Genomic DNA, 57,671 nt, shown 5'->3' with positions numbered 1-57,671 from the left:
AAGGAAGCTAAAATTAGAGCCAATGATAAAGGATACAGAAGCATCAGTACTGGTAATGACCAAGCAATGATGTTATCAAGTCCGGCATTAGCGACGATAAATGATAGGAAAGTTGTAACTCGTAACCAAGCTAAATAACTGACTTTAGGGAATAACTTGTGGAAATCTTGTGAGAATGAAGCAACTAATCCCATAGCCGTGGTGAAAACTCCCAAAGTAACTAAAACACCGAGAAAGGCTGTACCGAAGCTACCAAAATAATAATTAACAATACCTGAGAGGGCATCTCCACCGTTAGCTGATAAGTTCATTTTATTTAAACTAAAGGCACCTAGTAGTACTAATCCGAAATAAACTAAAATTTCTAAACTGATACTTAAAGAACCAGCTTTAGCAGTTAAACGAGACATCTCTTTATCCTTGTATCCTAAACCTCTAACGGCATGAACAAAGGTAACACTTAAAGCTAACAGAGCAACAGCATCGATGGTGTTGTAACCCTCAAGTAAACCATTGACGGAAGGATTAGTTTGATAAGCTGAGGTTGGCATATGGTTCAAGCCACCCATAGGTTTTAGAAAAGCCACGATGAAAATAATTGCTAATAAAACTAGGAAAATCGTATTGAGATATTTTCCAACATATTTTAATAATTGACTCTGATGTACCGTTAAAATGTAAGCTAATCCGAAGAAAAGGGCTGTGAATAAGAACATACCAATAGTATTGAATTTTGCGGGTAAGAACGGCTTAGCCGCCATTTCATAGGCCATAGCAGCAGTTCTTGGTGTTCCGAAGAATGGTCCGATTGTTAAATGAACAAGAACTAAAAAAATAGCAGCATAATATTTACCAACTGGTCGAGCCAAATCATAGAGGCCGTCACTCTTAGTAACAACGACCGCCAAGATGGCTAGTAGTGGGAATAAAGACCCAGAAACAGCAAATCCCAAAGCTGCCGGGAACCAGTTATTACCAGAAAGTTGTCCTAAATGAATTGGAAAAATTAAATTACCTGATCCAAAGAACATTCCAAAGATCAATGAACTGACAATCAATAGATGCCAAACTTTATGTTTGGGTTTAGTTTCCCCTGAAAAATTATAATTAAAATCGTCTTGCATGTGATACACGCCCCTTTTTGAATAATATAGATGTCTGGAATGAAGATTTTCTTTCTACGTTATGGGTTGCCTTTAAATGCTTGAAATCAAAAGGCGTGGAATACGGATATCTAAAGATATCCCCATAATAGTCTCTAGAGTGGCAAAGCCACTAAAAGATTATAAAAGGAATACGGGCATCTTTGGATGCCCCCATAATAGTCTCTAAAGTGGCAAAGCCACTAAGAGACTATAAAAAAAGAGCCCTTCTCCAACTAAGGAAAAGGGCTCAAGTAGAACGGTACCACCTTTTTTGAGTATTCAAAAAATACTCACTCACTTAACGGACAGTCATCCGCTAGCCAGATAATGGTGGCAACCACGAAAACCTACATTTCGGCCTCGAACTCGGAAATGATTTTCGAAATTCCTGTTACGGTCACTTTGCACTTAACGTGACTCACTTAGCGAATTCAGGATTTCTACTTTTTTCTTCAACGTTTAATGACTGTATTATAGGCATTCATAATTTGAATATCAAGTATTTTTCTAATTTTATTATAAGAATTATAATTTATTAGGCGTGCGATTAAGGAAATGTTTAGCGCCATCTATAACGTGGAAGTAGGTTGCTAACTTGAACATATCAGTGTTTATGCTCTTTAAGAAAGGCCATTCGCGTAACGAACCTCGGATGACGGAATTATTTTGTTCAATAAATTCTTGACCAACCTTTTGGGGCTGATCTTTAAAAGCACCAGACTGATAAAGATAATTAGAATAGTCGAAAAAGTATTTAGCCGTCTGCGGATCGTTAATATTGTTGCGTAGAATTTTAGTACGTAAACGGATAAAACTGACACTATTTCTTAAAACTTGGCGACTTGTTTTTGAACTGGATAGGTAGGCAAATAACTGTTCAAAGAAATTCTGATAGGCATGAACTTCACCACTGTTTAGGTATGCCCGAGGATGATTTTTGAATGGATATTTCCAATTGCTTAAATTGTATTCCCATTTTTGACCAATCCAGATAGTGAAAGGTAATTCGTAAAAGACTTGTGTCATGTCTTGTTCGAAAACTTCATTGATAATCTGTGAATAGTCATGTGGCAAGAGGCGATTGATCTGTTGGCATAATTCAGGTGTGATAAATTTGACATTATCATCATCATTTGTCAGCGCAAATATTTTTTTCCAAACATCATCAGAGAAAAGTGTTGGTTTCACATGCTGAATCAATTTTAAATTGACAGGAGCTGAATTAAGCGTGTAGCCGCCATCGAAACAGTAATCCATCAATTGTAAAGTTTGCACGAAATGTCCGCCTAAAGAGTGACCTAGTCCATAAATCAAAGTTTGTGAGGCAACATTATCCTCAACATAACGCATGAAATCACGAGCAACATTTAGTTGACTGAGATTCTTGTCGCTACCAACTAGAATGGCATTAACATTATAATCCCAATCCTTATAGGTTTCTAAAATGGCTTTTTCAAAACGCTTGCTACGAGAACTGACAGTATAATCAACATTAACTTCGGTTCCCTTGAATGTAACGTAGCATTCCTTTAATCCATCAATGGAAATCTCATAAGCAATTCCGGAGAAACCACATTCAGTCGCCTCGGGAATAATGTCACGCGCATCGTAAGATTTTACATAATCCAGCATACGGCGTACCCGCGTGTAAATAAGAAAACGTAGGTAATTTTCAGGTTTAAATTCCTGATAAAGATAACGGTCATAATCAAATTGAAGCAATTTTGTTCGAAAATCGTTATTATGCAACAATTCGCCAGCCTGGTAAGGTTGCTTACGTAGTTCAATCGGTAAGAGATGGTGAATTAAGAGGATGACATAAATTTGATTTAAATAGCCATGGCAGAGATTGAGATTTTCATCTTCAATCTTGTCGATCAATTGTTTGAGTTTATTGACCTTTCTGTTTCGAGAAGGTTGTTTCAATTTTTGCTTAGTGTGATTTTCATCAATATTTTTGAGTTTTAAAGCTTTATCGATCAGCTGAGGATGAATCGTTTTATTTAAAGAGAATTCAGGAACACGTAAATCAATCACTTGATTCAGAAGAAGGTTGGTCAGACGTGTTTTTTCTTTATTTAAGTAAGAATAACTGAATTGAAGACGTTTGTTCTTAGGTAAAAGTTGTTTGCTGTCGGCCTTGTTGAAAGTCAAAGGCAGATCCTTGTGGGCACGGAAATTAAGTAAATCAAGTTGTTCATAAACATGATTTAATCGGCTTAGAGTGCTTAATAGTTCTTTCATTAAATCACCTCTCATTAACCTCATTCTAACAAATTGTTGATATATAAGGAATTGAGAACCGTTTGGTCAGGAATAAAAAAATATTGAAAATATGTTACATTTGTGGTACTTCACACTTGTGCTATATCACAAACGTGCTATAATGTAGTTGTGGAGGTTGAGGATATGCAAATAGATATAAAATCATACTTAGAAGATAATCATTTAACAATTTATGTAATTTCAAAGAAAAGTGGGTATGGTTACACGACTTTGCATAAATCCTTTAATAAGAAACAATCTTCCGCCACACCGCTCAATTTGCGCGATATAGAGGCAATTGCCAAGGCGCAGGATACGGAAATGTGGAAAGTTCTGCGTGAATTGGAGTTGCATTATCTGAAGTGAGGAGGCTTTATATATGGCAAGATCATTTTGGGACGACGATCCATTTAACGATAATATGGACGAAATATTTAATAGATTGATGAATCAACAAAACGGTAATTCGCAGGCTAAGTATTATGTGAATGGTCATGAGTTGACTCCAGAAGAATTAGCAAAATATCAAGAGGCAAGAACTATAGGACAAAATATTCCAATTAGTGATAATAGTAAAAATAAAAAAGGTACCATTTTAGAGAAGCTCGGTCGTAATTTGACTAAAGAAGCTCAACAAGGACTTCTTGATCCAGTTATTGGTCGTGATAAAGAGATTCAAGAAACAGCAGAAGTTTTAAGTCGTAGAACTAAGAACAATCCAATTTTAGTTGGTGATGCGGGTGTTGGTAAGACTGCGGTAGTTGAAGGTTTAGCACAGGCCATTGTAAAAGGTGACGTACCTGAAGCAATCAAGGATAAGCAGATTATTTCAATTGATCTATCATCTCTTGAAGCTGGAACACAGTATCGTGGATCATTCGAAGAAAATATTCAAAATTTGCTGAAAGAAGTTAAAAAGGCAGGCAATGTAGTATTATTCTTCGATGAAATTCATCAAATTATCGGTGCCGGATCTTCAGGCTCTGATTCCGGTAGTAAGGGTTTGGCTGATATTATTAAACCAGCCTTGAGCCGTGGTGAAATTTCCATTATTGGTGCAACTACTCAAGATGAGTATCGTAATACAATCATGAAAGATGCTGCTCTAGCAAGAAGATTCAACGATGTAACAATCAATGAACCAAGTAAAGAAGCAACATTGGCTATCTTGAAGGGACTACGTAAAGCCTACGAAAATCATCATCATGTTAAATTATCAGATGAAGTTTTAAAGGCTGCTGTAGATTATTCAGTTCAATATATTCCTCAAAGATCTTTACCTGACAAGGCAATTGATTTGATTGATATGACCGCTGCTCACTTGGCAGCTAGAAATCCGGTTACTGACAAAGTAAGTTTGGAAAAGTCATTGAAACAAGCTGAGAAGGATAAGGAAGAAGCTGCTAAGAAAGAAGATTATGAAAAGGCCGCTAGTTTGAAGAAACAAATTGAAGATCTTCAGGCTAAACTCAATAAGGGTGACGAAAATTCTGATGAGCCAGTAGCAAAAGTTAACGATATTGCAGAGTCAGTTCAAAGATTGACTGGTGTCCCTGTTTCTCAAATGGGTGCTAATGATATTGAGCATTTAAAGGGAATGGGTAAGAGATTAAAAGACAAAGTCATTGGACAAAACGAAGCCGTAGATATGGTTGTACGTGCCATTCGTCGTAACCGTGCTGGTTTTGATGATGGCAATCGTCCAATTGGTAGTTTCTTATTTGTCGGACCTACCGGTGTTGGTAAAACTGAATTAGTAAAACAGTTGGCCAAAGATATGTTTGGTAATAAGAATGCTATCGTTCGTTTGGATATGAGTGAGTATTCTGATTTAACCGCTGTATCTAAATTGATCGGTACATCTGCTGGCTATGTAGGTTATGAAGATAACGGCAATACTTTGACTGAAAAAGTACGTCGTAATCCATATTCCATCGTATTATTAGATGAAATTGAAAAAGCTAACCCACAAGTTTTAACATTGCTTCTACAAGTAATGGACGATGGTCGTTTAACTGACGGTCAAGGTAACGTGGTCGATTTCAAGAATACAATCATTATCGCAACTTCCAATGCTGGATTCAGTGATAATACTGATAAAGATAAGAAGTTGATGGATAAGTTGGCACCATACTTCAAACCTGAATTCTTGAATAGATTCAATGGTATCGTTGAATTTACTCATCTATCCAAAGACGACTTGAATCAAATCGTTGATCTAATGATTGATGATGTGAATACCAACTTGGCTAAGAAGAATATCACTTTGAAGATTACTCCTGAAGCTAAGGAATGGTTGATTGATGAAGGTTACGATGAAGCCATGGGAGCAAGACCATTACGTCGAGTTATCGAACAACAGATTAGAGATAAAGTTGCTGAATACTATCTCGATCATCTTGATGTAAAGAATTTACAAGCTGATTTAGTTGATGGGACTATTAAAATTTCTGAAGCTAAATAATGAAAAAGTACCGTTACGAACGTTGTAACGGTACTTTTTTTGTCTAACTTGTTCTAGTAAGTTGATTTGTTCAAATATATCAATCAAACTGTAACGGTTCAAGGGATAATTGTTTAGAAGAATCCTACCGATAAAGTTAGTATGACTAAGTGGCAGATTGATTAGGGTAGATTTTCCACTGCCACTTTTACCAACTAGTAAATAATGTTTAGTGGAATCAAAATTTATAGAAATGTTTTTCAGAATATTCTTTTGTTGATCACTGAAGGAGACGTTATCGTAATTGAGTGATTTCAATTTTGGAAGTGTCAGGAATTTATTTTTCTCAGGTGAAACATTTACTTTTGAATTGATTTTTTGAGCGGCTTCTTTGCCTCCTAAAACGTCACCGATTAAACCGGATGCGGATTGAATTGGTTCGGAAATGAAGATCATCAGTTGAGAAAAGGCAACTAATTGTCCTAAAGTGATCGACTTTTGGAGGACGAAGTAGATACCTACAACCCAAGTTCCTAGGTACAAGAAGTTATCTAGAAGTTGACTGATACCGCCAATCTGTTTACGGGTCAACTGATCTTTGTTTTGACTTTTTAATAGTTCGGAGTTTTGATTTTGAAAGATATGAGTAAGAATTTTTTGGAGATTGAATAACTGAATGGTTCGCAAACCATTGGTGATATCTTGTAAACGTCCAGTATATTTTTCAGAGATATTAATCAATTGATGTTTATTCTTTTTCAGACTTTTTTGTCGAAAGAAAGGTAAGAAGAGTCCGGGGATGCAGAGCAGGATAATGACGAAACTCAAAGCTGGTTTGATCATTAGTGATAAGACTATCGCAATAACAAATTGACAAATTTCTTTATAACAGTTGATACTGCCTTGAAGATAGTCAGAACGAAGAATGTCAGTGGTGGAAGTAAAATCGTTGTAGTAGTCGGTAGTTACTTTTTTAACATCGTGACCAACACCGGTATTTTGTCGAAACATGGCTGAGAGTAATTTATTCTTGATAGCGCTGATAATGTCGTTTAAGGTCGTTTGCTCAAGATATGATGAAGCAAAATAGACTAAGGCATCAACAATAATATAAATAATGACGACGGAAACTAGGTTGATATAGGATAAAAATCCTTTACCGGTAGCGGTATCGGTAATTAATTGAAGTAGATATGAAACGGAAATCTCAATGGCCGATGCAATTGGAATCAGAATTAGTAAAAAGAGGGATTTAGATTTGGCCAGCTTAAAGTATTTTGATAATAACATTAGTATTTCCTTTATAATTATAATTATTTTAATTTAATTATAGACTTAATAATTAATTTTAAAAGAAAAATAAAAAACGTCTCCCAATTAAGGAGACGTTTTGTAACTTCAATCATCTCAATTCAATTATTTAAAAAGATTAATTGCAAAGTAAGGTTCGTAAGCAGATGAGTTAGCTAGTTCTTCTTGTAAGACATTGTCAGTAAAAATTGAGCTACCTAGTGGAATCCATTCGTTGTTTGAAACTTTAGCAAAGAAGTAACCAGCACTATTTTCAACAGTAGCGTTGACTTTCCATGATGATCCAGCTGGAAGTGTTCTAGTCATTGAATTGCTTGAAGTATCGTAAAGTTGAACTGGTTTAGCCAAAGTAACTGTAGCAGTACCTTTACTGAATACAGAAGTATTCTTATCTTCAGTAGCTAGGACCCATTCGTTAGTGGCAACTTGATAGTATTGATGTCCATTAATGGTCTTTTCTTGAGCAACTTTCCATGAAGAACCCTTTGGTAGAGTTGTTCCTAGACTAACACCATTACCATTATATAGAGTAGCGTTTGTACGTAATGTAATTGGTTGATGTGCTGTTGGTGTAGTTGTAACAGTCTGACTATCATTGTTTACTGAAGATGCAACATTAAAGTCTAGTGCTTTGACCCATTCGTTAGTTGCGACACGGTAGTATGGATAACTATTAAAGTATCTAACTTGATCAACTTTCCAAGCTGATCCTGCGGGTAGAGTTACGCCTGTGGCAGCACCATTATTATTAACAATAGTAGCAGCTTTACTACCAACGGTTTCAACACGGTTGATGTAGGAAATTTGATTATTGATTGGATTGAGTAACTTTCCATTTTGTGTGATATCCATAGAGCTGGCATCAACATATTCGTTGGTTGCCACTTCATAGTAAGGATTACCCCCGATAGTAATTCTTTGACCAAGTTTCCATGAAGTAAAGTTACCAAAGGCAGCACCATTGATAAAGTGACCGTTACCATCAACGGCAACAGCACCTCCACGTCTGATGGTACCGATCAATTGAGTGTCAGCATGAACGATTTGTGTAGTTGGTAATGTATTTAAGGCAGCAGGAGCAAGTAAAATAGCAAGAGTAGAAGCTAAAACAATTTTTTTCTTATTCATAATTAATCTCCCTATAATTAATGTATTATCCAATTACAAATTACCACTACCATATTTTTTTAACTTAATAAATAGACCATGTTAATAAAAACTTAATCGTTCGGTAAAATACGTATTAGATATTCATATATCCATGATATAGTTCATGAAATGAATATTTTGAATTTAACTGATAATATTAAGAAAAATGGTCCTTAGTATGTTTATTAATAGTATAAATAAATAAAATTATTACTGAATACGAACAATATTAGTGAAAAACTATATAAAAGTTTTTATTTAGCTTGAAAAAGTACTTAAAGTCTGTAATACTATATGAGTTCTCAAAAGTTTATTATTTTACAAGGGGCGAATTATATTGAATTCATTAGATAATAGGGGAAACTTGAGCTTACTTGAGCGCTTGTTTCACTTGGAAGAAGCCAAAACGAACGTTAGACGAGAGATTTTAGCTGGTTTAACTACTTTTGTTTCAATGGCTTACATTTTGTTTGTTAATCCTCAAGTTTTGGGAGACTCAGGGATGGACAAAGGATCACTTTTCACAGCTACCGCATTAACTGCCGTAGTTGGTTCAGTTTTAATGGGAATTTTGGCTAATTATCCGATTGCCATTGCCCCAGGTTTAGGTGATAATGCCTTCTTTAGTTATTCAGTTGTTATTGCGATGGGAATCCCTTGGCAAACAGCTATGGCCGGAGTATTTGTTGCCAGTTTGATTTTCTTAGTACTTTCATTGATGAAGATTCGTGAAGTAGTTATCAACGCAATTCCTAAGGATTTGAAGTTGGCGGTTGCATCTGGATTAGGTATCTTCATTGCCTTCGTTGGTTTACAAGGTGGGGGATTGATTACAGCAAGTAAAGATTCACTTGTTGCGATTGGATCATTTACTAACCCAACCACATTGTTAACAATTGCCGGATTATTAGTTACAGCAATCTTAATGGCACGTAAGGTTCCAGGATCAATTTTTATCGGAATGGTCTTCACAACAGTTGCCGGTTTGGTAACAAAATTAATTCCAGCACCAGCACATATTATTTCAGGAATACCTAGTTTGAAACCAACCTTTGGTGTTGGTGTGGCACATATTGTTGATATCAAGGAACCTCAATTGTGGGCCGTAGTTATCATTTTCCTATTAGTAGCTTTCTTTGATACTGCTGGTACTTTGATCGGATTAGCTGAACAAGTTGATGTCATGCAAGACAAAGATGGTAAAATGCCAAGAATTGGTCATGCTTTGATGGCTGATTCTATCTCAATGGTCAGTGGTGCCGTCTTTGGAACAACTCCTCCAACAGCATACGTTGAATCATCAGCTGGTATTGCTGTCGGTGGTAGAACTGGGTTAACATCAATCACTGTCGGAGTATTGTTCGCATTATCAATGTTCTTCTCACCATTGTTGTCAGTCGTAACAAGTAATGTTACAGCACCAGTACTAATCATCGTTGGTACTTTGATGGCACAATCAATGCGTGGAATTCAATGGGATAGATTCGAAATTGCATTACCAGCATTTTTAACAATCGTTGGTATGCCACTAACATATAACATTTCATACGGAATTGCTTTCGGATTCCTAGTTTATCCAATTACAATGTTAGCCGCAGGTAAGAGAAAAGAAATTAATCCAATTATGTACGGATTGTTCGTTGTCTTCGTTATCTTGCTATACATTATTAATATTTTGCCAAAAGCTAGTTTGGCTTAATCAAAAAGTCCAATTGTTTCTATTACTGTATAGAAGCAATTGGACTTTTTTATCTTTCAATTAAATCCGGATGTTCACGAGAAAAATCAACTAACCTTCTTCTTGATATATCACAAGATGAACCATCTTTGAAGTAAATCTTACGTTCTTGTTTATTTATGGACTGAATATTGTCAGGATTGATTAATAAACTTTTGTGGGCCCGGTAGAAATAAGGAACTTTGTTTGAAATAGCCTTTAATGTGTCGGGAAATTCGATATTTTGATTAATTGCATGTAGGAATACGTTGGTTGTATTTTCTAGAGATTCAAAATAATTAATTTTATCAATATCGAAATTATACTGTTTTGAACCAATTCGGAAATTAAATTCTTTTAATCGCTTATTCTGTGGTCTGACTAATCGCTCAACAGTGATATCTAAATCAGTGTATATTTTTCTTTTAATATTATTAATTCCTTTTTCCTTAGTAATATAATCCAGAGGTTCTACTTTTCGTTCAAAAATCATTGGCATCAGTTCTTCATGTGTCGTAATGAAGACAATTTTAGCGTTCAAATCATTTTTTCTAATTTTAGTGGCTAAATCTATACCTCTTATTTTTGAATTAGGAAATTCAATATCCAGTAAAAAGAATTTCATCTCTTTTGGATTGTTGTCTAAATAAATATTTACATCATTAGGATTTCCAGTAGATAACATAATTTTCATATCAATGTCCGGATGAGATTTAATGTAATCCTTGATTATTAATTGATAGTACATTCTAAGGGTTCTGTCGTCTTCGCAAATTATTATATTAAGTAGCATTATTTATCTTCCAATACAGTTAGGATTGTTGAAAAGTAACCGTCTTTAACTTTGTTTTGTAAGAGTAGATTACTATTTGAATGAATGATTTTATTAACAGTCGATAGTCCCAAACCATTATGATCTTTTTTAGATGTATAACCAGTTTGGTAAATTTGATCCAAATTGATTTTTTCAGATGAGGCAATATTGTTTTTTATAATGAATTCTAGATAACCATCAAATACAACAAGAGCAAAACTTATTTCAGGATTGTTAGTTAATAGGGATGCTTCAATAGCATTATCAAAAAGAATTCCCAGAATACGAGTTATTTCAACCGATAAAGCTTTAGGAATGAGGATACTTTGATCTACTTCAAAGTTGGTTTCAATATGCTTATTTTTTGCAGCTACTAATTTTGTAATAATAATTCCCTTAACTAGATCGTCATTAAGATGATATAAATTAGCATTTTCAACGGTTGAAGTCATATCAACATTACTATCTGCATAATCAAGAAGCCGTTGAATAGAATCGTTATTAGAATTGTTAGATCTTAATGAAACCGATAATGATGTAAGGAGATTTTTGTAATCGTGTTTGAATCTTCTCAATTCAGTATTCTTTCGTTCAAGTTCCTCAATGTATAAATTTCTTTCCTTCAGATGTCTAATTTCATATTTGGATCTCACTTCTTTCATGTATCCCATTACCAACATGATGCTTCCTATTACTATAAATATAGTAGACATTAAACTGACTAATAATGTTGTTTTTAAATAGGTTAATTGATTAAATTCATGTCTAGACATTAATATTAATGATGCATAAGAGACGGTTATTACGATAGTTGATAAAAGAGCCATTTTAGTTACTGTCTTGTTATGAATAATATTTTGAATAGTGTCTAAATGCAATATAAATTTTAGAATGATAATAATTAGTAATGTTAAAGTATAGTTTATTAATGTTAGTAGAATTGTTCCTAATAAAGTTGTAAATGAATAAACACTAAATCCCAAGTTAAAAACTTTTATTACAAAGTAACTAGCTATTCCTTGGGTGAGGGAAGTTAATAAAAAAGATACCAAGAATAAAATGATTTGAATTGGTAAATTTATATTCAATTTTGAGTGTTTTAAAAATAAGAGGTATGTAAAGAAAGTAAGCAATAACGAAGCATTAGGAAAATAAAAATCAATAAAAGTAAACAGTAAACTCAAAGAAAAAGATAATATTACATTTCTTTTTGAGTATAAGTTAGGAATTAATAGAAATATTGATATATACATTAATAAAGTATTTGAAAAATCAAGAACTAACCAAGACGGTATTATAAATTGTTCCAATTTTAATTCTCCTTACTTTATATTTAATGGTGACTCATATCTCTGAGTAAATCGAAATTTGCTAAAATTTGTAAAGAGTCAAACATATTTTTTTCCTTTCTTATAAAAATCTCAAACAACGTAGTATATCATATAAAAATTCTTTATTAAGAAATTACGTTAAAAGGTAAAATATAATTCCAAATGGTACAATTATACTAACTTGTAATAATGATTAGTGAGGTAGAGACGTGTTCTTAGGATCAGTAATTTATGATAAACGACGTAGTTTGAATCTAACTCAAAGCGACTTGGCTAGTGGTTTGTGTAATCAAAATACTATTAGCAAAATGGAAAAGCATAATATGACACCTCAAATGGATGTCTTGATAAAAATTTGTCAGCGTTTGGATCTTTCTCTGAATGATATTTTTAGTGAATTCTCCAGTGATTCCAAACCTGAACAAACTTTTATTTTGGATGATATCGAAAAAGATGTTCTTTTAGGTAATTTAGATTCGATTGAAGACAAAATTGCTTTGATTCAAGATAAAATTAAAGCTAAAGATAGAGCACAGTGTGACTTTATTCTTGGCGTTGTTAAATTCAAAGCTGGTAATTTTGAATTGAGTTCTTTCCATTTTGATAAAGTTTTGCGAGAAACTAAGACGGATGAAGATAATATTTATACTTTGATGTCATATTTATTCAAAGGTAAGATATATTATCGTCAAGAACATTTCGGTGAAGCTGATTATTATCTCAGCTTGATCAGTAATTCTTTGAAAGAGAATCTTAATGTTAATAATGCCAGTGGTTTAGAGGTGATTTTTCTTGCCAAAATGGTGGGTAAGGCTTACTTACAAATAAAGCAATTTGATTCGGCAAAAAGTATTTTGGAGCGTGGTCTGAAATTTGCCAATGATAATTATTTATCCTATTTTATAGATGAGTTGAATTACAATCTTTATCTAGTCTATCAAGCGGATGATGATAAAGCTAAACAACAGTTATATAAGAATCGAGCTTTTTATTGTGCAGATGTATTAAACAATCATGAGCTCCAAGAGAAAATTGAACATAAATAAAGACAGCCAAACGGCTGCCTTATTTTTTTGCGATTATTATTTGAAAAGACTGATAGCAAAACTTGGTTCGTAAGTAGCTGAGTTGGCTAACTCTTGTTGAAGTAGTCCATCACTGAAGATTGATCCGCCTAATGGAATCCATTCGTTGTTAGATACTTGTGCAAAGTAGTAACCGGCACTATTTTCTACAACGCTAGAAATCTTCCAAGAAGTTCCAGCTGAAAGTGATCTAGTCATGGAGTTTGAAGCGGTGTTATATAATTGAACGTTTTTAGTTAAAGTACCAGTAGCTGCACCGTTACTGAAGATAGAAGTGTTCTTATCTTCGGTAGCTAGAATCCATTCATTTGTAGCTACTTGGTAATATTGATGACCGTTGATAGTTTTTTCTTGAGCTACTTTCCAGGAACTGTTAGTTGGTAAAGTTCTACCCATGTTTTGACCTAAGCCATTGTAGATGACTGAATTAGTGCGAAGAGTAATGGTCTTTTGAGCAGTAGTATTGGCAACAGTATTGTTAGTGTTACTTGTACCGTTGTTGTCAGAAGTGAAGTTCAAAGCTTTGACCCATTCGTTAGTAGCGACACGGTAGTATGGGTAACCGTTGATAACTTTGTATTGGTCGACTTTCCATGAAGTTCCATTAGGAAGGGTAACTCCTAAGCTGTAACCATTATCGTTAACTACAGTAGCATTATTGTCAGTGATAGATTTAACAGCATTAACATAGGAAACTTCTTTTTGAACAGGATTGATTACTTGAGTACCATTGCTGATATTCATGGCTGTGGCATCAACGTATTGGTTAGTTGCGACTTCATAATAAGGATTGCCACCGATAGTGATTCTTTGACCTAATCTCCATGAAGTGAAATTCCCTAAGTAACCACCACGAACGTAATTACCATTGGCATTAACCGTGGCGGCACCACCACGTCTGACAGTTCCAATTAGCTGAGTATTGGCAGCATGAACAGTTTGATTTGTAGGTAAATTATTAAGAATAGATGGGGCTAATAAAACAGCAAGTGTTGAGGCTAAAACAATTTTCTTTTTATTCATAATTAATCCCTCCGAATATATTATTCAAGTATAAAATAGCACTATTTAATATAATGAAAGAGAATTATTATCTTTATTAAGAAAACTTAACTTAATAAATTGCTTATTTCCACAAAAAAATATGAGATGAAGATATTAAATTTATCCTCATCTCATATTTCAATTTAATCATTAACCGTTATATTTTGATAATTTGAAAACAACTTTGTCTTTGTTGTGCAATTTCTTTTTGTCAGCTGAAACGTTAACTTGTTTGACATTAACAGTGAATGTCCAGTAAATTTTCTTCTTGTTATTTTGTTTGTGACCGTCGATAGCTGAGATAAAGCCGCCTTTGTCGTTAACTTTCCAGCCCTTTTTAAGACCATCAGTAACAGTGGCATTCTTTTTCAATGTGATAGTTTTCTTGGCAATCTTCTTTTTGTTCTTCTTCAAAGTGTAAGTAACTTTGATATTCTTGGAAGCCTTAGCTTGAACGGTTGTTGCAGTTGCTGGAGCGAATACCCCTAGTAACATTAATAATGACAATAAAAATGCTGTAATCTTTTTCATTATTTTCCTCCTCGATTTGTACAACGATTTTTATTATAACAAAGAAAAATCCAAATGAATCAAATAGATTTTTTTCGTGAATAAGTTAAAATAGGAATATTGAAAAAGGGGTGCGATGATGAATAAGCTGATTTTAAACTTTCAAAAAAGAACCAATAGTGTGACAATTTTTGTCTACTTGCTGGGAATTATTCTAATAGCACTCCTCTTTAATAATCCAATTATTTCTCTTATCAATTTAATAGCTTTAATCTTTATGGCTATTCTGGTTAACCGTGAGAAAATAAAAACATATTTTAAATTTTCTTGCGTAATTTTTATTGTGACCTTTGCGTTTAATCTAATTTTGAATCAACGTGGAGAAGATGTACTTTGGAAGTTTTATTCGTTTCAGCTCACACAAGAATCACTGCTTAATGGGTTCATTTTGGGTATATCTTTTGTAAATTTGTTGTGGGCTTTTTATATTTATAATGCTCTGATTCGAGTAAAAACAGTCTTTGAGTTGTTGTCTAGTTTGTTGAAAAATGTAGCATTGATCTTTATTTTGACGATTCAATTCATTCCACGGATCATTCAAATTTATAATGAAACGAAGTCGATTAGAAAGTTTCGAATTCAAAATGAGGTACAACAATCTAAATTAAAGTCGACGATGGATCTAATGGAGATTATTTTGAATAAAGCTGTCGCTAGTTTTATGAACGTCTCAGATACATTAATTTTGCGTGGTTTCAATAATCATCAAAAAAGTATTGGTAAGCTGGAATACAGAGGTGCCGATTTTCTGTTATCAATTTTGATGGTGTCGGGTTTGGTTGTTGATATTGTGATGGTTATTGGTAAAGTTGGAGTCATTAATTTGGGCTCAATCGATGTTCAACTGATTTTTACTAATTCAGAACTTATTTTACTTTTGATCAACATGATTTTAATTTTATTACCAGTTATATTTGGAGGGGTAAATTACTTATGGTGGAAATTTTACATTTCAAAGATTACAGCTTCAAATACAACAACAGTCAAAAAGTATCGTTAAAAAATATTGATTTCTCCGTTCAAACGGGGGATTTTGTCGTATTAATTGGTGAAACTGGTAGTGGCAAAAGTACTTTATTGAAACAAATGTTAGCTGATTTAGCGGTGGGAAAAGTTCTATCAGGTGAATTGGTGACTGACTTGTCATTGAACAATAATAATTTTGCCTATGTTTCACAATTTGTTGACAATCAGATGGTCATGGAAACCCCGCGGGATGAATTGAAGTTTGTCTTAGATAATCAAGGCTGCAGTCAAAATGAGATTCAGTTACGAATTACGGAAATTGCCAGTTATTTAGGAATTATTGATTTGTTGGATATCAATGAAAAACGTCTCTCTGGTGGTCAAAAGCAATTAGTCAACTTGGCTAGTGCCTTAATTTTGAAGCCGAAGGTCTTGTTATTGGATGAGCCGACTTCACAATTAGACCCCATTGCAGCTGAAAAGCTATTACAGGTGGTACATAAAATTAATGAAGAGTTGAATGTCACGGTATTACTGGTTGAGCATGAGATTGATCGTGCAATTCGCTATGCCAACAGATTACTAGTCATGGAAGAGGGCAGCTTGATTGAGGATGCACCGGTGGATAAAGGGTTGCGTGATATCTATCAAAATCCTCATCTCAAAAATTATTTGACTCAAGTTGATCGTTTGATTTTGGAGCTGAATCTTCCTACAGACCAACAACTGCCTTTGAGCAATAAAGAGGTTGGGCTCCTAATAAATCAGCACAGGACATCATTAAAGAGTGTTCCTCGCAAAATTTTGGTCGACACTACCGCTGAAAATATTTTGGAGATCAAACGTTTGAATTTTCGCTTTGACTTCAATGGTCCACAGATTATCAACAATGTTAGTTTTGAGCTGAAAAGAGGTCAATCCTATTGTGTCATTGGGCCTAATGGGATGGGGAAGACGACGCTGTTAAAGACGATGACGCAACAATTGAAGCCTCAATCGGGCAAGATTTTGTTTGCTGGTCATAAGGTTCAAAATGATTTCTATCAGAAAGTTTTCGTCTTACCACAGAATCCGGCTATCCTGTTTATGGAGGATACGGTAGCTGAGGAAATCAAATATCAACTACAATTGAGTAGGCGTGACACTACTTTTGAAGCAGTGTTAGAAAAGTTTTCTCTAAAAGGTTTGGAGAAGACGAGTCCTTATGACTTGAGCGGTGGTCAGCAAGAATTCTTAGCTTTGGCTCTAGGTTTCATCAAGAACCCTCAAATATTGTTCTTGGACGAACCCACTAAAGGATTAGATCCTAATAAGAAATTAGAATTGGGTCAAATGTTGAATCAGTTTCAAAAGACTGGCGGGACAGTATTCGTGAATAGTCATGATTTATTATTTGCGGCAAGATTCTTCGATCAAATAGCGATGATGTTTGATGGTAAGATCAGTCAATTCACAACGCCAACGGTCTTTTTCAAGGATAAGTTTTTCTATACAACAGAAATTAACAAGGCATTAAGGGAAACTTTTCCATTAGCCTTATCGTGGGAGGATATTAAACGAAGTGAATCGTAAATCAATTTCATTGCTAGGTTTAGCAATTTTAGTATTAGCCTTAATGGCTGTATTTTCGAGTAAAAACTATTTACTCTTTTCTTTTGGATTTTTAATCTTAACTTTGGGTATTTACTTCTGGAAGTTTGAGAAGTCACCTCATACTTCACGGGAAATTGTTTTTATAGCAATTATCTGTGCTTTAGCGGTAGTGGGAAGAATTATCTTTGCGGCTATCCCAGCAGTTAAACCAGAACTATTTATTTTAATTTTGGGAGCTATTGTCAGTGGACCAGAAACGGGCTTTTTGATGGGAACAATCATCGCTTTAACATCGAATATGTATTTCGGCCAAGGCGCATGGACTCCATGGCAAATGTTTGCCTTAGGTTTGATTGGTTTGATATCAGGATTGATGTTGAAAAAAGATATTTCTACTTGGAAGTTAGTCCTCTGGGGCTTTTTATCAGGCTTTATTATGGGCTGGATTATGGATATTTACTATATTATTGGTTTTGTGAACCCAATTAGTTGGCAGAGCATTTTGGCTTCTCTGGCAGCAAGTTTTTATTTCGATGTTGTTCATGCTATCTTTACTGCCGTTCTACTATTATTAGTCGGTAAGCGTTGGATTAAGCTGTTTGGTAATTACCAACAAAAGTATGATTTATTTAAGAATAATAACTAATAATTAAAGGTACGAATATACTTAAATTTCCGTCTTCCGCAAGAATTGGAAATGCGTTGGAACACTATGGGCGTGACTTGAAGCTAATAATTTTACCTTTGGCAAAATTATGGATCTCTAAGATCAGCCTTATTGTAAGCGGCAAAGCCGCTAACAATAATGTCATAGCTGAACACATTTCCAATTCTTACTCCAGACTAAATGGTATTTTGATTATTTTACTTGAGGTAAATACGTAATTTTGTAAGGTGATTTGTTCTAGTAAAATAAAAACAGCCTCTATTAAAGTATTCAAGCAAAGTCTTGAATACTTAATGGAGGCTGTTTTTTTGATTTAAAATTTCTATATTTGTAATGTTAAAAATACCAGAACTAAGGAATCAATAGATATGCTAAAGCACCGATAGCTCCACCAGCTAGTGGTCCGAGAATTGGTACCCAACTGTAGCTCCAATCAGAGTCACCTTTGTTAGCGATTGGTAGAATTTGATGTGCTATTCTTGGTCCTAAGTCTCTGGCCGGGTTAATAGCATAACCAGTAGTTCCACCAAGTGAGAATCCAACAGCAGTGATTAAAAGTCCTACAACGATTGGATTTAATCCTTGAGTGAATTTACCTCTAGTAAAGGCTAATAGGGCAAAGACTAAGACAAATGTCCCAATAAATTCACTGATGAAGTTCATTGGATAGTTTCTGATAGCTGGACCTGTGGCGAAAACGCCTAAAATAGCTTTAGAATCTTTAGTTTCTTGCCAATGTGGGTAATAATTGATCCAGACGATCACGGCTCCAACGATTGCTCCTAAGATTTGGGCAATCATGTAAGGAACTACGTAACTCCAATTGAAGACGCCTGCGATAGCCATTCCTAAAGTTACAGCGGGATTCAAATGTGCTGGACTTAGAAAGGCTGAGCAATAAATACCTAAGGTTACGGCTAATCCCCAACCAAGAGAAATGGCAATCCAACCGGAACCCTCAGCTTTAGATTTTTTCAAACTAACTGCGGCAACAACGCCATCACCTAGTAGAACTAATACTAGTGTTCCAATGAATTCCCCGAGTAATTGTAATGTTAAACTGTCATGCATAAAACTTACCTCCCATCCATATTGATATCGGTTGCATAAATTGATTATATCTAGATAAAGTTGAGAATGCTAAGAATAGTCATCTTTTAAACATTATTTCTTGGTATAGTTGTTAAGAAGAATAATTATTAAGCGAGGACTATCAAATATGAAAATTTATACACGTACTGGAGATAAAGGTAAAACTAGAATTATTGGTAATGATGTTTTATATAAATCAGCCCAAAGAATTGAATCGTACGGAACAATTGACGAATTGAATTCCTTAGTTGGTGTAGTGATTGCTAATTTGTCTGAGAAAAATTTAGTTTTAAAAGATGAATTACAGGAAATCCAACAATTGTTGTTCGACTGTGGAACTGATTTGGCAATTTCAGCTACTGATAAAAAGCATGAATTTATTTTTACAGAGGATAACAAAGCGGTTGACTGGTTAGAAAAGAAAATTGATGATTATTCTGCTAAAGTTCCTGCCATTCAAAAATTTATCTTACCTGGTGGTTCGAAAACAGCCTCTAATTTACACTTATCAAGAACTGTAACTAGAAGAGCCGAACGAGAGATTGTTGCCTTGATGCAAGAGGAACCAATCAATGATTATGTGCTTAAATTTGTTAACCGTTTGTCTGACTACTTCTTTGCCGCAGCTAGATATAGCAACGTTTTGGATGGAGTAGACGATATTCAATATCGTAATAGTAAACCTGTTTTTAGATAGCATAAGAATTGTACCTATTTGCTTTTGTAAATGGGTATTTTTTTGACAAAAAATTGTTATTCTTGATGTATGAATTTTTAAGGATAGAGGAATATGACGATGAGATCACAAAAAGAAAAAATGTTAGCTGGCGACTTATATATTGCACATGATCCAGAACTTAAAAAGGATTTTTTAAAAGCTAAGAAACTATTAAAGGAATTCAACCAATCTGATGAAGAACAGGTTCCACGTAGAACCGAAATTTTACAAGATTTATTCAAAGAAGTTGGCGAAAAGCCTTATATAACACCACCGTTCTATACAGACTATGGTTGCAATACGACTATTGGAAAGAATTTCTATGCTAATTACGACCTAATCCTTTTAGATATTGCACCAGTAAAGATTGGTGACAATGTCATGTTTGGTCCTCGTGTTGGAGTTTATACAGCTGGTCATCCAATTGATCCTGTGATTCGAACAGAAGGGTACGAATATGGTAAACCAATTGAGATTGGTAATAACGTTTGGATTGGTGGTAATGTGGTGATTAATCCAAACGTTAAAATCGGTAATAATGTCGTTATCGGTTCAGGCTCAATAGTAACTAAGGATATTCCTGATAATGTGGTAGCAGTTGGTAATCCTTGCAAAGTATTAAGAAAAATCAATGACGAGGATAAAAAGTATTGGGAATTAGAGAAACAACGTTACTTTGAAAATTAAACCAAGCAAAAAGCTCAAAACCGTCAGCAAGCGATTTTGAGCTTTTTGTTTGAACTGAATCCGTAAGAAACAGTTTTTTAGTTGTTAAGGATTATACATTATCTATAGGGGAAGGATAACCAAATATTTTCTTATTTGATTATGCTTATACTTTACCGCCGAGATATGAATTAATTATTGAAAAAAATCGATGTTTGTTCTAATTAAATGTGAAGAAAAATCGATTTTACAATTCAAAGACAGATTCGAGATGTTCGAGAACACCTTGTTGATTATTATTAGTTGTTTGATATGGAGCTGTTTCTAAGACAATATCACTAGCATTTTCCATAGCAACACCATGACCGACATAACGTAACATTTCAAGATCGTTGCCACCATCCCCGAAAGCACACATTTCTTCTGGTTTGATATTTAATTTTTGTGATAAATATTCTAAACCTGTAGCTTTATTAGCTTGTGCCTGGATGATATCGATATCGCCGTGACCACTGGAAACAACGGAAACATCTTTGCCAATACCGTTAGCTAAATGTTCCATATAAGCTTCAGTTTCAGTGAGTGGGCAGTTGACTGAGAACTTGAGGATTTCGTCGTCAATATCTTCAAAACTGTCGACACTTGTAATACGTGGAAAGTAGAATTTACTAATATTGTAAAATTCCTCAGTTGCACTGTTGAGAATATAGGCCGATTTGCGACCACAGGCAATATATTGAATATGATCAGTGTTCTCCAAAACTTGAATAACTTTCTTAGTTACGGCAGCTGGAAAATGCCAAGTTTTAAAAATCTCTTGATGATTACCGACTAAAGCACCGTTTTCTGCGACAAAAAGTGTTTCAGGATAATCTTTAAAAAAATTCTTCAATTGATAATATTGATTACCACTAGCAGAAACAAAATAGATATTGTGATCAGTCATGTATTGATAAATCTTGTCGAATCTCTTAGTGTCAAAATGTTTACTGTCATCTAAGAAGGTAGCATCCATGTCAGTAGCAACTAATTTAATTGTCATAGTTAAATCCTTTCCAGTTCAGCAAAATTTTTACGGTATTGATAGGGAGTCGTGTGCTTCCAATTCTTAAAGTTTCTGATAAATGATTTGGTGCTGTTAAAGCCACTATCAATGGCAATATAGTCGATGTTTTGGTTAGTGTTGAGTAATTTCTTTTGAGTCGCTAGCAGACGTACAGTCGTGATATATTTATTGATCGACATTTGAACGGTCTGGTGAAATTGTTGATTCAAAGTTGTGACTGAGGTATTTAATTCATGAGCCAAAACCGTCCCATTCAAATCTTCAGTGTAATTACTATTGATTATTCCTAAAGCCTGGTCGATCAAACTTTCGTTGACCGAAATGTTGGAAGTGACTTTGTGGGAAAAATTATTGATTAAATTAGCCATCAAAATATAGATCCGTCCAGTCAGATTGAGATTGAAAGTGCCATCCCGAGGCTCCTGCAAAAGTTGAATCATCATTCGCAGTTGCCTTTCCAATTCTTGGTAGTTAATTAATTGTTTTAGACAAGCCGGTTTACCTTTCAGGTCAAAATGAATTTGGTCGATATCAGGATAGATTTTTTTGAGGAAGTCATAGTCAATCAAAAGGCAGAAGACGAAGACTGATTTTCTATTAACAAAAGTAGTCTCGTGAATATCTCGTGAATTGATGACCCAAATGTCACCTTGATGATATTCGTCTTCTTGATTATCATCTTTGACTAGTATGGTGTTCTTAGAAACCATGAAACCTAATTCAATATTACGGTGCCAATGTGGGGTAACACGTTTAGGTGAATTTTCATCATGAAAATAATATTTAAAAGGTACTTTTGGTGTTGGTTGAACTATTTCGTGCGTAATTTTCATTAAAGGACATACTTCTTTAGTGCTTTGGCGATACCGTCGTTGTCGTTAGTATCAGTCACATATCTAGCGTGTTCCTTAGCAATATCTGAACCATTGCCCATTGCCACGGCAGAACCAACGAAATCAAACATTGGTAAGTCGTTCTTTTCATCACCAAAAGCCATTATTTCATCGCTATTTAAACCTAAAATTTCAGCCAAAGTAGTTAAACCTTCACCTTTGTTAACCTCGGGATGCATGATTTCGATGAAGTTAGCACCGGCACGTACAACATAGTATTCATCAGAAAATTCATCTTTTACCGCTTGTTCATATTGATCTAAAGTTTCTTTTTCACCAACGATGGCAGCCTTAGCAATTTCGAAATCGGAGGCTAATTCATTCGGTTCACGAACAAAGATACCAGCACTGTTTTCCCAAGCTTGAATAACGGCAAAACGGTTAATATCGTGATTAGAAGTATAGACATTACTATTGTCATCAAGCACATAATATTGCATTTTGTGTGCTTCAACAAATTTAACGATTCTGCGGTAATCTTTATTATCGATTGTCTTACGAGAGAGAACCTTGCCAGCAGCTGTTTCTACGAGTGCACCGTTATAAGTAATAACGTATTGATTGTCGCCTTGCACGCCCAATTCATCTAGGTAATGGCTAACACCAGCTAATGGTCGACCAGAACAAAGAACAACTTTGATACCTTTAGATAAAGCTTCTTTTAAAGCCAACTTGGTAGATTCAGCAATCTTTTGGTTGGAAGTTAGTAATGTATCATCAACATCTAAAGCAATTAATTTTATACTCATGTGCTTGCCCCTTTTTAAACTTAGTTAATTAAGATAGGGATATTGTACCAAAAAAGTTAAGCGGTTTCAATTGCCACTTAACTTTTTAAAAATAATATTTCGACCAATAGTAGCCAAACCAAGCAAATAATCTTCTTGGAAATTGCGATTAAAATCTAATTTATAGTTTTGATGCAGCGGTAAATGTCGGTGGAGAGTCTGAACAATCTGGTTGATCTCTAAATCGGTTAGATTCAGCTCATCAATATAGGCAATGAGTAAATTAGGATTGATCAGACTGATAATATTTTGTAGGTGATCAATAATCTGACTTTTAGGGGATTCGTGTTGGTTGACGGTACCGTATTGAACTTCACCTGCTAATCCGTCTGCACCTGTAATAAGCTGATCATTAATAACGATTCCAACTCCAGGACCATAAAATTTAGGAAAGTAAATTCCAGCGGCAATGTTCTGACTTTCGTGTAGTGAAGAAGCTGCTCCAAAAATACAGGCATTAATATCGTTGACGATGATAGTGTCAATATTAGTTGAGACCTCAATGGCTTTAGATAATTTAATACCGCGCAGTTCTTTGACATCAATCAGTTGCAAGTATCCGTTCAATTCATCACCAGGAATACCAACAATTATCTTTTGCGGTTTGTTTTGGGCTGTCTGCTGTTTGATAAATTCTAGAAGTTGTTCGACTGAAGTTATTTTTTCATCATACTGAGTTTGAAAAATAATTTTCCCTGACAGATCAATGAGGGAATAATTTGCTTTGATATGATCATGAATTTCATTGAGTTGCAACGCCCCAAGGGTGAAGGCTTGATAATTTATTTGATAAGTTTTAGCTCGACGACCTCTGGTATCGGTAAAATCGACTGTGAGAATATTTTTTAATTCCAATAGTTCGATTAATTTATTGATGCTGACAACACTTAAACCGGTGAAGGTTGAGAGTTGTTTAGCAGAGAGGGACTTGTGGATATCCAGTAAGTGTAGGATTGATTGTAGATTATGTTCCCGGGCTGAAATTTTGCTGTTAGATGTCACTGTATTTCCTCCTAATAAGGTGTTTGGGATTAATCAATATTAATAAAAAGTTTTGTTATAATTTAGTGGAAAATATGTTTAAACAGGACGTATACTATTTGTAGTATAGATAATACGAATTGACCTAAATAAAAAATAAAGGATGGCTTTTATTATGATGAATAGCGATTATAACGTTGAGTTGAGCCGATTGAATCAGATTGAGTCAGTCGATATTCCTCATCTAGAAAATGTCAAAATGATTGTTAAAGATAGGGTGGATGCCCATTCTTATGAGCCAATGATTTGGGATCACTTGAAAACCTTGAGTGATGATCCACAACTACCTGATGATCTGACACAATTACGTGCTGGGAATCAAAAAGCCGATGTAATTACTTCTGATTCGACAGTTAGAATCGATGTAGAAATGAGTAATAAGTTAGATCGAGAAGTTAGATATCTGAAAATTTATCGCAACGACAGAAATTTATCAACTGAAAAAGCCTTAATTTATGTTCATGGTGGGGCCTATTATGGTGGGTCCGCTGAAGATACTTTACCATTTCTACGTTTATTAGCTGCTAAATTTAATGGAGTAATCTATAGTGTAGATTACAGTATCGCTCCAGAAAAACCTTATCCAACCGCTATTCAAGACTGTCTTTCGGTTCTGATGAATGTATGTGATAAACACCAACAAATTTCTCTAGCAGGTGATTCAGCTGGGGCTTCAATTGCTTTAGGTGTAAGTCAATTGAGTAGTAATATGGGTGTTTGTGAAATCTATAAGCACATTTTATTCTACCCAACAATTGTTCAAGGTTCAGATTATAATGGTCCACTTTGGAATGATCATTTGATTCCGATTAATCCAGAACAAAGACAAACACTTCATAATAACTATACACAATTTAAACGTCTAGATAAGATTATGACGAAATATTATTTGAATGGTGCTAATTATAACCTTTCAGCACCACTTATTTCACCAATGTACGCTGATCCATTGATTTTTAAAAAAGTTTTGGTAATGACAGGTGAGTTTGATCCGTTTAGATTACAAGATGAAGCCTTCGTTCAAAAAATTGGTATGGCAGGATGCGAAGCTGAATATATCCGTTACGGTGGTTTAGCACATGCCTTTTTGAATTATGTAGGTAAAATACCAGCAGTAGAAGATGCTTTAATCGAATGTGCTGAAGCTTTAAACAGTTAAAAATAGCTCCTATTTAGAATGTACATATTATCTAAATAGGAGCTATTTATTTTGTGAAAGTCTAGTAAAATGTGAACGTCATAACGCCGGCGATACCAATGAATAAAGCAATAACATCGGTAGTCCAGAGGGCATATGCGATAAAGGGTGAAGGATTGGTTATCTCGCCCTTTTTTAATTTTTTAAATGTCTTTGCTACAGAACGAAAAGTTTGAAGAGAAAGTAAAATTAGAATTACACCTATGACAATAGCCCAGATTCCCATAATAACATCTCCCTAAATATCTATTTACGAGTATCGTATCATTTCTATATAATCGGATAAAAAAACATCCTGAATGTAGTCAATTTATATCATGAGTGATGATTAAAGACAATAAAAGAATATCTTAGTAATCATAAAGATAGACAGATATATGTATCCTATGTGGTTGAAATATGCCGTCGTCCGCAAAAAATCTGTGAGCCGCTGGAACGTGGTGGACACGACTTCAAGCTAATAATTTCGTACTTTGTGCGAAATCATGGATCTCGAAGATCGGTCTTTTACTAACCTTGCTACGTAAGCTAAGTAAAATATCACCACTGAGGGCTCACAAATTTTTTACTATCGACCGATTCTTTGGATCTAATTATGCAACATCTAATTTTAAATAATGGGATGTATGGGGTGTTATTTAGTTTACTTTAATTTTTAAATCATCTGATATTTACATATATCTGAATATGAAAAAAAGGAAACCTTATAATATTAGGTTTCCCTTGATTAACGGTAGAAAACGACTCCTATTGAGTATTCGAAATATATCCTTTATTTAAAATTCTTATATAGAAGTCATTCTCGTTTATTATTTATTAAAGCAGGATTTAGTCCGGAGCAACAAGAAAATTGGCTCAGCCATGAGATTTATCTTAGCAATTTATTGCTTAGATAAAGGCCAAATTTGAAGATCCATTATTTTGCACGAAGTGTAAAATAATTAGCTCCAAGTCGGCCCATGGCGTTCCAGCCAAATTTTCTTGTTGTGGAGGACGGAATTTTTAACCACAACTAGGTAAGAAATTAGCTATTCTGAAGCTGTTTCCTCGTGATTCAGAAGGTTCTTCATATTTTTCAGTTTCTTAATCTCGATATTCCAAGTACTTACTAATACCAATACTGAACCGGTCCAAGCCAGTGGATTAGCCATGGCAGCACCGTAGAATCCGAAGATACGGATAAGAACGACACCAGCAAAGACTCTCATTAATAGTTCGGCAATACCTGCAATTGTTGGTGCTTTTTGATTGCCCAATCCTTGTAATGTATATCTGACAATGAAGAGAATTGACAAGATAAAGTAGGTCGAACCATTGAAGTAGTAGTAAATTTGAATCAAATTCAAAACTTTTGTTTCACTACCATTCATGAATAGATGAGAAATTGATTGACCAAAGAAAATCAAAAAGATTCCGATGACAAGACTAGAAATTACTGAGACTAAAATTCCATCTTTGACACCCTTCAAGATACGATCAAATTTCTTAGCACCCATATTTTGAGCAGTGAAGTTAACTAGAGCCAAACCAAAACTAAAGGCTGGTAAGGTGGCAATTTGTTCAACTCTTCCTGCAACCGTGTATGCAGCAACCGCATTGGCACCTAAGGTGTTGAGCATGAATTGTAGAATGATTGAACCAATAGCGATGATGGAAGATTGAAAGCCCATTGGCAAACTAATTTTTAACAATTCCTTGATTTCGTCCATATCAATTTTGAAATCATCACGGGTTAAAATTAAATATGGGATGTGTTTTCTAATGTAGAAATAAAGAATTACAAAAGTGATTGTTTGCGCAACAACAGTGGCTAAACCAGCACCAGCTACGCCCATCTTCAAATAGAGAATGAACACTAACTCTAAAAGAATGTTTAAAACTGTACTTACGATTAAAAAGAATAGAGGCACTCTTGAATCTCCAAGTGCTCGCATTGTGTTTCCCAAAAAATCAAAGCCTACAAAAGAAAAGATTCCTGCAAAGATAATCTCCAAAAAGATAAATGAGTCATGTAGCAACACTTTAGGTGTTTGCATGGCGACAAGCAGTGGATAAGCTACTAAAAGAGCAATCGTTGTAAAAACAACGATGATAAATAGAGAAATGATGATTCCTGAAGCAAAACTTTGTCTTACACCAGCCTCATCGTTGGCTCCATATTTTCTTGCGGTTAAAATAGTTAAACCACTGGTCATCCCTTGAGCAAATCCAATGACTAGTGCTGTTAATCCCCCTGTCGCACCAACGCTGGCTAAAGCATTGACACTGATAGTTTTACCAACAATTAAGGTATCAATAAAGCTATAGAATTGTTGGAAAAAGTTACCTAATAGCAAAGGTATGGTATACAGAAAAATAACTTTTATAGGTCTGCCGTTAGTCAGATCTATCATATGTCTAAACCCCTCCATAAAGATTATGAATATTCTATCATTTTATTTTTGATTGGTAAGGGGGTAGAACCGAAAGATTAAGTTATTTTTGAGTAACTTGTCACATCTGGGTGTAAGCGTATAAGTAAAACAAGCCATACTGACCGTAAAAGAACTCCAATTACAGTTGGTATAGCTTGTTTATTGTTATTTAGTAAGTCAATTGAATCTCTTGGTTAGCGGTTAATGGTAATTTTTGGTTAAGAAATTTGATTTCCGTATCCTTATCAGTCGTTACGATAAAAGTATTGTCAGTAACTCTGAATTTGAAATTGACATCCCTAAAAGTCATTTGAAAATCTACTTCTTCCCATTGCTTTGGCATGTGTGGATTAACTTCAAGCATCTTGCCGCGATAGTCTACACCAGCAAAGTAGGAGGTAACGACATTTAATGTTGCACCCATAACACCTAAATGGATACCTTCGGCAGTCGTACCACCTTGAATGTCATAGTAGTCGCTAGTAAGTGCTTCGTAGAATAGTTTCCAAGCTTGTTTGTCTTCACCGATTTTAAGCATCAACATTGAGTAAACGATTCGAGAAAGAGTGGAGCCATGGGTTGTTCTGGCAATATAGTATTTAATATTGTCATGAATAAATTTATTAGGGTTAACAATTGGATAATCTAAATCAAGCATAATTTTTAGAAAGGCACTCTCACGAATATTAAATAGGGCCATTAAAGTGTCAGCTTGTTTAGCAATTTGGTAATTATCAGGAGAATCATGATGGGCTTTGAGAATTCGGTCCATTCTAGAAATATTGCCATATTGTTGACGATACTTGTTAAAGTCGATTTCCTTGAGATCAAAGTAACCTTCAAATTGACCAAGAATGTCACCACTGAAGTCTAATTTGAGGTTGTGTCTGATATTATTCAGATCTTTGATGTTCTCTTGGGTGAAATTAGTTCTCTTGAGATTATCATCGATTACTTTAGCAGGTTCATCTTCAATTAATTTTGCAAGTTTCTTGAAGAACCAACTGACCATGATATTTGTATAAGCATTGTTCTTTAAGCCTTGGTTATCAGTATCACCAGGATAATTTTCGTGGAATTCATCTGGTCCCATGACATCGGAGATTGTGTACTTTCCAGTGTCAGGATCAAATTTGGACATACTAATCCAGAATTCAGCAATATCAAAAAGCATTTCCAATCCATATTGACTCATGAAAGCTTCATCTTGGGTAGCGTTGTAATAATTTAGAACATTATAGGCTACGGCTAAGGAAACGTGACGTTGTTTTCTAGAATTGTCAGGGTCCCAAGTGTTAGTCATGGGATTTAGGTGAACTTCTTGTGATTGTTCGTCACCATACATGCCACTTTGCCATGGGAACATAGCTCCTTTGTAATCGCTAGCTGCGGCATATTCTTCGGCGGCATCTAAACGGTTATAGCGATACATCATTAAGTTTTTAACCAATTCTGGATAGTGTAGGAGATAGAAGTTCATATCAAAGAGTTCATCCCAGAAAATATGTCCACGATAACCTTCACCAGTTAGGCCTCTGGAACCGACTGAAACATCTAAATGTTTGTTAGCAAGTTCTTGTGCAGCAATCGTCATACTGAAACAATTCAAATGTAATAACTTTTGTGCAGTAACGTCCCCAGAAACAATGATATTTTCTTTCTTCCAAACATCGTGCCAAGCCTCTTTTGATGCTTCTTGAGCACCTGCAAAGGTAGGGATGAATTTGTGATTTCTGGCGGTGTCAATCATGTCAGGGTTGGTTTCAAGTGAAGTGAAAATGCTGACGGCCTTTTCTAGAGTGTAAGTGTGGTTTGGTTTGACATTAAAAGCAATAAATTGGCTAGCTACCTCAGATTTATTCTCCATATAATATTGAGCATTGTCGATATCAGGATAGGAAATATTAGTCTTAATAGCTAAATCAATTTGAGATTGGTTAGTGTGAGCTAGCATTAGTATTTCTTTGTCGTTGTTTTCAATATTGTCGACGACTAAGTGTTTATTGGCCAAATTACGATATCTAGCGACATTGCTGTTCACAACTGAAGCGTCTGTTTGAGTCAATAAAGTTATTTTGCCATAGAAATTCAGGGGTGTGACAGAATATTGAAGGTAGTAATCGTGATAATTTTTCAGGTCGGCCAATTTTTTAGCAACTACTTTCAATTCTTTGCCATCATCCAACTTTATAATAGTAGAAATTGTTAAAATTCCATGTTTCATGTCTAGAGAACGTACGGATTCCTGAACCAAATCATCTTTGATTCTAAGATAGTCACCTTCATCTACTTTAAAGCTGATATATTGGGAATTTGGCAGGTTAACGAGGTCTTCATTGATAACTTCACGGCCATTGATTGGAGTAGATAATTGATTGAAGACGCCAGCAACATACGTGGCAGGATAATTGTCGTCATTAGCTTTGGCTTCTAAGTAAGTACCCCTTAAACCTAAAAAGCCATTACCGATTGTTTGCATGGATTCTTGACCGTATTGACGTTTGTCGTGATCCAAATGGTTGTAGTCCAAGTGCCAGCCGGAGTAACTAATCGCATTGTGAATGGCCAAAGCCAGACCATCTTTGCGGATGTCTTCCATATTGACTACTGGAACGTGGAAGATATTTTCCAAATCATTGCGACAATCGATCGTTTGGCCATTATAGGTAATTAAATTTTTATTTAGTAAACTTTCATGTGTATTTGTAAGTATCAAAGAATCGATTGGAGTCGAAAGATTTTTTGCAAAATCCTGAAAATTTTCTTTTAACTCTTGTCCAGGATTAAGCTTATAACTTTGTTGATCAGTTAGATCTTTATTGTCGGAATAAATAATTTCATCATCTGTAAACTTTAAATATAAGGGTTTCATGACTATTTCCTCCATAAATAAAAAGCTATATATTTGTTTAAACACATTATTACAATACGTATTATACACCCCGTCAATACGGTTTTAGTGCGAATTTTATAATAAAAAATGTTCTAACTTGATGTTTATACATGACAAGACGTATTATTATTATGAATGAAAGATGTAACCGGTTACTAAATTTAAGGAGGTGCTATTCTTATGAAGAGTACAGTTAAAATGCTTGCTCCCGTAAATGGTCAGGCTGTACCAATAACTGAAGTTCATGACCCAATGTTTTCTGAAAAAGATATGGGTGACGGATTTGGAGTTATTCCTACTGGAAATGAGATTTTGTCCCCAGTCTCTGGGAAAGTTATGTTAGTAGCTTCAACGAAACACGCAATTGGATTCAGTACTGATGATGGATTAGAAGTTTTGGTTCACATGGGTGTTGATACAGTTGAATTAAACGGTGCTCCTTTTGAACTATTTGTTAAAGAAGGAGATACAGTTACAGCTGGTCAAAAGATAGCTACAATGGACATTGATGCTGTCAAAAAGGCTGGTAAAGTAACAGATGTGATCGTTGCTCTTACCAATACTAATAAGATGGTTAAAGATGTTAACGTCACTAAAGGTGATGTTAAAGCTGGTAACAGTGTTGCTGAAGTTAGTTTGATGGCTCCTGGAGAATCTACTGCTAAACCATCAGGCAAGGTCGATTATGACCAGCTAGGTAAAGATATCGTTAAGAATGTTGGTGGAGTAAGTAACGTTGAAAATGTTATTCACTGTATCACACGTGTTCGTTTCTATTTGAAAGATGACAACAAAGCTAACGATGACACTATCAAATCCATGAAGGGTGTTCTAGATGTCGCTAAAGCTGGTGGACAATATCAAGTTGTTATTGGACCTGCAGTTGAAGATGTTTATGATGCTGTTGTTAAAGCTTTAGGACCTGGATTTGGTGGAGATTCTGAAGTTAAGAAAGAAAAGGTTGAAGCTCCAAGAGGTGTTTGGCCTAAGACAAAGTTTTATTTCAGTGCTTTAATTGGTGTAATCACAGCCAGCATGATGCCTATCATTGGATTGTTAGCTGCATCAGGTATTTTAAAGGGATTATTAGCTTTAATCGTTTCAGCTAAATGGTTATCTGCAACAAGTTCTACATATATGATTATTAGTGCAATGGGTGATTCAGTATTTTATTTCCTACCTATTCTAGTTGGTTTCACAGCTGCTAAGAGATTAGGTGCTAACCAGATCATCATGGGTGTTATCGGTGGTGTTTTGGCATATCCAACCTTGGTACAAGTAGCAACTAAAACAAGTAGTACCGCAATGAATTTCAACAGTAACTTCTTTGGTATTCCTATTCATATCGCAAACTATACTTATTCAATTTTCCCAATGATCGCTGCGGCATGGATTGCTTCAAAGATAGAACCATGGCTCAAGAAACACATTGTTATGTCACTACGTATGATCCTTAGTCCTCTACTAGAAGTATTTATTGTCAGTGCAATTATTATCGTTATCGTCGGACCAGTTATTACACTTCTAAGTTCTTACTTAGCAAATGGTATCGTTGCTCTATTGAAGTTCAGTCCTGCTATTTCTGGATTGTTGATCGGTGGATTCTATCAATGTTTGGTTATCTTCGGTTTACACTGGGCTGTTATTCCCGTTGTTGCTAGTCAAATTGCTACAACAGGACACAGTGCATTGAACGCTATTGTTTCTGCAACAATGGTTGCTCAAGGTGCTGCTGCAATGGCTGTCTTTGTTAAAACAAAGAAGAACATTGATATGAAACAAATTGCCGGTGCCGCTACACTTTCAGCTTTTGCTGGAGTTACAGAACCTGCAATGTATGGTATTAATTTGAAATATGGTCGTATCTTCTGGACAGCAAATATCGGTAGTGCCGTTGGTGGCTTGATTACCGGATTAATGCATGTTGATATGTGGGGCTTCGCCGGTTCATTAATCGGATTTGCTTCATTCATCAATCCAAAGGGTATTGACAGTAGCTTCACAGGATACTTAATCGCATCAGCTGTTACAATTGTTGTTTCATTTGTATGTACATACCTCTTCGGATTCAAAGAAGAAGACCTTGAAAGCAGTCATGCTGTTGAAAAGGTAAGATTAGGTAGCCGTGAACCTGCACAAGCTAACTAATAAAAAAATTAATATTGAACTAGAAAGAATTTGCCATATAATAATGACAAGTTCTTTTTATTTTGGAGATGATTGATTTGTCAAAAGTAGAATTACGCCAAGCACAGCCAGAAGATCTAGAAGAATTTTGGCAATTAGCTTTTAGTGATCCCAATGCGGGGTGGACAAAACTAAACGGTCCATACTTTCACGATGATTTACCTACTAAAGAAGAGTTCATTAATGAACTAGCACCAAAAGTTTGGTTAGGCGATAAGGAACATTATTGATTACAAACGATGGTAAAATCGTTGGTTCCGTTGGTGGACATTTTAAAGATGGAAAATTAGCAAAGTGGTACGACATGGGAATTACCATTTATGAGACAAATACTTGGGATAAACATATCGGAAGTCAAGCTCTAAAACTTTATATTACTTACTTATTCAATCTTTTTGACTTCCCACATTTAGGCTTAACAACATGGTCTGGAAACCCACGAATGATGCACGTAGCCGAAAAAATTGGAATGAAACAAGAAGCAAGAATTCGTCAAGTTCGTTTTTATGAAGGTAAGTATTACGATTCAGTTCAATACGGAATTTTACGTGATGAATGGAAGTAAAAAATAACAAAAAACATCTATTAAGGACACCATAAGTTTGTGTAGTGAAATTAATAGATGTTTTTTGTTTTTGTAAATTTGGTTCTTTTTTGACTATATAGAGTTAAAAAATTCAAAATGCTGCGGTTTTACTTGATAATATTGGAAACGAAAAACTAGTCGGTAGTAAAAAATCTGTGAGCCCTCAGTGGTGATATTTTACTTAGCTTGCGTAGCAAGGTTAGTAAAAGACCGAGCTTCGAGATCCATGATTTCGCACAAAGTGTGAAATCATGGATCTCGAAGTCGGTCTACCACGTTCCAGCGGCTCACAGATTTTTTGCGGACGACGGCAATAGAAGTACATTTTTTTCACGTGATTTCAAAATATCATACTACTACAGTTAAGATTTCTAAAAATTATTTGAAAAATATGCAATAATATTAATAGTCTAGAAAATCACGTGAGGAGTTTAGATATGGAATATATGATTGGCGTTGATATTGGAACGACCAGTACGAAGAGTGTCTTATACGACATGGAAGGAAAGGTCATTGCATACGCTAATAGTGGTTACCAATTATACCAAGATGTCCCTGATATGGCAGAGGAAGATCCAGATGATATTTTCGATGCTGTGGTAGAGGTTCTGGGACAAGTTATTCGTAAAGGTAAAATCAAACGGGGTGAATTGAAGGGAATTTCGTTCTCATCAGCAATGCACAGTTTGATTTTAATGGATAAAGATGATCAACCTTTGACTCGTGCTATTACTTGGGCAGATAATCGAGCTGCTAAATATAGTGAAGAGTTGAAAGAAAATGGATTGGGTGCTGAGATTTACGCTAAAACAGGAACACCAATTCATCCAATGGCTCCGTTATCAAAAATTCTTTGGATAAAGAATGAGAAACCAGAGTTGTTTGCTCAAACTAAGAAGTTTATTGATTTAAAAACTTACATTTTCTTCAGATTATTCGGTGTTTATAAGATGGAATACTCAATTGCTTCCGCAACTGGGATGTTTAATATCTTTAAATTAGCCTGGGAACCACAAGCCTTGGAACTCCTGGGTATTACTACTGATCAATTACCTGAATTGGTTGAACCTACTGATACAATTACTGGGCTTAATCCCAAATATGGTAAGTTGTTGGGTATCTCTAAAAATATTCCATTCGTTTTTGGTGCCAGTGATGGTGTTCTTTCAAACTTGGGTGTCGATGCAATTGATCCTGGGGTCGTGGCTGTCACAATCGGAACAAGTGGTGCCGTCCGTGTTGTCGTCGATAAACCAGTTGTTGATCCAGATGGACATTTATTCTGTTACGCTTTGACAAAAGATAAATGGGTTGTCGGTGGACCAGTTAATAATGGAGGAATTGTTTTCCGTTGGGTTAAAGATCAGTTGTTCGCTCCAGAAAAGATTACTGCTGAACAAATGCAAGTTTCTACCTATGATATTTTGACACAGATTGCTGAAAAGATTCCTGCTGGGTCTGATGGTTTGTTGTTCCATCCTTATTTAGGTGGAGAACGTGCCCCAATTTGGAATGCTTATGCGCGTGGATCATTCTTCGGTTTAACTAGAAAACATACACGTGCCCACATGGTTAGAGCTGCTTTGGAAGGAATCGTTTATAATCTCTACATTGTGATGCTGACGATTGAAAGAGTAACTGGTAAGCCTAAGAGTATTCAAGCTACTGGCGGCTTTGCTCGTTCAGCCCTTTGGAGACAAATGCTAGCTGATATTTTTGAGCAAGATGTTACTATTCCTGAAAGTTTCGAAAGTTCCTGTTTGGGAGCTGCCGTACTAGGCATGTATGCCCTAGGATATGTTGACGATTTATCTGCTGTTAAGGGTATGGTCGGTGTTACAGACGTTCACAAACCTAATGAAAAGAATTTTGAAGTTTATCGTGAACTCTTACCAATTTGGATTCGCTTGTCACAAGTTTTGGAACCTGAATATAAGAGTATTGCGGAATTTCAAAAGAAACATATGAAATAAATTAAAGTGCGCTAATAACGCATTTTTTTATGTCAAAAAATTTAAAGGGGATTACAAATGGCTTTCTTGGTATTGATTTTAGGTGTGGCATTACTGCTGTTCTTGATCATCAAATTAAAATTTAATACATTTCTTTCATTAATAATTACTTCTATAGTAGTGGGAATTGGTTTAGGAATTCCCTTAACCAAAATAGCAACCAGTATTCAAGATGGGATTGGTGGACAATTAGGTGAACTTTCAATTGTCTTTGGATTCGGTGCGATGCTTGGCCGTTTGGTTGCTGACGCTGGGGGTGCCTACCGAATTTCGCACACTTTGATTCAAAAGTTCGGTAAAAAGAAATTACAACTAGCAATTGTTTTAGCTTCATTCATTATCGGAATCGCTTTGTTCTTTGAAGTGGGGATGGTCTTGTTAATTCCTATTGTCTTCGCTATTGCTGTGGAAGCAGGGGTTTCAATTCTTTATTTAGGAATTCCAATGGCTGCGGCTTTGTCAGTTACTCATGGATTCTTACCACCACATCCAGCCCCAACAGCTATCAGTACAGTTTTGAGTGCTAATGCGGGTCAAGTGTTACTTTACGGAATTATTGTAGCTATTCCAGCAGTAATAGTAGCGGGTCCATTGTATACGAAATTGGCGCAAAGAATTGTTCCAGATGCTTTTAATCGTAAGGGAAATTTAACGGCCTTAGGACCTCAAAAGAATTTTAAACTGGAAGATACACCTAGTTTTGGTATTAGTGTTTTAACATCATTGTTCCCTGTAGTCTTGATGGCTATTACAACTATCTATCAATTAGTCATTGATGGAGGTTCAGTTCCTGACAATCCAACTAAATTAGATTCAATCATTGCTTTTATTGGAACGCCAGCTATTACAATGACGATTTCTTTACTACTAGCAATTTACACAATGGGTTGGGCAAGAAGATTCAAAACACCAGATATTATGAAGAGTTTGGAAGATGCTATCAAATCGATTGCCATGTTACTACTTGTAATTGGTGGTGGAGGGGCCTTCAAACAAGTCTTGATTGATGGTGGTGTCGGTAATGCGGTTATGAAATTATTTACTGGCGTTAATATTTCACCTTTACTTTTGGGATGGCTAATTGCTGTTGTATTACGTATTGCTTTAGGTTCTGCAACAGTGGCTTCATTAACAGCTGCTGGCTTGGTTTATCCTCTGATGACCTCAGCAGGTGTAAATCCAGCTTTAATGGTTTTAGCAATCGGTGCTGGATCATTAGCAGTTTCTCATGTAAATGATGCTGGATTCTGGATGTTTAAGGAATATTTCGATTTAACAGTTAAGGAAACATTAATGACTTGGACGGTGCTAGAGACCTTGATATCAGTCGTTGGCATCATTTGTGTAATGATATTGAGTGCTTTTGTTTAATGATTATTATAAGAATACTCTCATATTTTCAGAATAAGTTTTAATTATTTTCAAATTCATAAAAAGTAAAATCTTATTATACCAACGATAGTTAGACCTATTGTTTCAGAATTGTTACTAAAATTACAGAAAAGCCTGCTTTTGTAATTTGACAGACGTAATTGTGTAATAAACACCTGTTAGTATATGCAACATAGCAAATGAGGGCTAGACAATAATTTTAAATATAAGGATGTAATTAATTCATGAAAAAAGTTTTATCTATCGCTTTAGTAAGTACAACAGCTTTAACAGCACTTGCAGCAACATCACAAACTGCTCAAGCTGCAGTACAACTCGACAGTAACCATGTTCAAGTTGAAGCAGGAGACACATACAAGAGTATCGCTGCTAACTCAGGTGTAACAATCGCCGAACTAGAACAAGCAAACGGCCGTGAAGTTGGCGGATTTGACTTAATCTTCCCTGGTGAAACAGTTACATTGCCAGGTGCTACTACAACAACATCAACTACAGATGCTCAACAGACAGTAACACCACAAACTGATGTTCAACAAACAAGTAACCAAGAGACAACTACACAAACACAAAGTACTACACAAGAAAATACACAAACACAAGCAGTTACACAAAGTGCTTCTGAAACACAAACAACAAGCACAAATACAACTGGTACATCACAAGGTACATTCAAGATCAGTTTCTATGATCCAGCCGTATTAGGTTCAAACATGGGTTATAGCGGTGTTGCTGCTAACCTTTCAGTATTCCCTAAGGGTACAACACTTAAGATCACACTTTCTGACGGTACAGTATTGATCAGAACAGTTAATGATACAGGTACATTTGCATACAGTAACCCTAACCAATTAGACGTTGCTATGCCAAATAACCAAATTCCTTCATACGGTGTTACAACAGCATCAGTTGAAGTACTTTAAGAATAATTCTTAAATAAACAAATAAGTCGATGAATGAAAGTAATATTCCATTCACCGGCTTTTTTTGTTTATAACTATTTTGTTGGAGTTAATCCTTTAACGATAAACTCTGTGACGTGTTCTATTTCCAAAGGTTCGTCCCACTTCTTTTCGTCCACGATAATATAATGTTGGATCAAGTATCCTAAAATATTTGAGGCTAGGAATCGAAAAATCTCAAGATTGTCCCAATCAATCAATAAATTTTTTTGCTTTAACTCATCCAGAACCTGATTGAACTGTTTAAATGATTTTTTAGGAATACTTTCAATCAAACGGTCATGTATATCTTGATCGTAGATAAATTCGTTCAAGAATATCTTCATTATTTTATGGTTGTATTTAAAGAGTGAGATACGATCATTTATCATAGTTGTTAAAAAATATTTTAAATTAAGGCTGCCATTCTGATAAGTGGTTTGAGAAAATTGATCTAAATCCTGGGGTAGAATTTTATGGGTCAGGGGTGTCAGAATTGCCATCAATAATTCTTCTTTATTTTTAAACTTACGAAAAATGCTTCCTTCAGAAACTCCAGCATGCTCAGAAATTTCTTTAGTTGAAGTATTGGCATAGCCTTGCTTAGAAAATAAGTCGATAGCTGATTGGAAAATCAATTTTTGTTTTGGCGTTAGCTTTTCAGTTTTTTCTGCTTCACGATAAATATCAAATTGATTGTCCATATGTCATACCTCATTTTTTATTGATAGTTCCATTCTATCCTAAATGGAACACAAGAGGTAAAACTTCGAAATATTTTTAGGCATGTTTGATAGTAGTGCTGTTTCTGTAACCAAAGTAGAACTGAACAAGGGCAACGACAATATTTGCGTAATTCATAATATTGAACCAAGTATCGATACCACTAACTTTGGTGGCTCCGAAGTAAACCCAGAATCCAACGATAACGGCAACTACATTAATCCAAGCAAAAGTCTTTTGAAGTTTTTGATTATCAGTTACGAACCACATCCGAATTACATTGATAATGAACCAAATTGCTAGAATCCAAAACATTGTTGTAAACATAATATCCTCTCCTTTGTATGATAGTGAGTACTCACTATCAATTTACAAATTCGATTATAGTTCTTTCTTTTAAAAATGCAACAAAAAAATGTTTTAAAAAAAAGAATATAAAAATAACCCTGATTTATCAGGGTTATTTGGTATTTGGAATTGATTATTTGTTCAAACGAGTACCATTGATTGTCTCACGAATCTCTTTAAAGACATCAGTCGTTTGTTTGTCATCTTTCATAGCAGTCAAAACAAAGAGAGTATCAATCAAGGAGATTTGGGCAATAATAGCGTGCAAGGCCTCGTCTTGATAGTTTGTTTCTTCGGAAATCGATAGTAAGGTCAAATCAACAATTTTAGTCAAAGATGAATTGCCATAACTGGTGATTCCGATAGTTTTAATTTTCTTTTCGTGTAACTTTTGAGCTAATTTCAGGGCATCCTTATTCTCACCACTGTGTGAAATTATTACGGCACAGGTATCAGATCTCAAAGTAGTTGCCATCATTAATTGCATGTGAAAGTCATTAGCAAATAATGGAGTTTTATCTGATTTCAAGAATTTGTGGTAGCCATCTAAAGCAACGATAGCTGAAGCACCTAATCCGAAGAAAGCAATAGAGTTCTTACTGGCAATTATTTCGATAGCCAATTGTAATTGTTCTTGGGTCAGAGTATCAATCGTAGCATTTAAGGCTGACACATTAGATGTGAAAACTTTTTTCGCCATTTCTTTAAGGGTATCGTCAGAATTGATCTCTTGAAAGAGGTTATTAGATTCTTTCTTGTCTGTTGTTGATGTGAGCAGATTGATTTTTAATTCTTGGAAACTATTAAATCCTAATTTCTTTGCAAAACGAGAAATAGAAGAAATAGAAGAATTAGTCTTTTTAGCCAAATCGGTAATGGTTAGAGCCGAACTAGTTTGGGGATTTTCTAAAAGATAGTCAGCGATATCCTTTGAAGTCCCGGTTAAGTTGTCATAGTAGGATTTGATCAACATATTAAAATTATTTTGCATAGGCTTTACCTCACAATAATAAGATAGCACAATTTTATTTGTCTGAAAAGTTTTTTCTATAAAACTATTGATTTTTAAAAATAATTTTCATATACTATAGTCAATAAATGAAAGCGCTTTACAAAGGGAGACAATAAATATGAATTTAGCAATGATCGGTTTAGGAAAAATGGGAATCAATTTGTGTGAGAATTTAATCAGAAATGACAATCAAGTAGTTGCTTTTGATTTAAACGAAGTGGCTAGACAAAAAGCTAGTGATATGGGCGCTCAAAGTGTTGCTAGTTTGGAAGAGGCCGTTTTAGCTTTGAAGAAACCTCGTATTATGTGGGTCATGTTACCAGCTGGTAAGCCAACTAATGATACGATCGATAAATTAAGTCAACTTTTAGATAACGACGATATTGTGATTGATGGTGGTAATTCATTTTATGAAGATTCACTCAGACACAATCAAATTTTAAAGGCTAAAGGAATTAAATTCTTCGATTGTGGAACATCTGGTGGTAAAAGTGGTGCTAATCAAGATGGTAACTTCATGATTGGTGGCGATGACTATAAAACTTTCCAATATATTGAACCAATTTTCAAAGGTATTGCGATGAAAGATGGTTATCTCTACACAGGTAAAGCGGGTAGTGGACATTATCTCAAGATGGTTCACAACGGTATTGAATACGGAATGATGGAGGCTATCGCTGAAGGATTCGATGTGTTGGAACACAGTAAATTCGAATATGACAATGAAGCCGTCGCTAAAGTTTGGTCCAACGGATCAGTAATTCGTGGCTGGTTGATGGAATTAGCTCAAGATGCCTTTTCTAAAGATAATAATTTACAACATATCAAAGGCACAATGCATTCATCTGGTGAAGGTAAGTGGACTTTAGATGAAGCCTTGAAATTACAAGTACCAACACCTGTTATCGGAATGTCATTGATGATGAGATATCGTTCTATGGAAGATGATACTTTCACTGGCAAAGTTGTTTCAGCGTTACGAAATGAATTTGGTGGACATGCAATCGATAAGAATAAATAATTTTGAGTTTATGTAAGGAGTTTTAATTATGGAATACATGATTGGCGTTGATATTGGAACTACTAGTACAAAGAGTGTTCTCTATGATATGAAAGGAAAAGTCATTGCCCACGCTAACAGTGGTTATCAATTGTATCAAGATGTGCCCGATATGGCTGAAGAAGATCCAGAAGATATCTTTGATGCAGTAATTGAAGTATTGGGACAAGTTATTCGTAAAGGAAAAGTCCAAAAAGGTGAGCTAAAAGGGGTTTCCTTTTCATCAGCAATGCACAGCTTAATTCTTATGGATCAAGATGATCAACCATTGACTCGTGCGATTACTTGGGCCGACAACCGAGCAGCCAAATATAGTGAAGAATTGAAAGCAAACGGTATCGGAGCAGAGATTTACGCTAAAACTGGAACGCCAATTCATCCCATGGCACCATTATCAAAAATTTTATGGATCAAGAATGAAAAACCAGATTTATTTAAGAAAACTAAGAAATTCATTGACCTTAAAACATATATTTTCTTCAGATTATTTGGAACTTATAAAATGGAATATTCAATTGCTTCCGCGACTGGGATGTTCAATATTTTCAAATTGAAATGGGAACCACAAGCCTTGGATCTATTAGGCATTACTACAGATCAATTGCCAGAATTAGTTGAACCAACTGACACAATTACTGGTATTAACTCCAACTATGGTAAGGTTTTGGGAATTACGAAGGATGTACCATTCGTATTTGGTGCCAGTGATGGCGTATTATCAAATCTGGGTGTTAATGCGATTGATCCTGGAGTAGTAGCTGTGACAATTGGAACTAGTGGAGCAGTCAGAGTAGTGGTCGACAAACCAGTGGTTGATCCTAATGGGAGATTGTTCTGTTATGCCTTAACTAAAGACAAATGGGTCGTTGGTGGTCCGGTTAATAATGGTGGAATTGTTTTCCGCTGGGTCAAGGATCAACTCTTTGCGCCAGAAAAAATTACCGCTGAACAAATGCAAGTTTCAACTTATGATATTTTGACACAAATTGCTGAAAAGATTCCTGCTGGTTCTGATGGATTGTTGTTCCATCCTTATCTTGGTGGCGAGAGAGCTCCAATCTGGGATGCTTACGCTAGAGGATCATTCTTCGGTTTAACTAGAAAGCACACTAGAGCACATATGGTTAGAGCTGCTTTGGAAGGTATCGTTTATAATCTGTATATCGTTATGTTGACGATTGAAGGAGTTGCCGGAAAACCTAAGAGTATTCAAGCTACAGGTGGATTTGCCCGTTCAGCTCTATGGAGACAAATGTTGGCTGATATTTTTGAACAAGACGTTACAATTCCTGAAAGCTTTGAGAGTTCCTGTCTAGGTGCCGCAGTATTAGGAATGTATGCCTTAGGATATATTGATGATTTATCAGCTGTGAAAGATATGGTTGGTGTAACTGATGTTCACAAACCAAATGAAGAGAATTTCCAAGTTTATCGTGAATTGTTACCAATTTGGATCAGACTATCAAGAGTCTTGGAACCGGAGTACAAGAGTATTGCCGAATTTCAAAAGAAACATGTGAAATAAAAAAGTGCGTGTGAACGCGCTTTTCTTAATAGATTCACTGTAAGCGGTAACAAAGAGGAGGAGACTAATTATGGCTTTCTTAGTATTAATTTTAGGTGTAGCCCTATTACTATTTTTAATCATTAAATTAAAACTGAATACCTTTGTTTCATTGATCATTACTTCTATAGCTGTTGGGATTGGATTAGGAATTCCAATGACTAAAATTGCCACAAGTATTCAAGACGGAATTGGCGGACAATTGGGTGAATTGTCGATTGTTTTCGGTTTCGGTGCAATGCTAGGTCGACTGGTTGCTGACGCCGGTGGTGCCTATCGAATTTCGCATACTTTAATTGAAAAGTTTGGAAAAAAACGACTACAGTTAGCTATTGTTTTGGCATCATTCATCATCGGAATTGCCTTGTTCTTTGAAGTAGGGATGGTTCTTCTGATTCCAATCGTTTTCGCCATAGCTGTCGAAGCTGGAGTTTCCATTCTTTATTTAGGAATTCCGATGGCCGCCGCACTTTCTGTAACTCATGGTTTCCTACCACCACATCCAGCACCTACTGCAATTAGTGCTGTTTTGAATGCCAATGCTGGTCATGTTTTACTTTACGGAATAATTGTTGCCATACCAGCAGTTATTGTTGCCGGTCCAGTTTACACAAAATTTGCTAAAAAGATTGTACCTGATGCCTTTAACCGTAAAGGTAATTTAACTGCTTTGGGACCACAAAAGAAATTCAAGTTGGAAGATACTCCAGGATTTGGTATCAGTGTATTAACATCATTGTTCCCAGTCATTTTAATGGCAATTACCACAGTCTATCAATTGTTATTCAATGGCGGTTCCGTACCAAAGAATCCAACACTCTTAGATTCAATCATTGCTTTTATTGGAACACCAGCTATTACTATGACAATTTCATTATTAGTAGCGATGTACACTATGGGTTGGGCCAGAAGATTTAAGACCTCAGAAATTATGAAAAGTTTGGAAGATGCCGTTAAATCAATCGCCATGCTACTATTAGTAATCGGTGGTGGCGGTGCTTTCAAACAAGTTTTGATCGATGGTGGAGTCGGTGATGCCGTAATGAAACTGTTCACTGGAGTTAATATTTCTCCATTGATACTAGGTTGGCTGATAGCCGTTGTCTTGAGAGTAGCACTAGGGTCAGCAACCGTTGCTTCATTAACTGCTGCCGGATTAGTTTTACCATTGATGACTTCAGCCGGAGTAAATCCTGCTTTGATGGTGTTAGCTGTTGGAGCTGGTTCATTAGCCGCATCCCATGTTAATGATGCAGGTTTTTGGATGTTCAAAGAATACTTTGACTTAACAGTGAAGGAAACCTTGTTAACTTGGACTGTTTTGGAAAGCTTAATTTCCGTTGTTGGTATTGTTTGCGTTATGATTTTGAGTTTGTTTGTTTAAATGAAATACAAAAAAATCTGAGACTCGCGGTTGCATAGATTGAGTCCCAGATTTTTTCATTTGTGTTGGAATTTTTTATAAAGTACTCCCTCAGGAAGTGAAGTAACAATTAAAGTAAGTAAAACCGGATAAATAATGAAATAAAACATGTGAGGCAGAAGAGAATATACATTTTGCTGTATTATGACTGCCATGAAAATCGCTACTTCAAGTATGTAAATTCCTGGTGTTTTAAACTTTTTATGGATAGAACCTTCTTCGGGAACTGAAATAATAATCAGAATAATTAGGACTAAGCAAGTTACATAATAGGACATCGAGGATAGAATGGTATATTTACTTTGCTCTACAATAATGTCGATTAAAATCATGACTGCAAATAGGTACATTCCTTGTGATAGGTAATGCATTATCTTTTTCATCATACGGTGTTCTCCTTTCATCTCTTAAAGTGACTCCTGTACTCATCTTTTATTATGAAATCGTTTTCTTTATAATTAAAGAAAGGAGTTCTTTCGAAAGAGTTCCTTTCTAATCTTAGTTAGGGAAGGAAAAATTATGGGGATGTCTGAGAAATTGAAATATCAGAGAAAAAAGAATGGATTGTCACAAGGGGATGTTGCTAAGAAATTGAATATTACTAGACAAGCAATATCGCAATGGGAGAGGGGAGAAAGCCGTCCCGATTTAGAAAATTTGCATTTAATATCAGGTATTTATCATGTTGATTTATCTTATTTTTTTGATTAAGTATATAGAATAAAATTATGATTATTACAAAAGAAGGCACTTCTCATTTTGATTGGAGAAGGCCTTCTTTTTTGTTGTTCTTTCTAAATTGAGAGGGACTCATGTTAAATCTAATATAGAATTCTTTCCTAAATTGATGGTACGTAGAGAATCCACAATTATCGATGACCTGCATTATTTCTACATTAGTATTTTTTAGATAATCTTCGGCGTGTTTCATTCTTACATTGGTTAAATATGTATAAAATGTTAATCCAGTTTGTTTTTTGAAAAAATCGGAGAAATAGGCTGGAGATAAGTGAATATAATTTGATATTTCTCTTAATGTTATGGGTGTAGAGTAGTTACTTTCAATGTAACCTATGGCTTGCCCCATTCTTTTGTGATATTTAAAGTTTTTTGAAGCAGATTTAGAGGTCAGAGTTGTATAGAAGTTAGTAGTCAAAAGATAAAGCAGATCAAATAGGGATGATAATCCAGATAAATAAGCATTTGCTTTATGGTTTTTATTAAGAAAGAAATCCATTCTAACGATATCATCTTTTAATTGAGTTATTGCTGGATGTTGATTATTGATCATAAAGTGGTAAGTCGAAAAATTTGGAATGAAATTGATTAAAAAATCATAGGATATTTGTAATACATAATTTTGAATATGTGTTGAAGAACTCATTGTTGAATGAATATCATTGGAATTAATAATATAGACACTTCCTGGATTTAATTCGGTAACTGAATTATTATCAAATATTTTTACATTACCTTTTATTAGATAAATAATTTCAACGTCGTCGTGATAGTGAGGAACTATGTACGAATGATCGGTTGATTTGGGATGTTGATCACTCATGTATATCTTAAAAGGAATATTAGGTAAAAGATTAATTAGTTCATGTTGGACATTATCCCGATTTTCATTATTATTTTTTAGCATTTTACGATCTCCAAAATCAATTTAAAATCTTTAGTTAATTATAATTTTATAAAAATCGAAATATAAGTACAATATTTACCAAACTAATGGGCTAATTTATATTTGAATAGATGCTAGAATTATCAATTGTAAGCGATAACAATAACTTACAAAATCATTAGGCCTAATGATTAATTAGAAAAAGGGGCAAAAAGATGATAAAAAATAAACACAGTTTTTTATTTAAAGCCTCCATACTTGGGATATCTATTGATACAACGGCAGCGGGTGTTATTTCAGGAGCTATTCCCGTTATTAAAGATAGTTTTCCAGGAGTGGCTTCATCAGCTATTGAATCTATCACAACTTTACCTAGCTTGGCAATTTTAATATTTGTCGCCATTAGTCCTTTAGTAACAAAGAAAATTGGGTATAAGAATACAGCATCTTTAGGACTATTAATTTCATTTATTTCCGGAATTGCTCCGGCATTTATAAATAGTATCTATGGAATATTAGTTTGTCGGTTCTTATTTGGTGCCGGAATCGGATTATTAAACCCTCTATCATACAGTATAGTTTCTTACTTCTATGAGGGGGATGAACGTGCGCAGATGTTTGGTTTTATAGGTACTGTTTCAAATTTGGCAAGTACGTTGTTAACTATGTTAGCGGGAATATTACTTCAGATCAGTTGGAGATTTAGTTTCCTGACATATTTCATACTGTTAGTTGTCTTGCTACTAGTTATTGCTTTTCTACCTAAGATGAACATTCAACAAGAAAATAAAAAGATAAGTATAGTTAAAAGCTTAAAGAAATTAAACGGAAAAGTATTTGCATTTTGTGCAGCTATGTTTTTTATGCAGTTTATCTTTATGACATTAATGATTAAATTGTCATTGTTGATTACAGATGTCGGTTATGGAACAGCCACTTCAGCCAGTTTCATATTAAGTTTCACATCTTTAACTGGGATGTTTGTTGGGGTCTTATTTGGAAAAGTTCATCAGTTATTAGGTTCAAAAATGTTCCCGTTGTTCATCTTGATTCTTAGTGGAAGTAGTATTCTCATTACATTTTCGAAGAATCTATTATTCACAGGTGTTCTAGTAATTATTATGGCCGCATCATTCACATTTTTATCACCATATATGTTTTTAAGAATTTCAGAATTATGTCCTAAAGAGTTAACTAATTTTTCTAATTCGTTAGCTTTGGTATTCATCAATATCAGTGTTTTCTTGACACCTTATATTCAACAAATAATTGGTGATGTAATTGGAAATCAAACTCCAGCTGCTGCCATGATAACAAGTGGTGTTGTTGGATTAATAGTACTTATCGTTGTAATTTGGAATTCATTTGGTATGCAAAAGAATTCATTAAAAAATAAAGTAAATTAAAGGAGTAAATTAATTATGTATAATTCATTTCGTCCAGGACAAGTTTGGTTAGATACAGATGGTAACAGAATTCAAGCACATGGTGGTTCTGTTATGTATATAGATGGTACATATTATTGGTACGGTGAAAACAAAGAGAAGTCGGATGGTAAGAATGGAATTTGGCAATGGGGCGTTCGTTGTTACAGTTCTCAAGATTTATATAATTGGAAGAGTGAAGGAATTATTATTCCAGCTAATACTGATGATCCGGAATCACCATTCTATTACAAAAATCAAATGGATCGTCCACATATTATCTATAATAAGAAAACAAAGAAATATGTCTGCTGGGTCAAAGTAATGCATAAGGATGATACTCAAACAGAGACAGTTTTGACAGCTGATAGTATTCTTGGACCATATACAATTGTTAACGAAGATATTTCTCCATTAGGCATGAGTGCTGGTGACTTCGATTTGGCTGTCGCCCCAGATGGCAAAGGCTATTACTACTTTGAAAGAGTTCATTCAGAAACAATTTGTGCCGATTTGACCGATGATTACACTGATCTAACGGGTTATTACACAACTCACTTCCCACATCGTTTCCCACCATATGTACGTGAAGCTACAGCTCATTTCATTAGAAACTATAAACACTATTTATTGACTTCAGGTACTACCGGATACTTCCCAAGTCCTTCAGAAGTTGCTATTGCCGATACATGGCATGGTCCTTACACTGTTTTGGGTAATCCTAGTCCTCAAGACACAACAAAGACTTCATATTATTCTCAAGTAACTTCAGTCTTTAAGGTACAAGGAAAGAAAGATTTGTATATTGCTTGTCAAGATCGTTGGTTACCTAATGAAATGAATCGTAAATATGAAGATTATGCTAAAACATTTGAACAATTCTTCAATCCAGCAATGAAAGATACAAAACCTGATAATTTGGATGATGTAGTTGTTGCGAATACATCAATTGCAGATTATGTATGGTTACCAATTAGATTTGTTGGAGACAGACCATATATTGATTGGCATGATGAATGGTCTTTGGATGATTACGAATAAGCGATAAAAATATAGCAGTGATTTCACTATGGAATCACTGCCTTTTTTGGAGGTAGTTAAATGTCATTTAAGTTTCAGATTAATGAAAATATAAAATTTACACGTAATAAAGAATTTTTAGAAAAAGCGGAAGAGAGTAAATCAATTTTAAATTACGAAAAATATAAACCAGTTCGTTGTATTGAAGTGAATTCTTCTACAGAAATAAAAAACACTCAAATTAAAGATTTGCATAGTAAGCAATTTGGACGGGATGACAGTATTATTTTAGATTTTGGTGAACATCACGTTGGCAAATTTTCTATTGATATTAATAGAGTTGGATCAATGATGGATGCGCCTTTGACGATAAAGTTTCAATTTGCGGAAATTTCTAATGAACTTTTGAGTAATCCTGATGAATATGACGGCTGGTTATCTCGCTCATGGATACCAATAGAAACTTTGCATATTGATGAGTTACCTTGTAAGTTACATTTACCAAGAAGATATAGTTTCAGGTATGTAAAAATTACTGTAATAGATACTTCACCAAAATGGAAGATAGAATTAAATAATCCGATTGTTGAAGCACAGAGTGCAATTTTGAATAGAGAACTATCAAATATAGAATTGTCGGGAAGTACTCAATCATTACAAAATATTGAAAAAGTTAGTCTAAAAACCTTGGCAGAGTGTATGCAAGATGTATTTGAAGATGGACCTAAACGGGATCAAAGATTGTGGCTTGGAGATTTGCACTTGCAAGCATTAGTGAATTATTCAACTTTTAAGAAGAACTCATTGGTCAAAAGATGTTTGTACTTATTTGCAGGAATGACGACCGAAGATGGGAAAGTTAGTGCAAATATTTTTACTAGTAAGGATGAGGTGCCAGATGACACCTTTTTGCTAGATTATAGTTTGTTTTTTGTAAGTACGTTAAAGGATTACTTGGAAAATACTCAGGATCAAGAAACTGTCAGGGAACTTTATCCGACAGCTAAGAAACAAATTGATCTAGCACTCGCATGTGTTAATGGGGATGGAAAATTAATAATTCCAAATGAGTGGCCTTCATTTATTGATTGGGGAGATGGTTTTGACAAAATTACCGCCACTCAGGGTGTACTTATCTATGTGTTAAAAGATTTTCTGGAATTGAGTAAGGGTTTGATAATTGAAGTTGATGATGAATATAATAAAAAATTGCAACTCTTATCTGATTATTCACGAAAGAAATTGTATGACTCTTCTAGACAATTGTTTATTTCAGGTGAGAATGCAGAGTTAAATATTTATAGCCAAGTATGGATGATTCTAGCAGGAGTATTTCCTGAAAATATTGAAAAATCAATCATGCTTGCTACGTATAAAAGATTCTTTCCTATTAAAAATATTGAAACTCCGTATATGTATCATTATGTTGTAACGGCATTATTGAAGGTTAATATGAGAACAGAAGCCATTGATTTAATAAACAATTATTGGGGGTCTATGATCAGTAATGGTGCTGATACTTTTTGGGAGGCATACAAACCTGATGAGCCAAACTTTTCTCCGTATGGAAGTCCTTTAGTTAATAGTTATTGTCATGCTTGGTCTTGTACTCCGGTTTATTTAATTAATGAATATAATCTTTGAGTGAAAATTTAAACGTTTTCTTTAAAAAAATGAAAATTATAATTTTTCTAATAACCCCTCTAGATTAAACCAGACTTTAATTCTATACTGGTTTTATATAAGGGAGGGAACGAAATGAAAAATCCAAGTTCCGATTGTACTGAAATTCTAGTTGGTAAAGCCGCTAGTATGGATGGTTCCACTATAGTTGCCCGTAATGAGGACGGCTATGGCCCAATTAATCCGATCAAATTTGTCGCACATGCTGCTAAAGATCAAGAAGATGCATTTTATATTTCTAAAACGACAGGTGTAAAAGTTCCGCTACCTAATCATGCTTATCGCTACACAGCAACTCCACAAGCTGATCAAAGCGATGGTCAATATGAAGAAGCTGGTATCAATGAATTGAATGTTGGTATGAGTTCAACTGAAACAACTGCTACTAATGCCCGTGTTTTGGGCTATGATCCATTAGTTCATAATGGTGTCGATGAAGAAGCTATGTTAACTTTGGTATTGCCTTATGTAAAGACTGCTAAAGAAGGTGTTCTTCGTTTAGGTGAACTACTTGAAGAATATGGTACTGGAGAATCAAACAGTATTGCCTTTAATGATAAAAATGAAGTTTGGCTTTTAGAAACAGCCGGTGGACATCACTGGGCTGCTATGCGTTTGCCAGACGATGCTTATGCTATTGTTCCTAACCAAACTGTTATGGAAGAGGTTGACGTTAGCGACCCTGAGAATTATTTGATTGCGACTGATTTAATTGATTTTGTTGAAAAACATCATTTGAATCCAAATCCTGACCATTTTAATTTCCGTGAAATCTTTGGAACACAAAGTGAAGCTGATGCATACTACAACACTCCACGTACATGGTATGGTCAAAAATTATTCAATCCTGAAATTGAACAAGAACCTACATCTCAAAAGATGCCTATGGTTAGAAAACCAAGTAAGAAGATTGCAATTGAAGATGTAGAATATTTCCTATCATCACACTATAACGGTACTAAGTACGATCCATTTGGTACTTTTGCTTCTGGTACAGCAAATGAACAACGTCAGTTCCGTTCTATCGCGATGGATCGTAATCAAGCATCATCAATTCTTCAAATTAGAAATGATGTTGATGATAATCATGCTGCTATCCAATGGTTAGCATTAGGATTCTTCGCATATAGTCCATATGTTCCATTCTATACAAACATTACAGATACACCTGAGGACTATAAGAATACGACAAATGAAGTCTCAGTTGATAACATGTACTGGCTAGAAAAAACTTTGTCCGTTATGATCGAACCTCACTATCATGAATATTCAGATATGGTTCACGCATATTTGGATGCTTGTCAATCATATGCTCGTCAAAGAATTGAAGTTACTGATGAAGTGATTGATGGTTTCAACAATGACGTCTCACAATTCTTAACTTCAAGCAATATGAAGACTGCTGCTGAAGTTACAAAACGTACACATCAACTATTCAATGATTTAGTTAAAAAAGGTTTGATGCTATCCAAGACAACTTGGGAAAAAGGTCAAAACTTATAGTATTTATAGATTGATAAATTAAAACCGATCTCAATAGAGGTTGGTTTTTTTGTTGACTAAAATTGGATTTGATTTAAACTTTGATAATAAATCAAATTGGTGATATTCATGAAAAAAAGAAATTTATTAATAAGCCTGTGCATAATTATTTTTGGCCTTGTAACGGTGGAATCATATTCACAGCAAGAAGTTTTAGCTGTCACAAATAATCAAAGTCAAAAGCGGCAGGTGCCTACGCTATTTTTTCATGGCTTTGGAGGCACTGTTCATTCGATGGACTATTTAATCGATCAATCTCAAGCTGATGGTTATGCTACAAGAACCTTAACTATTTTTGTTTCTCCCAAAGGAAAGTTGAGCTTTGATGGAGGGTGGCCTAAATCGGCTAAGAATCCTGAAATTCAAGTTTTGTTTGGTAATAATCACGAATCTGATTATCATCAGACTGCTAAATGGATCGATTCAATTGTGAAAATGTTACATCATAAGTATGGCGTTACAAAATTCAATGCGGTAGCTCATTCTTGGGGTAATAACGCCGTTATGTATTATCTTGAAAAATACAGTGATGATAAGAATCAGCCTCAAATTGATTCACTCGTTAATATTGCAGCTCCAATGCAAGTCTTAAATCATAATATTTATCGTCGTAATGAGTGGCGTTATTCACCGCAACTAACGAAGGATTTTAGATCCTATACTGCTCCCGATTCGGTGATTCATAAATTACATATTCGTGAATTGAATATCATGGGGCAATTATCGATGAAAGATCACTTTGATAAGGCGGTCCCAGTGTCTTCAGCTAAGTCATTAAGAAGAGTCTTTAAAGGTCCGCATCAAACATATGAGGCACGTATTTTCACTGGTCGTAGAGCCGAACATAGCGCTTTAACGAGAAGAAATCCACGTGTACTGCATGATATTGAAAGTTTTCTTTGGGAAAGAAATAAGTAATCAAAATTACATAACAAATTCATTAATTCGTCACATTTCTTTTGTAAAGTTCTTGTTATCGAAACTTAATTAGAAATGATAGGTGACAGGATGAATTTCTTAATAATGGTAGTAATTTTTATAGCAGGGCTGTGTTTAATAATGTCGGGCAGTCATATGAAAAGTAATATTATCTCTAAACTGTTTTATTTCGTTGGCACATTTAGTGTTCTCTTAGCAATGTATATTGCCTGGCCAAAATAAAAAGCATGTTCGTAATTTGAACATGCTTTTTTGTCTTATTCAATTGAAATTAGTTGTACATTATTAACAAAATCAGATTGCTTCAGTTTATCAAGCAAGTCATCAATCGTACCATTTAAATGACCTATGTCTAAAGAAATCACGACAGTGGCAATATTATGGATAGGAATATTTTGGTTGATAGTTAGAATACTGGCATTAGATTCGGAAATGTCCACCAGTACTTTAGATAGAATTCCCTGTTCATGATGCAACATCATTGAAATGACGGCTTTACGATCGTTCATTTCTTCATCAGGTAGAAAGACTAGATCCTTATATTTATAGTAAGTACCACGACTGATACCGACTTCCTTTACGGCCTCACTGACATTGTGGACTTTTCTCGTTTCAAGCAGATTACGTGCTTTAATTACTCTATCGAAGGATTCAGGAAGAATAGAACTGTCGACAATATAGTATTTTTCCATTGCTAATCTCCTTAATTGTGCTTCTTATCTCTTAAATTATATCATTCAACGAAATTCATTTTAGCAAAATTTCAAAAATAAGTTGTTCAACTGTATAAGTCCGCTAATCTTTGCTATTCTAAAGTTGATTGGAGATGTTAATTTGAAAACGTTAATAATTGTTTCTCATCCGGAAATAAATAACTCGCAAACACAGCAATTCTTGATGCAAGGAGCAAAGTTATTTGATGTTACATGGCACCATGTTGAAGGATTGAAAAAAATTGATGTCGATAATGAACAGAAATTGTTAAGAGATGCCGACAGAATTATTTTTCAATTTCCGCTTTATTGGTATGCTGCCCCAGCTGGTTTAAAAGATTGGGAAGATAAGGTTTTGACTCGTAATTTTATTTACGGTGATGGTAATGACAATCTACGCGATAAGGAATTTGGAATCGTTGTTAGTACTGGTATGCCACTTAAAGAATTTAGACGGGGTGGAACGGAAAATATTACAATTGATCAAATTATGGCACCGTTACGTGCTATTGCTGATCGTGCTAAAATGCAAAATTTACCAGTTTTTGTTATTTCGCAATTTCAATATTTAAAAGAAGAACAACAAATGCAAATATTGATTGATTATCAACGATATCTAACTCAGAAGTATCCTGATACATTAGATAATCGTCAAGAATGGTTTGAACAGGAGTTTGCTGATCGATTGAAGACTTTCGATGAAACAAATTGTACTGAGTGTGAAACAATTTTGAATACATTTATTCAACAAAAAGAAGATTTAAGCCAATTAAAGAGCACCATTAGTCTGATCAAGCAAGGGGAGGACGAATAATCATGGCAGAAGATACCGGAATTTGGTTGAGTAAGGAACTTTCCAAATTAGTAGATAAACAGAAGGCCTATGAAAATCGCGCCTTTTTAGTAGCTATGAAAAAAGTTGTCAAAGAGCAAAATGATCGTATGAAATTATTACAGGGTGAAGTAGATGGTCGTCTATGGAATCATGAACAGTGGTAAAAACTAGCGTCTAATAGGATTTGTTATACATATTCACGTGTGTGACGAGTTTATTGGATGCTTTTTTAAACTTTATATTTGTTATCTTGTTATTTATATAGTAACATGTAGTAGAAAGTTGAAGGTGATAGAGATGAAATATATTATAACTGGTGCTACAGGTCATTTAGGTAATCATATTTTTAATGAATTAATCAAATTAGTTCCTAGTTCCTCAATAACAGCTGGAGTTCATACGGTTTCTAAAGCCAGCAAGCTAGCTCAAGCGGGTTCTGAAGTTGTCAGTATCGACTTCTTTAATGAAGATAGTTTGATTAAAGCCTTTCAAGATAAGGATGTTTTAATTTATGTTCCAAGTAAAAGTCACGATAGTTACAGTCGAATAACAGAATTGGAAAATGTTTTGCAAGCAGCTAAAAAGGCTTCAGTTGGTCATATTTTGGCAATGGGCTTTATTGCTGATCAAGTTAATAATCCATTTGATTTATCAGCATTCTATGGCTATTTGCCAAGAAGATTAGCTGAATCAGAAATTCCTTATACGATTATCAGAAACGGACTTTATGCAGATCCTTTAGTTCCATATTTACCAGAATTAATTGAACGCCATAACGTTATCTATCCTATGAAGGATCAAGCTTTGTCCTTTATTAGCCTAGATGACAGTTCTAAAGCCTTTGCTAAAGTGGCTGCTACAAAGTCGTTATTGAAAAATGGTCGTATTTATACTTTGACACAATCAAGAAATTATACGATGCCTCAATTAGCTGAAGTATTGTCTGAAGTTGCAGATAGTGAAATAGGTTATCAGCCAGTAAGTCTGGATGAATTTGGAGCTATGTATAATGAGGGCAACGAAGGTCATATGTTGTCTTCAATGTATAAAGCCGGTGGTATGGGTCTTCTTGATGAAATCAGTTCAGACTATCAAGAAATCATGGGACATCCTGCTACTGATTTGAAGAAATTTTTACAAGCAAATTATCAAAATGATTAAATAATATTCTTATTTTAAATAAAATTTTGTCACTTGGCATGGAATTGTTGTAACATAATCAACATACTGTGAGGAGTGATAGCATCAAAAATTCAATACAAACGAGGGTAATCGGACTAGTGAGTGGTCTGATCCTGAATGCTTTTGGTAATGGTTTGTGCATAACTGCTGATATGGGAAGTGGATTATGGACAGCCGCTGCTGTTAATTTAAATAAATGGTTTTCTTGGAATACCGGGTTAATTTTATTTGCTTTCGGTGTCATTAATGCGATAACTAATCAATTTTTAATTAAAAAATTCGATGGTAAGAGATTGGTTGGACAAATCTTATACGTTCTGTTTTTCAGTTATTTCGTTAATGTGTTTACCGATTTACTGACCTATGCAGGTGTTCCCAATTTACCGATTGTCGTCAGAACAATCTTATCTTGTTTAGGAGTCGTTTGTTTCTGTGTCGCCATTTCACTATATCAGAGAGCTAACATCGTAATGCATCCCAATGATGATACGACAAATATTCTCAGATTCTTCTATTTGAATGGCAATTCAACTAAGGCACAGATTATCGACTTTCTACCACCAATTATTATTATCTTAATTGCTGCGGTTGGTATTCATAATGTCTATTCAGTTAATATTGGGACATTGTTCTCATTTATCTTTAATGGGATTTTGATTGCCTCAGCTGATAAGCTTATCTGGCCACAATTGAAACATAATTTCAAAACACAAACTGATTAATATCTTAAAATTTTGGTTTTGACTGAAATTTTTTACTATAAGTCGTATAATAGAAATACAAGATATAGAAAACGCTTACACAAAGCGATATCTTGCGAGAGATTTTAATAATTAATTAGGTGGTGCGTATTGATGAAATTAAATGACAATACAGAGGCAAAGAGAATTCTATCGGAGCTATATACCGATATTAATAATAATAAAGAAATCGATAAAAACGACTATAGTAAAGATTTTGTTTTGAAAACATATAATTTGTTAGATAAGAATTATTCAGAAACATACTTATTTGGTCGTTTGCGAGATGATCGTCAGGTTCAAAGCGTTTTGAAACATATGGATAATGGTTCAGAATATCAAGAAAGTATTGATCAACTTTCTCGTAATTTAGGTTATGCGGTCAATTAGATACAAAAAATGGGCTCTTTGTCAAATCGTATTGATGAATAGTTTTTGTATAGAAGGCAACCTCATGTAGGTTGTCTTTTTTTATGCGCAAATGAGTCTTATTCTCTTAAGAAAATGGTCAAGATTTCTGAAGCCATAACTGATATGTTTGAGTTTTTTTATCTTTCCAATGGTCCCTTCAAGAGGACCATTGGAGTACGGCATTGTGCAACTATTCTTTACATAATTTAAATTCTTACGTAACGTTGAAATAGATGTATCCATAGCGGTATTATTCTTTTTATATCCATAGATGGTTTCTTTGAGTAATGATATATCGTGTTCATGTATCGCTTTCTGAATACCTTGATAAATATCATAAGTATTTTTAAAAACTGGTAGATTGTCAGTGGCTATATCAATAACGTTTCGCGTTGTAGTATATTCGTTGATTCCAAAAATATATTTTACTTTCTTGTCGTCTACATCTGCCTCAGGCAGATGATAGAGACGCCAATTAGACTTAAGTGCTTTATACAAACGGGAATGTTTATCATTTATTTTTTTAAGACAACTGATTCTAACTTGATCCAATGCCCGGCTACATAGCTGAACTATATGAAATCTATCAACTATTATTTGAGCATTGGGAAAAATTCTATGAATGACCGACTGATAATTAGCATTCAAATCAATAGAGACAGTCTTAACGGCTTGCCGTTCTGACAAGCTATAGTTATTTATAAAGTGTTCAATAACTGTTTTAGAGAGTCGATCATGAATCAGCTCAATTAGATGATGTGTTTGTGCATCAATAGCTATAAAAGTAAATATACCGTTAACTGAACGAAATTCATCAAAACACAGGTTTTTTGGAAGACAATCACATCTATTTGGTAATTTGGTATTGTCATATAAGACTCTGCTTACTGTATTTACTGATACTCCGATGATCTTAGCTATTGATGTTAAAGTAAAGGATTCCTTTGCCATAACGAATATTCTGTTTTGAACTTGTTTAGTCATAGTATGATTTTTGATTAATAAATCACTGTGGGCACCGCAGGTGCCACCACAGTTCTTACAAATATAACGTTGTTTATTGAGCATCAAATGATACTCAATACCGTTAAAACTGGCTAATCTAGCATTAGTTTTTCTTTTTCCATTTTTGACTAATGAATTTAAACCACATTGTGGACATCGATACAGTTTATAAGTTAAATCAGCGTTTACGATCTTTATATGCTTTATAACGCCACGATTTTTAATCGTAGCGTCCTTGACTGAAACATTACTTATATTATTGTCTTTTATATCGAGTGCACATAGTATAGAATTGTCTTGGGACATTATTGTTTTCTCCATGTTTGATTGGGTTTGGTCGCTTAAATCTTAACATGAGAACAGTGATGTTCTTTTTTTATTTTCTAGAGATTAAAAAACTGGTATTGATTATTCATCAATACCAGAAAGTATAGAACTA

Annotated in this window: 51 protein-coding genes, 1 pseudogene and 1 other annotated feature (1 of these 53 running past the window's edge); of the genes and pseudogenes, 29 read left to right on the top strand and 23 right to left on the bottom strand. The window is 34.7% G+C overall.

Translation table 11 applies throughout. The annotated features are described in order from the left end of the window. Positions 1-1,124, bottom strand: partial view of a branched-chain amino acid transport system II carrier protein gene (gene brnQ, locus ATN92_RS11700; protein ID WP_056951812.1) — the 5' portion only. Its footprint begins 280 nt before the window's first position; the window shows 1,124 of its 1,404 coding nt (coding positions 1-1,124); its start codon is at positions 1,122-1,124; its stop codon lies beyond the left edge, outside the window. A gap of 259 nt (positions 1,125-1,383) precedes the next feature. Further along, positions 1,384-1,610 (bottom strand) — a binding site (T-box leader). 60 nt (positions 1,611-1,670) lie between these two features. Beyond that, positions 1,671-3,389, bottom strand: a complete 1,719-nt coding sequence (locus ATN92_RS11695) for a DUF6792 domain-containing protein (RefSeq protein WP_056951813.1) — start codon at positions 3,387-3,389, stop codon at positions 1,671-1,673. Positions 3,390-3,554: 165 nt separating this feature from the next. On the opposite strand from ATN92_RS11695, the gene ATN92_RS11690 reads away from it, so the two are divergent. Next, positions 3,555-3,776 (top strand): hypothetical protein, encoded by a 222-nt coding sequence (locus ATN92_RS11690; RefSeq protein WP_056951814.1) that lies wholly within the window; start codon positions 3,555-3,557, stop codon positions 3,774-3,776. A 13-nt stretch (positions 3,777-3,789) separates the two neighbouring features. Then, positions 3,790-5,874 carry an ATP-dependent Clp protease ATP-binding subunit gene (locus ATN92_RS11685; protein ID WP_056951815.1) on the top strand — a complete coding sequence of 695 codons (2,085 nt, stop codon included), beginning with the start codon at positions 3,790-3,792 and terminating at the stop codon, positions 5,872-5,874. Here the strand turns inward: ATN92_RS11685 and ATN92_RS11680 are convergent. Both ATN92_RS11680 and ATN92_RS11675 read right to left on the bottom strand, forming a co-directional pair. After that, the gene (locus ATN92_RS11680) at positions 5,836-7,143 is read right to left on the bottom strand and encodes an ABC transporter transmembrane domain-containing protein (RefSeq protein ID WP_056951817.1); all 1,308 of its coding nucleotides are present in this window, start codon (positions 7,141-7,143) and stop codon (positions 5,836-5,838) included. The genes ATN92_RS11685 and ATN92_RS11680 overlap by 39 nt on opposite strands. 126 nt (positions 7,144-7,269) lie before the next feature. Then, complete coding sequence (locus ATN92_RS11675) at positions 7,270-8,292, bottom strand: SLAP domain-containing protein (RefSeq protein WP_056951819.1); 1,023 nt, start codon at positions 8,290-8,292, stop codon at positions 7,270-7,272. A 355-nt stretch (positions 8,293-8,647) separates the two neighbouring features. On the opposite strand from ATN92_RS11675, the gene ATN92_RS11670 reads away from it, so the two are divergent. Next, positions 8,648-10,012: an NCS2 family permease gene (locus ATN92_RS11670; protein WP_411762954.1), complete on the top strand. Its 1,365-nt coding sequence runs from the start codon at positions 8,648-8,650 to the stop codon at positions 10,010-10,012. A 49-nt stretch (positions 10,013-10,061) separates the two neighbouring features. Here ATN92_RS11670 and ATN92_RS11665 read toward each other — a convergent pair whose 3' ends face one another. Together ATN92_RS11665 and ATN92_RS11660 are read right to left on the bottom strand one after the other, a co-directional pair. After that, positions 10,062-10,823 carry a LytR/AlgR family response regulator transcription factor gene (locus ATN92_RS11665; protein ID WP_056951823.1) on the bottom strand — a complete coding sequence of 254 codons (762 nt, stop codon included), beginning with the start codon at positions 10,821-10,823 and terminating at the stop codon, positions 10,062-10,064. Further along, positions 10,823-11,827, bottom strand: coding sequence for a sensor histidine kinase (locus ATN92_RS11660; RefSeq protein ID WP_158106610.1), 1,005 nt, complete (start codon positions 11,825-11,827; stop codon positions 10,823-10,825). The genes ATN92_RS11665 and ATN92_RS11660 overlap by 1 nt, the downstream gene beginning before the upstream one ends. Before the next feature lie 557 nt (positions 11,828-12,384). On the opposite strand from ATN92_RS11660, the gene ATN92_RS11655 reads away from it, so the two are divergent. Next, positions 12,385-13,221, top strand: a complete 837-nt coding sequence (locus ATN92_RS11655; RefSeq protein WP_056951827.1) for a helix-turn-helix domain-containing protein — start codon at positions 12,385-12,387, stop codon at positions 13,219-13,221. A gap of 36 nt (positions 13,222-13,257) precedes the next feature. On the opposite strand, the gene ATN92_RS11650 is transcribed toward ATN92_RS11655, so the two are convergent. After that, positions 13,258-14,283 carry an SLAP domain-containing protein gene (locus ATN92_RS11650; protein ID WP_056951829.1) on the bottom strand — a complete coding sequence of 342 codons (1,026 nt, stop codon included), beginning with the start codon at positions 14,281-14,283 and terminating at the stop codon, positions 13,258-13,260. Between the two features lie 171 nt (positions 14,284-14,454). Then, complete coding sequence (locus tag ATN92_RS11645; RefSeq protein ID WP_056951831.1) at positions 14,455-14,835, bottom strand: DUF4430 domain-containing protein; 381 nt, start codon at positions 14,833-14,835, stop codon at positions 14,455-14,457. A 118-nt stretch (positions 14,836-14,953) separates the two neighbouring features. Here ATN92_RS11645 and ATN92_RS11640 point away from each other — a divergent pair, with 118 nt between their 5' ends. From ATN92_RS11640 to ATN92_RS11630, 3 genes are read left to right on the top strand one after another with little or no spacing between them, the layout of a single operon-like run. Further along, positions 14,954-15,874, top strand: coding sequence for an energy-coupling factor transporter transmembrane component T (locus ATN92_RS11640; protein ID WP_056951834.1), 921 nt, complete (start codon positions 14,954-14,956; stop codon positions 15,872-15,874). Then, on the top strand, positions 15,808-17,412 hold the full coding sequence (locus ATN92_RS11635) for an ABC transporter ATP-binding protein (protein ID WP_056951836.1): 1,605 nt from the start codon (positions 15,808-15,810) through the stop codon (positions 17,410-17,412). The genes ATN92_RS11640 and ATN92_RS11635 overlap by 67 nt, the downstream gene beginning before the upstream one ends. After that, the gene (locus ATN92_RS11630) at positions 17,402-18,079 is read left to right on the top strand and encodes an ECF transporter S component (RefSeq protein ID WP_056951838.1); all 678 of its coding nucleotides are present in this window, start codon (positions 17,402-17,404) and stop codon (positions 18,077-18,079) included. Before ATN92_RS11635 ends, ATN92_RS11630 begins: the two co-directional genes overlap by 11 nt. Positions 18,080-18,451: 372 nt before the next feature. On the opposite strand, the gene ATN92_RS11625 is transcribed toward ATN92_RS11630, so the two are convergent. Then, on the bottom strand, positions 18,452-19,171 hold the full coding sequence (locus tag ATN92_RS11625; protein WP_056951840.1) for an MIP/aquaporin family protein: 720 nt from the start codon (positions 19,169-19,171) through the stop codon (positions 18,452-18,454). Between the two features lie 148 nt (positions 19,172-19,319). On the opposite strand from ATN92_RS11625, the gene ATN92_RS11620 reads away from it, so the two are divergent. Both ATN92_RS11620 and ATN92_RS11615 read left to right on the top strand, forming a co-directional pair. Next, a complete protein-coding gene (locus ATN92_RS11620; RefSeq protein ID WP_056951843.1) occupies positions 19,320-19,889 on the top strand; it encodes a cob(I)yrinic acid a,c-diamide adenosyltransferase in 570 nt (189 codons plus the stop codon). Between the two features lie 99 nt (positions 19,890-19,988). Then, entirely contained in the window at positions 19,989-20,597 is a 609-nt protein-coding gene (locus tag ATN92_RS11615) for a sugar O-acetyltransferase (protein ID WP_056951845.1), read from the top strand. Positions 20,598-20,823: 226 nt separating this feature from the next. Here the strand turns inward: ATN92_RS11615 and ATN92_RS11610 are convergent, their stop codons facing one another. The 4 genes from ATN92_RS11610 to ATN92_RS11595 all read right to left on the bottom strand — a co-directional run bounded on the left by ATN92_RS11610 (position 20,824) and on the right by ATN92_RS11595 (position 24,325). Continuing rightward, positions 20,824-21,618: a Cof-type HAD-IIB family hydrolase gene (locus tag ATN92_RS11610; RefSeq protein WP_056951847.1), complete on the bottom strand. Its 795-nt coding sequence runs from the start codon at positions 21,616-21,618 to the stop codon at positions 20,824-20,826. Between the two features lie 2 nt (positions 21,619-21,620). Next, positions 21,621-22,475, bottom strand: a complete 855-nt coding sequence (locus ATN92_RS11605) for an AraC family transcriptional regulator (RefSeq protein WP_056951849.1) — start codon at positions 22,473-22,475, stop codon at positions 21,621-21,623. Next, positions 22,475-23,284: a Cof-type HAD-IIB family hydrolase gene (locus tag ATN92_RS11600; protein ID WP_056951851.1), complete on the bottom strand. Its 810-nt coding sequence runs from the start codon at positions 23,282-23,284 to the stop codon at positions 22,475-22,477. Before ATN92_RS11600 ends, ATN92_RS11605 begins: the two co-directional genes overlap by 1 nt. Before the next feature lie 66 nt (positions 23,285-23,350). After that, positions 23,351-24,325 (bottom strand): ROK family protein, encoded by a 975-nt coding sequence (locus ATN92_RS11595; RefSeq protein WP_056951853.1) that lies wholly within the window; start codon positions 24,323-24,325, stop codon positions 23,351-23,353. A gap of 154 nt (positions 24,326-24,479) precedes the next feature. On the opposite strand from ATN92_RS11595, the gene ATN92_RS11590 reads away from it, so the two are divergent. Continuing rightward, a complete protein-coding gene (locus ATN92_RS11590) occupies positions 24,480-25,523 on the top strand; it encodes an alpha/beta hydrolase fold domain-containing protein (protein WP_056951855.1) in 1,044 nt (347 codons plus the stop codon). A 61-nt stretch (positions 25,524-25,584) separates the two neighbouring features. Here the strand turns inward: ATN92_RS11590 and ATN92_RS11585 are convergent, their stop codons facing one another. From ATN92_RS11585 to ATN92_RS11575, 3 genes are all read right to left on the bottom strand, one after another. Beyond that, positions 25,585-25,788 carry a hypothetical protein gene (locus ATN92_RS11585; protein WP_056951857.1) on the bottom strand — a complete coding sequence of 68 codons (204 nt, stop codon included), beginning with the start codon at positions 25,786-25,788 and terminating at the stop codon, positions 25,585-25,587. Between the two features lie 802 nt (positions 25,789-26,590). Beyond that, positions 26,591-27,973, bottom strand: a complete 1,383-nt coding sequence (locus ATN92_RS11580) for an MATE family efflux transporter (protein ID WP_143444265.1) — start codon at positions 27,971-27,973, stop codon at positions 26,591-26,593. A gap of 172 nt (positions 27,974-28,145) precedes the next feature. After that, the gene (locus ATN92_RS11575; protein WP_056951861.1) at positions 28,146-30,848 is read right to left on the bottom strand and encodes a glycoside hydrolase family 65 protein; all 2,703 of its coding nucleotides are present in this window, start codon (positions 30,846-30,848) and stop codon (positions 28,146-28,148) included. Between the two features lie 201 nt (positions 30,849-31,049). Here ATN92_RS11575 and ATN92_RS11570 point away from each other — a divergent pair, with 201 nt between their 5' ends. The 5 genes and pseudogenes from ATN92_RS11570 to ATN92_RS11550 all read left to right on the top strand — a co-directional run bounded on the left by ATN92_RS11570 (position 31,050) and on the right by ATN92_RS11550 (position 37,966). After that, positions 31,050-33,017, top strand: coding sequence for a PTS sugar transporter subunit IIABC (locus ATN92_RS11570; RefSeq protein WP_056951862.1), 1,968 nt, complete (start codon positions 31,050-31,052; stop codon positions 33,015-33,017). Positions 33,018-33,085: 68 nt separating this feature from the next. Continuing rightward, positions 33,086-33,621 (top strand): annotated as a pseudogene (locus tag ATN92_RS11565) (GNAT family N-acetyltransferase). Between the two features lie 458 nt (positions 33,622-34,079). After that, complete coding sequence (gntK, locus tag ATN92_RS11560) at positions 34,080-35,615, top strand: gluconokinase (RefSeq protein WP_056951863.1); 1,536 nt, start codon at positions 34,080-34,082, stop codon at positions 35,613-35,615. A 57-nt stretch (positions 35,616-35,672) separates the two neighbouring features. Then, positions 35,673-37,025: a gluconate:H+ symporter gene (locus ATN92_RS11555; RefSeq protein WP_056951865.1), complete on the top strand. Its 1,353-nt coding sequence runs from the start codon at positions 35,673-35,675 to the stop codon at positions 37,023-37,025. Positions 37,026-37,270: 245 nt separating this feature from the next. Further along, positions 37,271-37,966, top strand: coding sequence for a LysM peptidoglycan-binding domain-containing protein (locus ATN92_RS11550; RefSeq protein ID WP_056951867.1), 696 nt, complete (start codon positions 37,271-37,273; stop codon positions 37,964-37,966). 74 nt (positions 37,967-38,040) lie between these two features. On the opposite strand, the gene ATN92_RS11545 is transcribed toward ATN92_RS11550, so the two are convergent. From ATN92_RS11545 to ATN92_RS11535, 3 genes are all read right to left on the bottom strand, one after another. Beyond that, complete coding sequence (locus ATN92_RS11545) at positions 38,041-38,688, bottom strand: TetR/AcrR family transcriptional regulator (RefSeq protein ID WP_056951870.1); 648 nt, start codon at positions 38,686-38,688, stop codon at positions 38,041-38,043. A gap of 76 nt (positions 38,689-38,764) precedes the next feature. Next, a complete protein-coding gene (locus ATN92_RS11540) occupies positions 38,765-39,034 on the bottom strand; it encodes a hypothetical protein (RefSeq protein ID WP_056951872.1) in 270 nt (89 codons plus the stop codon). 154 nt (positions 39,035-39,188) lie between these two features. Then, positions 39,189-40,046 carry a MurR/RpiR family transcriptional regulator gene (locus ATN92_RS11535; protein WP_056951874.1) on the bottom strand — a complete coding sequence of 286 codons (858 nt, stop codon included), beginning with the start codon at positions 40,044-40,046 and terminating at the stop codon, positions 39,189-39,191. Between the two features lie 139 nt (positions 40,047-40,185). On the opposite strand from ATN92_RS11535, the gene gnd reads away from it, so the two are divergent. The 3 genes from gnd (at position 40,186) to ATN92_RS11520 (ending at position 44,075) form a co-directional block, all read left to right on the top strand. After that, complete coding sequence (gnd, locus tag ATN92_RS11530) at positions 40,186-41,088, top strand: phosphogluconate dehydrogenase (NAD(+)-dependent, decarboxylating) (protein WP_056951876.1); 903 nt, start codon at positions 40,186-40,188, stop codon at positions 41,086-41,088. Positions 41,089-41,116: 28 nt separating this feature from the next. Then, the gene (gene gntK / locus ATN92_RS11525) at positions 41,117-42,652 is read left to right on the top strand and encodes a gluconokinase (protein WP_056951878.1); all 1,536 of its coding nucleotides are present in this window, start codon (positions 41,117-41,119) and stop codon (positions 42,650-42,652) included. Positions 42,653-42,722: 70 nt separating this feature from the next. Further along, positions 42,723-44,075 carry a gluconate:H+ symporter gene (locus ATN92_RS11520; protein WP_056951883.1) on the top strand — a complete coding sequence of 451 codons (1,353 nt, stop codon included), beginning with the start codon at positions 42,723-42,725 and terminating at the stop codon, positions 44,073-44,075. Positions 44,076-44,131: 56 nt separating this feature from the next. Here ATN92_RS11520 and ATN92_RS11515 read toward each other — a convergent pair whose 3' ends face one another. Further along, entirely contained in the window at positions 44,132-44,500 is a 369-nt protein-coding gene (locus ATN92_RS11515; protein WP_056951885.1) for a hypothetical protein, read from the bottom strand. Positions 44,501-44,639: 139 nt separating this feature from the next. On the opposite strand from ATN92_RS11515, the gene ATN92_RS11510 reads away from it, so the two are divergent. Further along, positions 44,640-44,825 (top strand): helix-turn-helix domain-containing protein, encoded by a 186-nt coding sequence (locus ATN92_RS11510; protein WP_158106611.1) that lies wholly within the window; start codon positions 44,640-44,642, stop codon positions 44,823-44,825. A gap of 43 nt (positions 44,826-44,868) precedes the next feature. On the opposite strand, the gene ATN92_RS11505 is transcribed toward ATN92_RS11510, so the two are convergent. Next, on the bottom strand, positions 44,869-45,759 hold the full coding sequence (locus tag ATN92_RS11505) for a helix-turn-helix domain-containing protein (RefSeq protein ID WP_056951889.1): 891 nt from the start codon (positions 45,757-45,759) through the stop codon (positions 44,869-44,871). Positions 45,760-45,953: 194 nt separating this feature from the next. On the opposite strand from ATN92_RS11505, the gene ATN92_RS11500 reads away from it, so the two are divergent. From ATN92_RS11500 to ATN92_RS11480, 5 genes are all read left to right on the top strand, one after another. Continuing rightward, the gene (locus ATN92_RS11500; RefSeq protein WP_056951891.1) at positions 45,954-47,144 is read left to right on the top strand and encodes an MFS transporter; all 1,191 of its coding nucleotides are present in this window, start codon (positions 45,954-45,956) and stop codon (positions 47,142-47,144) included. Between the two features lie 15 nt (positions 47,145-47,159). Then, positions 47,160-48,203 (top strand): family 43 glycosylhydrolase, encoded by a 1,044-nt coding sequence (locus ATN92_RS11495; RefSeq protein WP_179207692.1) that lies wholly within the window; start codon positions 47,160-47,162, stop codon positions 48,201-48,203. 60 nt (positions 48,204-48,263) lie between these two features. Further along, positions 48,264-49,826 (top strand): alpha-L-rhamnosidase-related protein, encoded by a 1,563-nt coding sequence (locus ATN92_RS11490; protein ID WP_056951895.1) that lies wholly within the window; start codon positions 48,264-48,266, stop codon positions 49,824-49,826. Between the two features lie 114 nt (positions 49,827-49,940). Further along, positions 49,941-51,368: a C69 family dipeptidase gene (locus ATN92_RS11485; RefSeq protein ID WP_056951896.1), complete on the top strand. Its 1,428-nt coding sequence runs from the start codon at positions 49,941-49,943 to the stop codon at positions 51,366-51,368. 108 nt (positions 51,369-51,476) lie between these two features. After that, complete coding sequence (locus tag ATN92_RS11480) at positions 51,477-52,325, top strand: alpha/beta fold hydrolase (protein ID WP_082604507.1); 849 nt, start codon at positions 51,477-51,479, stop codon at positions 52,323-52,325. A 278-nt stretch (positions 52,326-52,603) separates the two neighbouring features. On the opposite strand, the gene ATN92_RS11475 is transcribed toward ATN92_RS11480, so the two are convergent. Then, on the bottom strand, positions 52,604-53,038 hold the full coding sequence (locus tag ATN92_RS11475; RefSeq protein ID WP_054643742.1) for an ACT domain-containing protein: 435 nt from the start codon (positions 53,036-53,038) through the stop codon (positions 52,604-52,606). Between the two features lie 142 nt (positions 53,039-53,180). On the opposite strand from ATN92_RS11475, the gene ATN92_RS11470 reads away from it, so the two are divergent. From ATN92_RS11470 to ATN92_RS11450, 5 genes are all read left to right on the top strand, one after another. Further along, complete coding sequence (locus ATN92_RS11470) at positions 53,181-53,873, top strand: NAD(P)H-dependent oxidoreductase (RefSeq protein ID WP_056951900.1); 693 nt, start codon at positions 53,181-53,183, stop codon at positions 53,871-53,873. A gap of 2 nt (positions 53,874-53,875) precedes the next feature. After that, positions 53,876-54,058 (top strand): hypothetical protein, encoded by a 183-nt coding sequence (locus ATN92_RS11465; protein ID WP_056951902.1) that lies wholly within the window; start codon positions 53,876-53,878, stop codon positions 54,056-54,058. 133 nt (positions 54,059-54,191) lie between these two features. Further along, complete coding sequence (locus ATN92_RS11460) at positions 54,192-55,055, top strand: SDR family oxidoreductase (RefSeq protein ID WP_056951904.1); 864 nt, start codon at positions 54,192-54,194, stop codon at positions 55,053-55,055. A 110-nt stretch (positions 55,056-55,165) separates the two neighbouring features. Beyond that, a complete protein-coding gene (locus ATN92_RS11455) occupies positions 55,166-55,798 on the top strand; it encodes a DUF6198 family protein (protein ID WP_476728488.1) in 633 nt (210 codons plus the stop codon). A 132-nt stretch (positions 55,799-55,930) separates the two neighbouring features. Beyond that, complete coding sequence (locus ATN92_RS11450) at positions 55,931-56,206, top strand: hypothetical protein (protein WP_025086376.1); 276 nt, start codon at positions 55,931-55,933, stop codon at positions 56,204-56,206. 81 nt (positions 56,207-56,287) lie between these two features. On the opposite strand, the gene ATN92_RS11445 is transcribed toward ATN92_RS11450, so the two are convergent. Then, the gene (locus ATN92_RS11445; RefSeq protein WP_056950777.1) at positions 56,288-57,538 is read right to left on the bottom strand and encodes an ISL3 family transposase; all 1,251 of its coding nucleotides are present in this window, start codon (positions 57,536-57,538) and stop codon (positions 56,288-56,290) included. Positions 57,539-57,671 lie beyond the last annotated feature (133 nt).

Source organism: Companilactobacillus bobalius (genome assembly GCF_009764355.1).
Note: the sequence above shows the minus strand (reverse complement) of the source record. Positions and strands in the feature narration are given on the sequence as shown.

Excerpts from the sequence above, each read along its gene's own strand:
- ATN92_RS11465 (WP_056951902.1), top strand. The coding sequence starts at position 53,876 with ATGGCAGAAGATACCGGAATTTGGTTGAGTAAGGAACTTTCCAAATTA.
- ATN92_RS11590 (WP_056951855.1), top strand. The coding sequence starts at position 24,480 with ATGATGAATAGCGATTATAACGTTGAGTTGAGCCGATTGAATCAGATT.
- ATN92_RS11575 (WP_056951861.1), bottom strand. The coding sequence starts at position 30,848 with ATGAAACCCTTATATTTAAAGTTTACAGATGATGAAATTATTTATTCC.
- ATN92_RS11580 (WP_143444265.1), bottom strand. The coding sequence starts at position 27,973 with ATGGAGGGGTTTAGACATATGATAGATCTGACTAACGGCAGACCTATA.
- ATN92_RS11625 (WP_056951840.1), bottom strand. The coding sequence starts at position 19,171 with ATGCATGACAGTTTAACATTACAATTACTCGGGGAATTCATTGGAACA.
- ATN92_RS11640 (WP_056951834.1), top strand. The coding sequence starts at position 14,954 with ATGAATAAGCTGATTTTAAACTTTCAAAAAAGAACCAATAGTGTGACA.
- gnd (WP_056951876.1), top strand. The coding sequence starts at position 40,186 with ATGAATTTAGCAATGATCGGTTTAGGAAAAATGGGAATCAATTTGTGT.
- ATN92_RS11515 (WP_056951885.1), bottom strand. The coding sequence starts at position 44,500 with ATGATGAAAAAGATAATGCATTACCTATCACAAGGAATGTACCTATTT.
- ATN92_RS11605 (WP_056951849.1), bottom strand. The coding sequence starts at position 22,475 with ATGAAAATTACGCACGAAATAGTTCAACCAACACCAAAAGTACCTTTT.
- gntK (WP_056951863.1), top strand. The coding sequence starts at position 34,080 with ATGGAATATATGATTGGCGTTGATATTGGAACGACCAGTACGAAGAGT.
- ATN92_RS11680 (WP_056951817.1), bottom strand. The coding sequence starts at position 7,143 with ATGTTATTATCAAAATACTTTAAGCTGGCCAAATCTAAATCCCTCTTT.
- ATN92_RS11650 (WP_056951829.1), bottom strand. The coding sequence starts at position 14,283 with ATGAATAAAAAGAAAATTGTTTTAGCCTCAACACTTGCTGTTTTATTA.
- ATN92_RS11480 (WP_082604507.1), top strand. The coding sequence starts at position 51,477 with ATGAAAAAAAGAAATTTATTAATAAGCCTGTGCATAATTATTTTTGGC.
- ATN92_RS11555 (WP_056951865.1), top strand. The coding sequence starts at position 35,673 with ATGGCTTTCTTGGTATTGATTTTAGGTGTGGCATTACTGCTGTTCTTG.
- ATN92_RS11445 (WP_056950777.1), bottom strand. The coding sequence starts at position 57,538 with ATGTCCCAAGACAATTCTATACTATGTGCACTCGATATAAAAGACAAT.
- ATN92_RS11545 (WP_056951870.1), bottom strand. The coding sequence starts at position 38,688 with ATGGACAATCAATTTGATATTTATCGTGAAGCAGAAAAAACTGAAAAG.
- ATN92_RS11450 (WP_025086376.1), top strand. The coding sequence starts at position 55,931 with ATGAAATTAAATGACAATACAGAGGCAAAGAGAATTCTATCGGAGCTA.
- ATN92_RS11615 (WP_056951845.1), top strand. The coding sequence starts at position 19,989 with ATGAGATCACAAAAAGAAAAAATGTTAGCTGGCGACTTATATATTGCA.
- ATN92_RS11485 (WP_056951896.1), top strand. The coding sequence starts at position 49,941 with ATGAAAAATCCAAGTTCCGATTGTACTGAAATTCTAGTTGGTAAAGCC.
- ATN92_RS11460 (WP_056951904.1), top strand. The coding sequence starts at position 54,192 with ATGAAATATATTATAACTGGTGCTACAGGTCATTTAGGTAATCATATT.
- ATN92_RS11690 (WP_056951814.1), top strand. The coding sequence starts at position 3,555 with ATGCAAATAGATATAAAATCATACTTAGAAGATAATCATTTAACAATT.
- ATN92_RS11535 (WP_056951874.1), bottom strand. The coding sequence starts at position 40,046 with ATGCAAAATAATTTTAATATGTTGATCAAATCCTACTATGACAACTTA.
- ATN92_RS11600 (WP_056951851.1), bottom strand. The coding sequence starts at position 23,284 with ATGAGTATAAAATTAATTGCTTTAGATGTTGATGATACATTACTAACT.
- ATN92_RS11510 (WP_158106611.1), top strand. The coding sequence starts at position 44,640 with ATGTCTGAGAAATTGAAATATCAGAGAAAAAAGAATGGATTGTCACAA.
- ATN92_RS11665 (WP_056951823.1), bottom strand. The coding sequence starts at position 10,823 with ATGCTACTTAATATAATAATTTGCGAAGACGACAGAACCCTTAGAATG.
- ATN92_RS11695 (WP_056951813.1), bottom strand. The coding sequence starts at position 3,389 with ATGAAAGAACTATTAAGCACTCTAAGCCGATTAAATCATGTTTATGAA.
- ATN92_RS11570 (WP_056951862.1), top strand. The coding sequence starts at position 31,050 with ATGAAGAGTACAGTTAAAATGCTTGCTCCCGTAAATGGTCAGGCTGTA.
- ATN92_RS11635 (WP_056951836.1), top strand. The coding sequence starts at position 15,808 with ATGGTGGAAATTTTACATTTCAAAGATTACAGCTTCAAATACAACAAC.
- ATN92_RS11495 (WP_179207692.1), top strand. The coding sequence starts at position 47,160 with ATGTATAATTCATTTCGTCCAGGACAAGTTTGGTTAGATACAGATGGT.
- gntK (WP_056951878.1), top strand. The coding sequence starts at position 41,117 with ATGGAATACATGATTGGCGTTGATATTGGAACTACTAGTACAAAGAGT.
- ATN92_RS11620 (WP_056951843.1), top strand. The coding sequence starts at position 19,320 with ATGAAAATTTATACACGTACTGGAGATAAAGGTAAAACTAGAATTATT.
- ATN92_RS11540 (WP_056951872.1), bottom strand. The coding sequence starts at position 39,034 with ATGTTTACAACAATGTTTTGGATTCTAGCAATTTGGTTCATTATCAAT.
- ATN92_RS11500 (WP_056951891.1), top strand. The coding sequence starts at position 45,954 with ATGATAAAAAATAAACACAGTTTTTTATTTAAAGCCTCCATACTTGGG.
- ATN92_RS11520 (WP_056951883.1), top strand. The coding sequence starts at position 42,723 with ATGGCTTTCTTAGTATTAATTTTAGGTGTAGCCCTATTACTATTTTTA.
- ATN92_RS11490 (WP_056951895.1), top strand. The coding sequence starts at position 48,264 with ATGTCATTTAAGTTTCAGATTAATGAAAATATAAAATTTACACGTAAT.
- ATN92_RS11645 (WP_056951831.1), bottom strand. The coding sequence starts at position 14,835 with ATGAAAAAGATTACAGCATTTTTATTGTCATTATTAATGTTACTAGGG.
- ATN92_RS11505 (WP_056951889.1), bottom strand. The coding sequence starts at position 45,759 with ATGCTAAAAAATAATAATGAAAATCGGGATAATGTCCAACATGAACTA.
- ATN92_RS11550 (WP_056951867.1), top strand. The coding sequence starts at position 37,271 with ATGAAAAAAGTTTTATCTATCGCTTTAGTAAGTACAACAGCTTTAACA.
- ATN92_RS11610 (WP_056951847.1), bottom strand. The coding sequence starts at position 21,618 with ATGACAATTAAATTAGTTGCTACTGACATGGATGCTACCTTCTTAGAT.
- ATN92_RS11475 (WP_054643742.1), bottom strand. The coding sequence starts at position 53,038 with ATGGAAAAATACTATATTGTCGACAGTTCTATTCTTCCTGAATCCTTC.
- ATN92_RS11685 (WP_056951815.1), top strand. The coding sequence starts at position 3,790 with ATGGCAAGATCATTTTGGGACGACGATCCATTTAACGATAATATGGAC.
- ATN92_RS11675 (WP_056951819.1), bottom strand. The coding sequence starts at position 8,292 with ATGAATAAGAAAAAAATTGTTTTAGCTTCTACTCTTGCTATTTTACTT.
- ATN92_RS11585 (WP_056951857.1), bottom strand. The coding sequence starts at position 25,788 with ATGGGAATCTGGGCTATTGTCATAGGTGTAATTCTAATTTTACTTTCT.